This is a genomic window from Microcoleus sp. N3A4, assembly GCF_036701805.1.
In the GTDB taxonomy this organism is placed as follows: Bacteria; Cyanobacteriota; Cyanobacteriia; order Cyanobacteriales; family Microcoleaceae; genus Microcoleus.
The window spans coordinates 113,422-171,092 of sequence record NZ_JAUBRJ010000004.1 but is presented as its reverse complement, the minus strand read 5'-3'; the positions used below and the strand labels follow the sequence as shown (position 1 = coordinate 171,092).

The following is a 57,671-nucleotide window of genomic DNA, read 5'->3' as shown; positions in this document are numbered from 1 at the left end:
CGCATTCGGCAGCTAGACTTTGAGCAGTTTCGGCCATTGTAATTGGGGTGACAAAATTTGCCGGCGCTGCGACTAATTCCCGTGCTAAAATGACTCCGGCAGTAATTTGGCGGGCGCGGGCGATCGCGCTTTCGGTACCGGCAAAACCGAGCAAATGAATTTGTTCGAGTTGCGGGCTTTTGTCTTCAGGTTCCGATTTGAAACGGTTGTCTTGATTTAGGGAGAGTTCTACACCTTCGGCGATCGCGCTTGCTGTAGAATCCGGCGCGTTTTTCCATACAGGAAAGCTAATTCCGAGGGTTTTGCATTTTTCCTTTTTGGCTAACTTGGCGCAAATACCCGCAGCTTGCCGCACGGTGTCTAATTTTAACTCTTCTGTTTTGCCCAAACCGACGATCGCAATTTTGCGGATGGGATTATTGCCGCCGACGCGGGCGATCGCGCTCGTACCCACTTTGCCCTTAAAATCTACTTCCAGTAGCAGCTCTTTCAAAGTGCCTGCCAGCTTTTCATCTAATTGTGCCAGATCGCCGGTGAGTTCCAGGGCGTCCTCAAACAGACCAATTGCCAGGGCGTCTCCCGTCCAAACAGAGCGGGGCGTATCGGTGACTAGAAATTCCATGTTTTGATTTAGAGTTGAGATTTTAGACTTTAGATTGTACTTTTTGACACCCCCCCGGCCCAAGCGCGAGGGATTCTAGCGGTTGTCTAAGACGAGGCTGAAGCCGTCGTCAAAGACGCATCACCAGTTAAGGGACTGTCATTGACCCCACCCTCTGAATCAACGATTTCCATTGCAGACACCGCTTTCTGAAGATTCAAAGGACACGCAAATCCTACCCACTGCCCAATATTTTGCGAAGCGTTCCAGTCCGCGTTACAGCGATACCCATCAAATCCTTTGAATTGGTGCTTGACTCGTTTGCCGATAACACCATTTCGATGATCCGATTTACTGGTATAGGGTGCCGGCACCGACTCAACGGGAACACCTGCACGAATCGCTTTATAGCGGGTGAAGATTTCAAGCTGATAGAACGCCCAAGCATCTCGGTTCTGAGCTGCATCCGATTTGGTTTTCTTGCGTTGCTTTGAGGTACTTCTGATTTCTGAAAGATCCTCAAACCGCAATCCCATTCCGAAGTATGAAGCAAACTGAACCAACTGCCTAGAAATCTCGTGATTGATCTGCGTCATGATGCGACGCTCACGCGATTCTAGCTGCTTAACCTTTTTCAGCTTTTTCGCTTCTTGGAGAACCTTACGGGTTTTCTGAAACCGTCGTCGGGTGGCTTTAACTTTGCGACCATTCCAGAACTTGCCGAAGGAGTTGGGCAGTGCTGCGACTGCAATATTGTTTTGTCCTCGATCGACTCCAATCCAACCTTTAACATCACCTGCATCGGGAACTTCCATCGATACAGAAATGAGTGCATACCAAACACCTTTTTTGGACTTGCATAGCTTCAGACTGCCTAATTTGGCAGAACCTTCGATCGCTTTATCCAAAACTTCGGTATGCGAGGCGGCATGAACATCAAGAGGAATTCTTCCTTTCCGCCCTCGATAGAGACTGAAAGAGACAGTGAATAAATTGCCCGACTTGAGAACCTCATAACCTTGGTTGTTCACTTCAAGCCACATTTGCTTAAAGTGCTTCACCTTAGTTTTTGCATGGGTGTTCCGAATGGTTTGATTGATCCACATCGATCCAATCTCAATATGTCTAAACGCGGCACTCGTCAGCTTTTTACGATCCTTGTTGTCAACTGCCAGCAAATCATTTGCAACAGCCGTATTGACGGCGGTGAGCCGCTCAAATTCAAGTGCTTTGCAGGCATTCAACCTGTGAAACGGAAGCTTTAACGTTAGTGTTAGCTGAGCCATATTAAGAACGACCTTAACTTGACCTGTTAATTGTATCCTGCAAATAGTCGTAGGATATGAAGAATGGTTAAAGATCCGACCCATACTGCAGGAAGACAGCCTGTTGTTAGCTTTCCTCCCCCGGCCCCAGCACGGAGGCTCTAAGCATAAGTTTTGGTAGTTAGCCGTTTTTCCTTTGTGCGGGTAAATAGATCGATCGCACAAATTCCCCGCTCCGCATCGAAATAAATTCTGCTACTATATCAGCCAAGTCCGCTTGCGATCGGATCTCGCACCAATCTCAATAATCTGTTTAGGGGCCGGCCCAAAGGGCCCGCCCCACTCTTAACTTTTATTTCTCGTTGAACAGGTATCCTGCCTGTTATGGCGTGGAACACGCATCCTGCCTGTTATGGCTCTTGACAAACGATCGGTTTTTTATTCTTATTCTCTTAAATTTTCCCATGCTAAAACGACGCCGAGCCCGAATTTTTGTTTTAATCAGCGTTTCAGTTTGCGTTATTTCGATCGGCTCTTGGCTTGCTGCGACGAAATGGATGGGTTTGGGCTCGTTCCAGAAAGATGGGCAGCCCCTCGATGCAGCGAATTCCGAATCGGAAGTCAAGATGCTGGTGTCGCTGTCACCGATCGAGCGATCGGCGAAATTAGTTGAACTCGCAGCCAGTCAGTCTGCAAGTACAAACCCGCAGCAGCAAATCTCCCCTCAAAGCCGGGCCCGCTACCTGCTTGCCAGCGATTTAATCCAGCAAGGAAATGCCGCCAAAGCATTAACATTATTGGATAAATTAGAGCAAGAATATCCGGTTTTAGCTGCTCACATTGCCCTAAAAAGAGCGCAAGCTTACCAATTGAGCGGCGACAAAGGCAAAGCCCAAAAAGCTTGGCAGGAACTGCTAAAAAATTATCCGAGCGACCCCGTAGCAGCGGAAGCTTTATATGTTTTAGGCAAGTCAAAACCGGAATATTGGCAACAGGCAATTACTGAATTTCCCGCTCATCCCCGCAGCGTAGAAATTGCCCTCGCTAAGTTAAAAGAAAATCCCAATCAGCCGGAGTTGATGCTGCTCGTAGCAAAACACGGTCATTATGTCAATGATTACGGTACAATTTTGGAACAACTTGTGCAGCGAAACAGCGCCGCTTTGAAACCGGAAGATTGGGAAGAAATTGCCTTCGGCTATTGGGAAAAACAGGATTACGGCAAAGGAGCTATTGCTTACGGGAAAGCTCCCCGCACCGCCCAAAATCTTTACCGGAAAGCTCGCGGTTTGTGGCTCGACGGAAAAATCCCGGAATCGAAAATTGCCTATCAAGAATTAGTGCGGGATTTCCCCGATGCCGAAGATACTGGTTTGGGTTTAATTCGGCTGTCGCGCTTGAACGAACCGAAAGAAGCGATCGTTTTGCTCGATCGAGTTATTAGCAAATTCCCCAATTATGCCGCCGAAGCTTTGTTAGATAAATCCAAACTTCTGGACAAATTAGGCAGCGGTCAATCCGCCTCAGATACCCGCAAGTTGCTATTGACAAAATACAACAATTCTGATAAAGCAAGCGAACTGCGGTGGACGATCGCCCAGCAGTATGCCAAAGGCGGGGATTTAAAATCAGCTTGGCAGTGGGCGAGAGAATTAACCACCCACAATCCCGACAGCGAACAAGCTCCAGAAGCAGCATTTTGGGTCGGAAAATGGGCACAGCAACTCGGCCGCCAACAAGACGCCAAGACTTCATTTGAGTACACTCTCTTACGCTATCCAGAATCATATTTTGCGTGGCGATCCGCTGTACTTCTCGGCTGGCCCGTAGGCGACTTTACCACAGTCCGAGATTTGTCTCCCAATGTAGTGCGGCCCCCTCAGCGCCCCGAACCAACGGCCGGTTCTCCTGCGTTAAAAGAACTCTATCAATTAGGTCAAGATAGAGATGCTTGGACGCTGTGGCAAATAGAATTTATCAACCGCGTAGAACCAAGTATTGCGGAACAGTTTACCGACGGTTTAATGCGAGTAGCAGTCGGAGACAATTTAGACGGTTTGTGGATGGTTGGGAGTTTGCGGCAGCGCGAAAAACCCGATGATAGAACCCAATACCTCGCTCTCAGACAGCAACCGATTTATTGGCAAGCGCTTTATCCTTTTCCTTACTTAGAAACCATTGTCAAGTGGTCGCAAGAACGCAAAATAAATCCAGTATTAGTAACCGCCTTGATCCGGCAAGAATCGCGGTTTATGCCCGGGATAAAATCATCAGTTGGTGCCACCGGTTTAATGCAAGTAATGCCGGAAACCGCAGCTTGGGTTGCTGATAAAATCAGCCTCAAAAAGTATTCATTGGAGAATGTGGACGACAACGTTAAACTCGGTACGTGGTATTTGGATCACACTCACGACGAGTACAAGAATAACTCGATGTTAGCTGTGGCGAGTTACAATGCCGGGCCGAATGCAGTATCAGATTGGTTGAAGCGGTTTGATTTTAGCGACCCGGATGCTTTTGCGGAAAAGATTCCGTTTCCTGAAACCAAAGGATACGTAAAATCGGTGTTTGAGAATTACTGGAATTATCTGCGGATTTACAATCCAGAAGTTAATCAGTTAATGAGCGAGCATTATGCGGCTGCTCAGAAAAAAGCGAAGTGAATTATTCGCGGTGTGGGGGCGGGTTTATCTAAATTGTTGGTAAGCTGTTCGACATTTAAAATAGGATTGTAAGGTGCGTCAGTAGATAAGCGTTTTTTGTGCCTAATAAGTGTTCGAGCTGACGCACCCTACAAACCTAGTTAGTTGTTTAAATGCGTAACAGCTTAATCGTTATATCTTTTTGGTGGAACCCGCCCCTTGTATCTTAAAAGAGTCAGTCAGGCGATCGCCACAAAAGAGTGGGCGATCGCTGCGTCAAACAGGCGTAAATCTAAAGAAACAAGAAAAATATAAGCTGTTGTGCATTGAAACCACTAACTAGGCTGTTCCGGGTGCGTCATCCGCGAACACGCTCCGCTTAAACGGGAAATACTTCGGACGCTCCGCACCATACAATGCTTCAATTCTTTAATCTTTAATCTCAAATCTCAAATCTCAAATCGATCGACCTCAATTCCTGGTATTGGGGAACAAACGGCTGGAGTGTTATTAGCTGAAATCGGTCGGATTTCCGATTACAACAATGCTCGTCAATTAGCTGCTCATGCGGGTTTAACTCCCTGTCAACGCAGTTCAGCGACGGAGGTTAAAGGCAAAACTCGTTTGTCTTGTACCGGAAATGTCCGACGAAAAAAGGCATTGTATTTGCCTGCGGTGGTGGCAATGCGTCACAATCCCTTGCTCAAAGCTATGAGTGAACGATTATTGAGTCGTGGCTTTCGTCAAAATGCAGGTGATTGGTGCAATGATATCGGAAGTTGGTGCATTTGGCTTTTGGGATTTTAAAATCCCAAAAGCCTTTCGACCCAAATTATTTTACTGCTATCCCTTGACAAGTCAAGACAGTATCTACAAGATTTATGTTCGGTGATGGAAAGATTATCTTAGCGAACCGTGACTGTATAAGTCAGTTTAAAGGGTTTGAAATTAGTTCCTTTTTTTGGCTCGCCGCTGAGTTCTAATTCATAAATCCCTGCCTTGGGAAATACGATATCGGCTCCTGGCATTCCTTGATATTTCTCCGCAGATACTGCTTTTAAAGGGGGCTGTATCAGTGGCTTATCCGCTTCTTTGCGATTTTTGGTATAAACCGCTAATTTGCAATTGCACTGCTCTAAAGGGATGATTTGACCGCCCCTGCGAGTCAGCGCAAACCAGACTCTCGCAGGCTGTCCGGCGCGGGGGTTGTGGTTGGGTTCTAGGTGAAAGGTAGCAGCTACATCTCCCGAGACTTCGACTTCGTGCGCCAAAACTGAAATCGAGTTTAAGTGCGGCGCACTGGGAATTGCTGCTTCAATTAGCAATCCCAAAAAAACTAACAATCCCAAACTTTTACTTTTGTTTAACAGGCGAAACATAGAACTTCTCCAGTGATAAAATTGACCAAAATAAGCGCGATCGCACTAACAAGACACCTAGGGCAATTATTCCCAACAGCAGCGCCCGCAATTGATTAACCGCCGTCCATTCAAAGCCGCCCAGATAGTCGGAACCGATGAGAGTTGCGTGTACAGCGCACAGCAAGAAAGCTGGAACGCTTAACAGGTGAAGCATTCGCCACAGTTTGCCTAAATAATTTTGAATGCGATCGACACTTGTAACCGCCGCCGGCAACATCAACAGCAGCGACAGCATCCCAGCCGCCATTCCTAACTGATGCTGCGGCACCATGAAAGACACAGCATCAAAATTCCATTGCAGCGTATGATCCAGCATATGAAACGTGTGGGCGAGTGCTAAGACAAACGCGCCCACACCCAAGGCGCGGCGGTAGCGCAGCAGTTGCGGCAAAAACTTGCTAACCGGACGCGCCAACAGTGCTAGCATCAAGCACAGCAGCCCTGCGTGGCCTGTGAAATCGACCATTTCATCGGTTCGCAGCAAGGTAAGAATCCCGATCGCCACTGTCACCCAACCACCCGCACGAAACAGTTGACTCCGCGTGTTTGCGCTCAATCTGCCAGCAAAAAAACCCACTCCCAGCATAGTGGGCAGCGTGCCGAGTCCGAAAGCCAGCATCGTCGCCGCACCCAAAACCGGGTTTCCGGTTTCCGCCGCCTTAATCTGCGCCGCGTAGAGGAAACCGCAGGGAATCAAACCCCAAAGCAAACCCAAAGCAACCGGCACCCACCAGTTTTTTTGTGCCGAAAGCTTGCTCATTGCTTGTCCGACTCGATCGTGCGACATTGGGTGCAGCAGCGGCAATCTGGGCAGCAAGTTCGGTTGAATTTGCACTAATCCGAACCAAATCAGCATCGTGCCCGTGAGAAGTGCGATCGCGCGCCGCAATTCGCTACCCGTACCGGCCAAAAATCCGCCAGCAATTAACACCGAACCCAGTCCGCCAATTGCAGCACCAACCAAAGCGTAAGCTGCAATTCTCCCCAAATTCAGCAGCAAATGAAAGCGGAAAGCAGCTAATTTATCGTTGCGGGAATTTGAGAGAGAAAACGCCACTGTCAGCGGGCCGCACATCCCCGCGCAGTGACCGAAACTGCCGAGAAATCCCAAAGTGCTAATTAGCAGCAGGTCTAACATTTTGAGTCAGTAGTCAGCAGTCATTAGTTATTAGTTTTTTTACTGCTGATTGATTATTGATGAGTGTTGACTATCCTAAATGTAGCCTATCGATTTTGTCAAAAGACAGTCTGTCAAACTTATTAACAAGTCTTGCTACCAATTACCAATTACCCATTACCATTACCCATTTTGAATGCCGAGCGCTAAAATTCCCAATATTTTATCAACCTGATTCAAAAAATACTCCAATAAATCTATTTGAACTGATTGCCCTTCCAGCATTAAAAACTTCCAAATTTCTCCCGTTGTCACAACCCCATAAATCCTCGATACCTGATTTCCCTCCCGTTCGTTAAACAGTTGAGCTGCATACATTTCCGCTACGCACTGACCCAACCCAGCATTAATATTTTCCTTTTTAGCCTCAACGATTAAAATCGCCGGCGCGCTAACAATCAGGAACTCTACCGATCGACTAATCAGAAAATCGCAACTGCCGTTTAATCCCAAGTCGCTGTCAACCGTAAAATCAACTCCCGAAAACAAACTAATGCGATCTGGAAACTGTTTGGTAAGTTCCAGCAAAATCGGCGCAATAATCATTTCTGAGCGTGATTTTTCCGTATTACTCGCCAGAGCAAAAGGAACATTATAAGCTAAAGTTTCTGTTAAATGATTGCTGCATTCTAAAGCAGGTACGGCCGAAAACAAATCTTGCCTCGGCGAAATCGTTAAATTCAAAGTTTTTTTGACGCTTGCCAAACTAAAATCGCTGTAAGCCATACATTTTACCCTGAATTTTTTACTTTCTTAGGACTTACGCAACTGACACATATAGTAGGGTGCGTCTGAGGTCTAAACCATTAATAATCGCTCTCTAACGAAAGCCTGACGCACCCTACAAGTCTAATAACTAATGACTACTTTTGTTCTGGATGCGCGGCCGCCGACGAAGCTGCACCCATTTGATTAATAGCAGCAATTAGCTGGTAAAGCCGCCCCAAATCCCGCTGGTTGAAATGCAAAGTCAGGCGCGGCAGCTCGACAGTTGGATCTCCTATTTCTGGCGGCAAAGCTTGACTTTTTTCAATTTTTCCTGTGACAACAATATCGCTAAAATCAGCATTTAGCCGATCGACATTCTCCTCAGAAAGCTCTGTTTTCAAGCGAATTACCAGTTTTTCGCGCACGTAGCGGGAGGAGTGATAAACCAGATAAAAACTACCGATCGCCTCGCAAGCGACATTTACATCGTCAGTAATCGTATACAGGCTCCGATCGTCTGCTGAAATCAAACCCCGGCCGCGCAATTGTTTTTGCACAAAATAATTCCAATCGTGCCAATAATCTCCTCCCGGTCGATCGATCAATACCACAGGAGCCGGCCCGAACTTGCCAGTTTGAGTCAAAGTCAGACACTCAAAAGCCTCGTCCAGAGTGCCGAAACCGCCCGGAAACAAAGCCAAAGCATCGCTCTCGCGGAGAAAAAATAACTTGCGAGTGAAAAAATATTTAAAATTGAGCAACTTGCGATCGCCCTCAATGAAAGGATTAGAACTTTGCTCGAAAGGTAACTGAATGTTCAGCCCAAAAGAACGTTCAGCAGTCGCCCCCTCGTTCCCCGCCTGCATAATCCCGCCGCCGCCGCCAGTAATCACCATAAACCCCTGCTGCGCGATCGCCCGCGCAAAGTCTCTGGCCATCAAATACTCCGCAGATTCCGGCGACACCCTCGCCGAACCAAAAATCACAATTTTGCGAACGTGGCGGTAAGGATAAAACATCTCAAAAGCCTTTTCCATATCTCGCAGAGACGACGAGATAATTTTCCAGTCTAGGCGATCGAGATCCTCTCCAGTCATTTGCACTATAGTAGAGAGCGATCGTTCGATCCACTCAGAGTGCTTCAACATTGGCAAGCGATCGAGCAAATCCATCACTTCAGCTTGGAGGGACTCAAAACCTTGACCAGATCCAGAAGGAATCATGAATTTTTCCGAAACGGTAACAATTTTTCGCTACTAAAAATTAAGGGGCAAGCCAAATTTAGAAGCCAATAGCCACCAGCAAATTGCCCTGCTGGCAACTAATAACTTTTCCAGTAGCTTTGCCCCGGTTCTGAAGCGAGTTAACTTTCGCGGCCCAAAAAGAACAGTGCGAAACGCTCGCAGTTGGGTTAAACTTACATCCTGCACCATTCTCAAGAACAGGCAAGATGCGGGTTCCACAAAGAGTGAATTTTCTTGTGGGGTGGGCATCCTGCCCGTAAAAGGCTTATTGACAATGGTGCTCTTCAGTTGGGTTAAATGTACTTTTCCAGAGTGTTGGCCAGAGTAGTTTTGGGAACTGCCCCAACCACCATATCAACCCGTTGACCGCCCTTAAATATCATCAGCGTCGGAATGCTGCGGATACCGTATTCGCTGGCCACGTTAGGATTCTCGTCGGTATTAACTTTTACTACCTTGACCTGCCCTTCATACTGTTGAGCAATTTCGTCTACGACGGGTGCCACCATCCGACAGGGCCCGCACCAGGGAGCCCAAAAATCCACTAGAACTGGAACTTCGCTATCGAGCACTTCCTGCTTAAAGGTAGAGTCGGTTACTTGCGCGGCTGCTGACATCCCTAGCCATCCTTGTAAATACTATTTCTCGGATAACAAGTCTAGCAAAAAATGTAACCACTTGCGTCAACGATTTTAAGAGAAGGAAGTTCGGCAACAGATGTTGTAACGGATGTAACGGATTGAACCGATGTAACGGATTGAAAGGATCGATGTAGAGGGTGCAAGACCCGAGGCACAGGGCGATCGGGTAGGGAGCATCCAATTTTTGCTTTCAGATCGCGGACGGTTGCATCAGAATAATATATTTCGATGATATAGCGCGCTCACGTCGTCCATAGCGAACGATCTAGCGCGCTCGCGTCGTCTCGCTCGCACTCCTAAAAAACGGCTTTTTACCAAATTGGGATGCTCCCATCGGGTAGAACGCAGAATTAGAAATACTTTTAGCTCAAAATTTAAAACTGTTCCCCCACTCACTCCCTCCCCACTCTCCCCGACAATCCAGAGCTAACAGCCCCAGATCGGTACCTAGTAAATAAGACTGAAGCTTTGGGTAAAAAAGGAACCGCCCGAACAGTAGTCCGGGCGGAGTGTGGTGTGAGGAGTGAACGGAAACATTCGTCTCCGCTTCTTCTATTGTGACATCTCCTTCTCGATAATTCCACAAGATTCTGTAAAATTCGAGACTATCAAACAAAGTTTGTCAAGGTACGCTGGTATTCTGGCAGTAAATCTACTTACCCATGCCCAACTGCTGAGCTTTTTGATAGACTTTACCCTCAGTCAGCAGAGAAGGAGCAATTACCACTTCCACTTGCTGCATCTCCTTAAGATCCTTTGCGCCGAGGGTGCCCATGCTAGTTTTCAGAGCTCCGAGCAAGTTGTGCGTACCGTCATCTAGCAGCGCAGGCCCGCGCAAAATTTGCTCCACAGTGCCGGTAGTCCCGACGCGAATGCGAGTGCCTCGCGGCAAAACCGGGCTGGGAGTCGCCATCCCCCAGTGAAAGCCGCGGCCCGGAGCTTCGGCAGCCCTGGCAAAGGGCGAACCAATCATCACTCCATCGGCGCCGCAGGCAATACACTTGCAGATATCGCCGCCGGTAATTAAACCGCCGTCAGCAATCACCGACACGTATTTGCCAGTTTCGCGATAGTAGTCGTCCCGCGCGGCGGCGCAGTCTGCTACCGCTGTGGCTTGGGGAACGCCGACACCCAATACGCCCCTAGACGTGCAAGCAGCCCCCGGCCCAATGCCCACGAGAATGCCTGCGGCGCCGGTTTTCATTAAATTCAGGGCGACTTCGTAGGTGACGCAGTTGCCCAAAATTACTGGTATCGGCATCTCTTGACAGAATTGGGTCAAATCTAAAGATGCGATCGATTCAGGGGAAAGGAAAGCTGTCGAGACGACAGTTGCTTGCACAAAAAATATATCGGCTCCCGATTGAGCAACTGTTAAGCCGTATTTGCTCGCGCCGGCCGGTGTACCGCTGACGGCGGCAATCCCTCCTCCTGCTTTAATTTCTTTAATTCTCAGCTCGATTAATTCTGGCTTGATGGGTTCGGCATAGAGTTGCTGCATCAGGGAAACAAATTCGTGGTTCCCGACACTGGCGATGCGCTCTAATATTGGCTGGGGGTCGGCATAGCGGGTTTGAATTCCTTCTAGGTTGAGCACGCCCATTGCTCCCAATTCCGACAGCAAAACGGCCATGCGGACATCGACTACTCCATCCATTGCACTGGCGATGATCGGGATTTCTCGATCGATCCCGCCAATCTGCCACTTGGTATCTGCCAAACTCGGATCGAGGGTGCGCTGTCCGGGTACAAGCGCGATTTCATCTATGCCGTAAGCTCGGCGAGCGCTTTTGCCCCGCCCAATTTCAATATTCACGCTGTTTCACTTCCACAATGTATTTAAATTAGACTAACAAAAAGTTAGCCAGCCCGAGTTTAGCGATCGCACGGCTGTGTTAAAAAAAAGCTCGGCACTGATTCTGATTCTATTCTGATTATATGAAATCAAAGGGGGTGCTTTTCCTCAGCAACGGCCACGGGGAAGACGCGATTAACTGTCAAATTCTCAAAGCTTTGAGAGCATCTGGCGCGGATGTTGATGTTTCGGCGATGCCGGTTGTAGGTGAGGGGGGTGCTTACAGCCGATCGACCGTGCCAATTATTGGGCCCACCAGTCAAATGCCGTCTGGGGGAGTTTTTTACATGAATCCCCTGTTTTTTGTCAAAGATGTTGGGGCGGGGCTAATTGCTTTAACTTGGCAGCAATTGCAGGCTGTTTGGACGCATTCGCCCCGCTGCGATTTGGTGGTGGCGACTGGGGATATTGTCGCGGCGGCGATCGCCCGATCGATCTCGCGCCCCTATATAATTTTTCTGTCAGCTCATTCTAGTTATTACGAAGGGCGAGTCAATTTGGGTTTAATCTTGTGGCGCTTGCTTTCCTCCGAGAAATGTCTGGCTGTTTTTACTAGAGATGCTTTGACTGCTGCTGACTTAAACCGACAGGGTTTAAAGAAAGCTCAGTTTGTCGGCAATCCCATCATGGACAACCTCAATTCTACGGGCAAAGATTTGCAGTTAATGCCCGGAGTTCGGACGATCGCCCTCCTCCCCGGTTCTCGCCTCCCGGAAGCCACCGACAACCTCGTTTTGCTGCTGGAATTGGTCAAAGAAATTGCTGCCAATTCTACTGTACCGGTGCAGTTTCTGGCGGCATTAGTTCCGAGTTTGATGCTGGAATTAGATGATATCGCGGTGCGAGCTGGGTGGCAAATGCGATCGGGAAAGCTCATTTTTTCAGGAATCAAGCAGCACGGTAGCTCCACAGCAGCGACAGTTGAAGTGATTTGCTATTCTGATGCTTTCGCCGATATTTTGCAGCAGTCTAGCTTAGTAATTGGGATGACAGGAACTGCTGTCGAACAAGCTGCGGGCTTGGGAAAACCTGTAATTACCATTCCCGGTAACGGCCCGTCATTTACCTATCGGTTTGCGGAGGCTCAAAACCGGCTTTTAGGTGATTCCGTGCAGGTTATTGGCACACAACCTGCGAATTCTGATATTATCAAGGAAGCTGCTTTGACAGTCGATCGCACTTTGCAAGACGATCGATATTTAGCAAGTTGCGTTAACAATGGCTTAGAAAGAATGGGGCAAGCTGGTGGCAGCATAAAAATTGCTAATTACGTCGCAAACTATCTTGGTTATTGATTGTGGTAGGGTGCGTCATTCGATTTTAGATTTTAGATTTTAGATTTTGGATTGACCCCACGGATAAATTCGGGGGCTTGAGGATTTTAGATTTGAGATTTTGGATTGATTCCACGGATCGATCGCGTGGCGGGTACCACCTTTGAAATTCGCTTGTCAGGTTTTAAATTTTCAATCTGCACGGAAACTCTAATTCTGACGCACCATTTATTCCCTGGTGCGTCAGTATGAGATTGTTGATTTGTCTCGAAAATAATTGTCGCTGACGCACCCTACTGCTATTTCAACAACTCAGAAACAGTTTTAAACGAGTAACCTTTCGACTGCAAAGCCTTGACAATCATCTCCGTTGCTGCTACGGTTTTCGAGCGATCGCCCCCGCCGTCGTGCATCACCACAATCGAACCCGATCGCACATTGTCAATCACCCGATTTGCGATATCTTCTACCGTGTGTGTTTTTTCGTAATCTTGAGAATCCACATCCCACATAATCAGTTTTTTGTGCATTTGGGACACCAAATAAGACAAAACTACAAATCTCCGACCCCAAGGCGGTCGAAAACTGATACTATCTTGTTTAACCCCAACTTCCTGCAAAAGTTTGTCCGTTTTTTCAATTTCCGACAGCAGATACTCGCGGGGTTTAAACATCATATCCTTGTGAGAATAAGAATGATTTCCCAACTCATTCCCCCTGGCAATAATCATCGGCACAATTTCAGGATGTTTTTCAATATTGCGGCCGATTTCAAAAAAAGTAGCTTTAACTTGGTAGCGGTCTAAGATATCTAAAAGCTGATTTGTATACGGAGGATAGGGGCCGTCATCGTAGGTAAGCGCCACAACTTTCTGTTCAGTATCAGCGCGGTTGAAACCGAAATAATTGTTAAATTTAGTAACTCTTATCAACAACGATACTGCGAAAAATAACGCTAGTGTCCAAAGCAGAAACTTTTGTAAATTTTTACCGATTCGCATAGTTGCACGCACTCGATCTAGAATGAAAGTGGATTGCTGTCAGATTACCACAAATTGCGGCAGATAGCATTAATATCGATCGCGTTTGTCAAGTCTGCAAAAAAACGCCGGCAATACTGCCGGTGGCGAGTTGTTGTTGAGATTCCACACTAGAATATCGAAGCCAACAGAAGTGAGAAGAGCGATCGCGCCTGTGAAGAGATTTGAATAGAACTCCGCCTAGATAGCAGCCCGATCGCAAATTCCGACATTTCTAGCCATACCCTCCACCAGCAAGGTAATCTTGTCAATTTCCACCACATTTCTGCTTCTACAGATCGCTTTTTATAAATGGCTGACAGTCATGATTTTTGGCTCCTAATTCCCTGTTTTTCGGAACTTTGAGATGCGATCGACTGATATAGCAATCCTCGCATCAGTCGCAAAATCGATCGAGACCAGAATCCTTGCAGTGCGAGCCAGAAAGCTCGCGTATAATGCAAGCAAATCATTTAGGATTGCTATAGCTCGACTCGCTAACAGATTAATTCCCAACTACGCTTTAACTATCAGAGTAATGTTGTCAAGTCCCACGACGCGAACCACATCACCGGGTTTCAAAGTTATTTTTCGATCGCACTTAGCGGGCCACCAACTACTTTGGAAGCGGACGAGACCGCATTTATTAGGTCGAATTTCTTCTTCTACAATCGCTTTTTCTAAATAGCTGACAGTCATCATTCTTGGCTCCTCACTGCAAATTGTCCGTAACGTTGAGATGCGATAAACTGATATTTATACTCCCTAACAAAATAATTTTTAATTAAGGTTCAACGATGAGAGTAATGTTGTCAATTCCGACTACTTCAACCAAGTCACCGGGTTGAAAAGTTATGTCTCGACCGCACTTCGCCGGCCACCAACTGTTTTGGAAACGAACGCGACCGCACTCATTAGGTCGAATTTCTTCATCCACGATCGCTTTTTGGGAATTGTCAAAATTCATGATTGCTTGCTCCCGATTGTAGATTTGCCTTAACTTTCAGAATTGATGCCAAACGACGCTGCAACGATCAAAGTAATATTGTCAATTCCGACTACGCGAACCACCTCACCGGGTTCAAAAGTGATATCTAGATCGCACTTTGCCGGCCACCAACTGTTTTGGAAACGAACGCGGCCGGGCTCATTAGGTCGAATTTCTTCATCGACGATCGCTGTTTCAACATCGTTAATATACATAGCTGCTTGCTCCTGAATATAAGCTCGACTCGATCGGTGTGTAAGTTAGAAGCTTGTCCGTCAACTTCCCCTCCACACTCAACAGTATCCCCGGCCAACCTCGGCCGTGTCAGTCGGTAAAAGTCTATACAAGTCCACTGTTTGAGCGTGTAAGCGAGTCGGAAAAAGTCTGTTAAAGTTGTGTCAGATGGGTAACGCTAAACCTGGTGACTAAATGGAAGCCGATCGTGCACTGGATTTTACTAATTCGTTACTTGTGGCTCGAAACCTGAAAACTCTCGACAACCTTGACAGCGCGATCTTTCGCGAAGCATGGATGGGGGTGCAAGGCAGGACGTACCAACAGGTTGCAGATAGTGAAGGATATGGAGTAGGGACTGTTAAGGATGCTGCCTCTAATTTGTGGAAGCGACTTTCAGCCTTGTTTGGAGAAGGAGAAAAAGTCAAAAGAGACAACCTTCAGGCCGTAGTAGAGCGATTTTGGCGCAGCTACTCGAAATTAGAACCGCAGTCGGGACAGATTGTTGCGGCGACAGGATCTCTGGGCCCTGATTCGGAGTTGGACATCGAAAACCCCAACTTTTTGGGCAGGGAAGTGGCAATCGCCGATCTCAATACTCTCGTCAATCAAGGTGCAAAAGTGATTGTCATCCAAAGTGCCGGCGGTATGGGCAAAACGACTTTGGCCAGACAGTATCTCAAATCTCAAGGGTTCGATCGAGTAATTGAACTGTTGATGGCAAAAGAGACAGAGAATATCACAGCATTGGAAAGCGCGATCGAAGAATGGCTGAAGCAAGACTTTCAGGAAGAACCCGGGCCAGACTTTGGCGTCACCCTGGGGCGGCTGAAGCGGCAGCTTCAGACTCACAAAGTCGGCGTATTAATTGACAATTTGGAAGCTGCACTCGACGGACAAGGTAAGTTTATTGAACCGCACCGGCTTTACGTGGAACTGTTGCGAGTTTTGGCTGACGCGGCGGTGCAGTCGGTAACTCTGATTACCAGTCGCGATCGACTGTGCGATTCTGATGTCACCGTCGAACACTACCTGCTTCCGGGATTGGAAGTTGAAGTTTGGCGGCAGTTTTTTAGCTGTCGCAACATCAATATAGATGATGTCGCCCTCAAGGAAATGCACAAAGTTTACGGCGGCAATGCTAAAGCAATGGGCATTATTTGCGGCACGATCCGAGAAGATTTTGACGGAGATATGGCGGCCTACTGGCTGGAAAACAGCGACGATCCGCTCCTTGAAACAGACTTAAAAAATTTAGTTACCAGTCAGTTTAACCGCCTGCAAGAACTCGATGCCGAAGCCTATCAACTCCTCTGTCGCTTGGGCTGTTACCGCTATCAAGACGTGCCGACAGTCCCTACTGACGGACTTTTGTGTTTGCTGTGGGACGTGCCCGAAGCCGGACGCCGACAAATCATTAAATCGCTGTTGCACCGATCGCTAGTCGAGTCTCAGAAGGGCGAATACTGGCTGCATCCAGCAATTCGGGAAGAAGCGGTCGATCGGCTCTCGCCCGGAGACTGGGAGACTGCAAACCGCAAAGCCGCCGAGTTCTGGAGCGAGAGTGTTGAAAATATTGAGACTGTAGAAGATGCGCTGAAAGCTTTTGAAGCTTACTATCATTATGTGGCAATTAGCTGTTTCGAGCAGGCCGCGAGCGTCATCCTCAAAAAAATCAATATCCAGTTTGCCCAAGATTACAAGCTCGGTAGAGCGCTCTACAAATTAGGTTTCTTGCAGCCAATAATTTCAGCAACTACTCGCATCGTCAACAATGTGACTTCTGATTATTATTTGAGCGGTTTATACAGTCTTTTAGGCGTTTGTTACCGGATCTTAGGGGAGATAAATCAAGCGATAGAATGCCACCAAATATCGGAAATAAAAGCCACTAAATCTTTGCAAATTATAGCGAAAAGCAGCGAACCGGAAAACGGCAAACAAGCTAATCTGGAATTTTGGAAAGTTAACGCTGCAATTAATATAGGTTTTTGTCAAATAGAAATGCGGGAATTAGAATCAGCTATGGAGATATTTGTCAAGCTGAAAACTTCGCGGGACGAAATCGGGATTAACAGCTATTCGATCGATGTCGGCTTAGCTTTCCTCAACTCCTGTGTCGGAGCCAAAAAAGAGGCGGAAAAGCTCGCCGAAAAACTTTATGCCGATCGGGAAAACAGTCATTTGGTGGGTACGGGATACAAGTTAGTTTTTCTCGCCGCCACCTACAAAAACCTGGGAGAGACAGAGAAAGCTTTGAGCTTGTACCGCCAAGCGATCGCCCAAGCCGACCAAAACCATTACACCACCATCAAAGCCAAAGCTCTCAGCGGTATCGCCGAACTGTACCGAGAACGGGGAGAATTTGACCGAGCCCTGCAGCACCATGCAGAAGCAATAGAAATACTCGATCGAGCCAGCGCTAAATTAGACCGAGCCGAAGCTTGCTATCAACTAGCACTGACAGAACAAAAACTTGGTAACATCGAGAAAACCCAAGAAAATTTTGACCGCGCCGTTCAACTGTTCGGCGAAATGGACGCCAGCAAACAAGTAGAAAAAGTACAGTTAGCTGCGGCTAAAAAAACCGAAAAAATACCTAATTAATCGAGTAACAAATCAGAAAATAGATACAATACACGAAAGAAGAAACCTAAATTTTGTTGACATGAAACTAAAACGATTGGGACACGTAGCCGTCTGCGTGCAAGACATAGAGAAGTCTGCTGAGTTCTATCTAAACTTGGGCATGGAGTTGGTCTGGAAAGATGCAGACTGGGCTTATTTGAAAGCTGGAGAGGACGGATTGGCGCTGTTGAGTCCGAGTTACGACCAAGCAGGGCCGCATTTTGGGTTTGTATTTGACGATCGTACCGAAATGGAATCCGCCTACGAACAACTCAAAGCCGAAGGTGTTTCCGTCACCCGCATTCACGAACACCGCGACGGTACAGCATCTTTTTACGGCAGAGACCCTGACGGTAACGGTTTTGAATACCTTTACGAACCGGCTTGACGATTCTCGGACTTGCGGATCGATCGGGCTAAATCCGGGTAAGGTGTGCAGTGGGCACCCTACAAGATTGGTGCGCCCGCACTCTAGCCCGTTGCTGACGGCCCGGAACCTCCGTACAACTGGCCGAATAAAGTGACATACTGACACCGACGCTTCTACAGTACGGTGCAGGCTCTGAATCCGAAAAACAGCAGATTCCACGTTTATGAAGGACACCCGCTTATCGCTCTATCTCCGCCGTAGGGACACCGCGCCGTGCCGTGTCCCTACTTCATAAACCTGGAATCGGAACTATATCCACAACTTCCGAAAATCGGCTCGATAATCTAAAATCTAAAATCTAAAATCTAAAATCCTCATGTTGCAGAGAATACAAGTCAGAAACCGCTGGAAATCCATCTTCAAACCCTGGGAAGAATCAGACCCTTGGCTGTTTGCCGCTTGCATCGGCCTCACCATCTTCGGCGGAATCATGATCCGCAGCGTCGAAACCAACCAGGGGCTGATCGACTGGTGGCGGCACTGGGTAACTGGCGCAGTCGGTTTGTTCCTCGCCATCATCATTTCCCGCTGCCGCTATCAAATACTGATTGAGTGGAAATGGCCGATTTACATATTAATCAATTTGTCGCTGATCGCAGTCCGGTTTATCGGTTCTACAGGCCTCGGTGCCCAGCGGTGGATCAATATCGGCGGCTTCTACCTGCAACCGTCAGAATTTGCCAAAGTAGGCATGATTGTCACTTTAGCAGCTCTCCTGCACGACAAGACTGTCCCCACGGTGAGGGATATGTTGAGGATGCTGGCGATTATGGCTGTACCCTGGGGATTGATATTTGCCGAACCAAATTTAGGTACTTCCCTGGTGTTTGGCGCGATCACAATGGGGATGTTTTACTGGGGTAATGTCAATCCCGGCTGGCTAGTATTGCTGTTTTCTCCTCTATTCTCAGTTCTCCTCAACAACCTGTCTACACCGATTTGGATAGCCTGGGTAGTTATTGCTGGTATTATCGCTTGGCGATCGCTACCTTGGCCTTGGTTGGGGACTTTCGCTACTGTCCTGGTGAATGTGGTGTCGGGACACGTCGGACATCTTTTTTGGGGTGTCCTGAAGGATTATCAAAAAATGCGCTTGACGGGCTTTTTAAACCCCGAGAAAGACCCTTTAGGCAGCGGATATCACTTGATTCAATCTCGGATTGCTATTGGGGCCGGGGAACTCAAAGGCAGAGGTTTGTTTCACGGAACGCAAACTCAGCTTAACTTTATTCCCGAACAGCATACGGACTTTATCTTTTCAGCTATTGGCGAAGAATTGGGATTTATTGGCTGTATTTGCGTGCTGTCGGTGTTCTGGATAATTTGTTTCCGGTTGGTGATGCTCGCTCAAACTGCTAACGATAATTTTGGTTCTTTGTTGGCGATCGGCGTACTGTCAATGTTAATTTTTCAAGTGTTCGTAAATATTGGGATGAACATTGGGTTGGCTCCGGTTACGGGCATTCCGCTGCCTTTTCTGAGTTACGGGAATGCGTCGCTGCTGAGTAATTTTCTCGCGCTGGGACTGGTGGAGTCCGTGGCGAACCAGCGACAGCGCAAGAAGCGTTGGAATTAGACAATTGGCAATTGGCAAGAGATTCGCCGTCCTGAATAGGCAGAATGATTGTGCAATCACGCACCATATTAAATAATGGCGTTGCTGATTAACGGTATGAACTGAGATGTTGCACAATTGTCAATAAGCCTTTTATGAACAGGCTCTCCGGCCTGTGAAGCGAGAAAATCTACTCTTCGCTTCACAGGCCGGAGAGCCTGTTCTTGAGAATGGTGCAAGATGTGAGTATGAACCAACTTTTCGCTTGATGTTACAAAACTCACCATACTTGGCTGATGGCAATTGGGAACTCTTCAATTCATACCTGTATTAAGCAACGCCTGGAAGAACCAACAAACCCAAAATAAAAACCCGGTTTATTGGATAAACCGGGTTTTTATTGATTCCTAAAAAATCCTAGGGACACGGCATTGCCGTGTCCCTACAAGGACTCAAAACAAAAACCCGGTTTCTGAGCCCCATGCTAAAAAATTCTACAACTGCTTCACCTCAGCAACTAACTTCGCAACCACATCCTTAGCGCTACCAAACAACATCATCGTCTTATCCTTGTAGAACAACTCATTGTCTACACCGGAAAAACCAGCACTCATCCCGCGCTTAATCACGATCGTATGCTTGGCCTTATCAACCTCCAAAATCGGCATCCCGTAAATCGGGCTCGCCGTATCGTGACGCGCCGCCGGATTCACCACATCATTCGCACCAATCACCAGCGCTACATCCGTTTCGTCAAACTGCGGATTGATATCGTCCATATCGTACAACTGCGGATAAGGCACGTTTGCTTCCGCTAACAGCACATTCATGTGCCCCGGCATCCGCCCAGCCACCGGGTGAATCGCGTATTTCACGTCAACACCCATTTTTTCCAAACCGTCGGCTAACTCGCGCACGGCGTGCTGTGCTTGTGCTACAGCCATTCCGTAGCCGGGAATAATTACAACCGATCGCGCATAACCCAACATCATCGCACTTTCTTCGAGATTGATGCTGCGAACAGTTTTGTCAGTGGCACCACCAGCAGCCCCAGCAGCAGCCCCAGCACTTCCGCCACCGCTACCAAAGGCGCTAAACAGCACGCTACCAAGCGATCGATTCATCGCCTTGCACATGATTTGCGTCAAAATAATCCCCGACGCGCCAACAAGTGCTCCAGCGATAATCAGCATATTGTTCATCAAAATGAACCCAGCCACACTCGCCGCAATCCCCGAATAAGAGTTAAGCAGCGAAACCACCACGGGCATATCGCCGCCGCCAATTGGCAGCACAAACATGATCCCCAGAATATTGGAAATCGCCACCAAACCCAGGAATACCGGCACATTTTCGGGATTCGCCAGCATATAACCGCTGCCGGCTAAAAGTGCGATCGCCAGCATGGCATTAAACGGCTGTTGCAGCGGAAACGTCATCGGCGCACCAGGTAGCAATTCTTGCAGCTTCGCAAACGCTACAAGGCTACCAGTGAAAGTAATCCCGCCGATCAACACGCCCAAAAGGATCGTGATTGTCGCGTCTGGAGTCGGCGATTCGGCGATGCTGAGATAGCGCCAGAATTCGCCCACAGCAACGAGTGCAGAAGCCGCGCCCCCGAAACCGTTAAGCAAACCCACCATCTGCGGCATATCTGTCATCGCCACGGTTTTCGCCATAATTGTTCCCAAAATGGAACCGACGATAATTCCGACAGCAATCAATTCGTAGCTGACTACTTGCTTTTCCAGCAACGTACCGACGATCGCGATCAACATCCCGATCGCAGCTAACACATTTCCTTGACGGGCGGTTGCAGGGGAACCCAACTGTTTCAAACCGACAATAAACAAAGATGCGGCAACTAAATAACCTAGTTGAATGCCACTGGGCAGAAAATCGCTCACGCTTTAACCTCTTTTTTCTTGAACATTTGCAGCATTCGATCGGTTACTAAGAAACCGCCGACAACGTTAATTGTGGCCAGGGCGATCGCGATCGTCCCCAAAATCGAAGTAACAGTTACATTACCTTGGCCCGAAATCAGAATCGCGCCTAAAACCGCAATTCCCGAAATCGCATTCGATCCCGACATCAAAGGTGTGTGCAGCGTCGGGGGGACTTTATTGATTACTTCAAATCCCACAAACGACGCTAGAGTAAACACCACTAAACCTGCAATCAATCCTTCTGCCATAACAATTGGTAATTGGTAATTGGTTATCACTCATTAGTCATCAGTCATCAGTCATTAGTCATTAGTTGTTAGTCATTAGTTGTTAGTTGTTAGTTGTTAGTTGTTAGTTGTTAGTTGTTAGTTTCAATGACTACCGACTACCGACTACCAACTACTAACTACTAACTAATGACTACTAACTAATGACTAATGACTACTGACTAATGACTACTGACTAATGACTGCTGACTGCGGAAGCAGTCAAAGCATCCCGCACCCGATCGCAGCTAATTTCGCCGTTGCGGGCAACGCAAGCACCCGCGATGATATCATCTTCAAAATTCAAGTTGAGTTCCCGATCTTTCACCATCAACTGAAGTAAAGAGGAGACATTCTTCGAGTAAGTTTCGCTAGCGTGTATCGGCATTGACGAGGGCAAATTAATCGGGCCGATGACATTAACGCCGTTCCATTCAACATCTTTCCCCGCTTCAGAGCATTCGCAATTGCCGCCTTGTTCGGCCGCGAGGTCAACAATTACCGATCCGGGCTTCATTTGAGAAACCATTTCTCTAGTAACTAAAATAGGTGCTTTTCTGCCGGGAACTTGAGCAGTGGTAATCACTGCATCGGAAGCGCTGACGTGTTGGGTGAGCACTTGGCGGGTGTGTTCTTTAGCTGCTTCGGATAATTCTTTAGCGTAGCCGCCTGCTGCTACAGTTTCTTCCTTGAGTTCGACATCAAGAAATTTAGCGCCCAAACTTTGCACTTGTTCTTTTGTTTCCGGGCGGATGTCGAATGCTTCCACGACAGCGCCCAAACGGCGCGCCGTGGCGATCGCCTGCAAGCCAGCAACGCCCACACCCATTACCAAGACTTTCGCGGGGCGAATCGTACCCGCCGCCGTTGTCAGCATCGGAAAATACTTCGGCAAAGCGGAGGCTGCGATCAGTACGGCTTTGTAACCGGCGACGTTAGCCTGAGATGACAGCGCATCCATGCTTTGAGCTCGGCTGGTGCGCGGGATCATTTCCATGCTGAATGCCGTTACTTTGCGATCGGCCAAACGCTGCACTAAAGCCGGATTTCCCAAAGGATTCAAAAATCCGATGAAAACTCCTCCTTCCCGGAGTTGATGAACTTCTGATTCTTGCAATTCCCCGATTTTCACGACGACATCGGCTTCGCCCCACAGCCTAGCGGTATCGGCGACAACCTGAGCTCCGGCTTCTTCGTAAGCAAGATCCGAGAAAAAGGATTTTGCGCCGGCACCGGCCTCAACCCAAACTTCTACGCCTTGTTTTACCAATCGGGCCACAGCGTCGGGTACTAAAGCCACCCGGCGTTCGCCTGCTTCTATTTCTTTTGCGATCGCTAATTTCATACACTCTCCTTATTTAAGCTTTCCCAGGACGCTTGAAACCGCGCCTACACAGACATGGCGGTTGAAACCGCGCCTACACAGACAAAACCTGCCTCCGCAGGTTTCTTGAAGTGCGATTTTTAATCGCCCGATGCCTTGCTTTACATTGAAGCAGCCGTTGCCCTAAACTTCTCTCGTTGATACTAAAGCCGATCGCCCAAATTCGAGCCGTATCTTTAACTTATCTTATACATTCAAATTCGCTAATTTGTTAAGTTTGCAACCGATTATGATATAATATTCTGTCGGCTAGTTCTGTAGTTTAAATGTCAGTTATCAGTATTACGAAAAAAAATTGACCTCAGCCCGCAGTCGATCCCCCTCATCAATTTGCTGAGACATTCGATATATTGTAGGCACGATCGCAAATTTCGGGCGATCGATATTTAAGGTTCACCAAGAGTTTAATTAGAGGAGTTGTTATGCGACGATTATTTTCAGCATTAGCGGTTACAGGTTGCTTGGTGGCTGGGTTGCCCGCCATCAGTTTAGCCCAAGGAATGCCCGGATTCACGATTTTCGGCGGGCCCGAGCGCGCCAACCAGTTAAACTACCGCTTGGATTACGGCAAAGCGGGGATGAGCGGCGACAGATATCGGCTGCGAATTCCTTCCAAAAAAGTAAGTCTGGCGATCGCCCAACTAAACATATCCTATCCAGACTACTACAAAGGCGAATTCGACCAAAAAGATATTAAAGTGCGCGTCAAAGACAAAACAATAGAATTGCAAGAAGTAATCTGGGACAAAGAAAATAGATTCATAGAAATTTATCCCAAAGATCCAATTCCTGCCGGCAACAATGTTGAGGTTGTACTCTCCAACGTCAAAAACCCATCTCCGGGCGGAATGTACAATTTCAACGTCCGCATCCGCACCCCCGGGGACGTTCCCTTGCTGCGTTACCTCGGTACTTGGCTGTTGAGCATTGATTAGAAGCAGCGCGATCGGGTTGCGAGAATAAAATGCTCGTTTCCTGGTTTTGGAGAACCGAAAAATAGAACCTCCGGCTCATATAGCAATCCTAAACGATCGGTAAAATGAGTTTAGGGAGAATCCCGCCGTGCCATTTGTGTCAAATTCCGATAAAAACCCATAATAAATGTCGCTTGTAGTCGAGTCTATATCTCCCTAAATCCCCCTTAAGAAGGAGGACGAAATATCGCAATCTTATTCCCCCTTATTAAGAGGGGCTAGAGGTATCTCGCAGTTAGATGAACAAGAGAAACAGAGGGTTTTAGTCTTAATTAGACACCAAGGGCGCGGGGAAACTACCCCCTGAAAAATCTTGACAAATCCAATAGGATTGCTCTCGCCGTACTTGCAGCATGAATCTACTAGCAAAAATCAAAACAATAAAACTTCCTCCAGCGCTGCGATCGAGAAATTATCGCCTGTTTTTTGCAGGACAAAGCATCTCTCTGATTGGCAATTGGATGACGCAAGTCGCCACGATTTGGCTTGTCTACAATTTGAGCGATTCACCTTGGATGCTCGGCGTGGTGGGATTTACAAGTCAAATCCCCACATTATTTTTACTGCCTTTTGCAGGAGTTTTAATCGATCGCTGGAACCGCCACCGAGTCATAATTGCCACTCAAATATTAGCAATGGTTCAATCCTTAGCGCTAGCATTTTTAGCGCTAACAGGAGTCGTGAACATTTGGCAGATCGTGGTACTGAGTTTCTTTCAAGGCGCAATTAATGCGTTTGACGCGCCGGCACGGCAAGCTTTTGTACCCGAGCTCGTGGAAAAGAAAGCAGATTTAGCAAATGCGATCGCCATTAATGCTTCGATGTTCAACGCAGCCAGACTAATCGGCCCAGCAATGGCAGGTTTGCTGATAGCTACAGTCGGCCCAAGTTATTGCTTTCTGATTGACGGACTCAGCTACATCGCCGTAATTGCAGGCTTATTAGCGATGCAGATCAAACCCCGTCAAATTGCTGCAACTAATACCAAACCCTTACAAAGATTAAAAGAAGGATTCGTTTATGCCTTCGGGTTTCCCCCGATTCGAGCAATTTTACTGCTATTATCATTAGTCAGTTTGGCCGGAATGTCGCACACAGTTCTAGTCCCAATTTTTGCCACCAAAATCCTGCACGGCGACGCCCAAACTCTCGGCTTTTTGATGGCTGCTTCGGGAGTCGGAGCCTTTACGGGTGCGATTTATTTGATTTCGCGCAAAAGTATAGTTGGCCTCGGCAAATGGATTGCGATTTCACCGGCAATTATGGGATTTGGACTGATAGGTTTTGGTTTGTCCCACTTCTTGTGGCTGTCATTAATCATGATGTTGTTCGTTGGCTTTGGTTTCATTTTGCAATTTGCAGGAGGAAACACATTTTTGCAAACAATCGTTGAAGACGACAAACGCGGAAGAGTGATGAGCATATACACGATGGCATTTTTTGGAGTCACACCGTTTGGGAATTTAGTTGCCGGGGGATTGGCAAATTATATCGGCGCTCCCAATACAGTCATCATTGGAGGTATAATTTGTGTTTTAGGCTCCATCGTTTTTACCAAACAGTTGCCAGCTTTAAAAAACTTAGTCCGACCACTGTATCAAAAAATGGGTTTAATTTCGCACTAGGGATTTAGTCTAAAAGCACAAAAGCCAACATTAAACAAGATTCCCAAAGCTAATATCTGACTGTATCTCTAGCAATCCTCAACAATTTGTAAACTTTTCTCTTGTCTTCTCTTTCTCTGCGCCCTCTGCGCCCTCTGCGGTTAAAAAATCCAAATAAATTACGCAACCAGAGGTTAAACCAATGGCAAATACCAGTGCAATTCCACAGCAGCAGAGCGACGATCGAGTTCCCTTAAAAACCTGGATCGGCGTCATGGGAACAATTCTCGGCGCTTTCATGGCTGTTTTGGACATTCAAATCACCAATGCTTCTCTCAAAGATATTCAAGCGGCTTTAGGCGCAACTTTAGAAGAAGGTTCTTGGATTTCCACCGCCTATCTAGTCGCAGAAATTGTCGTAATTCCGCTGACTGGTTGGCTGTCGCAGGTGTTTTCAGTCCGTCGCTACATCTTGGTAAATGCCGCTTTCTTTGTCTTCTTTTCCATGTCCTGCGCTTGGGCGTGGGATTTGAATTCAATGATTGTGTTTCGGGCTTTGCAGGGATTGACGGGCGGCATCTTAATTCCGATGTCTTTTACATTTTTGATGACAAATTTACCGCCCAAAAAACTGCCTGTCGGCATGGCACTGTTTGCACTGACAGCTACTTTTGCACCATCCATCGGACCGACATTGGGAGGGTGGCTGACTGAGAATTACGGCTGGCAATATGTCTTTTATCTCAATTTGGTTCCAGGGCTGCTGCTGCTAGCTGCTGTGTGGTACGCAGTTGACCCTAAGCCGATGCAATTGTCACTGCTAAAAGGGGGTGACTGGTGGGGAATTGTCTCGATGGCGATCGGCTTGGGTGCCCTGCAAGTTGTCTTAGAAGAAGGAAGCCGCAAGGACTGGTTGAGTTCTGATTTTATTGTGCGTTTAAGCATAGTTGCGGCAATATTTCTCAGCGCTTTTTTCTGGATTGAATTAACTAGAAAAAAACCGTTTATTAACTTGCGATTGCTGACTCGTCGCAATTTCGGCTTAGCAAGTATTGTGAATATTTCCTTGGGAGTAGGATTGTACGGTTCAGTGTTTATTTTGCCACTGTATTTAGGTCAAATTCAGCAGTATAATTCTATGCAAATTGGCGAGGTGATTATGTGGGGTGGAGTGCCACAGTTATTCCTCGTGCCGATGGTGCCAAAATTGATGCAGCGAATCGATATGCGGCTGATGATTGGTATCGGTGTGAGTTTGTTTGCGGTGAGTTGTTTTATGAATGCCAGCATGACTCACGATACCGGTATCGATCAGTTACGTTGGTCGCAATTAGTCCGCGCAATGGGGCAGCCTTTAATTATGGTGCCGCTGTCAACTATTGCGACTGCTGGTATGGAGAAACACGAGGCTGGTTCGGCTTCGGGTTTGTTTAATATGATGCGAAATATGGGAGGTTCGATGGGGATTGCGGCGTTAGGAACTTTGGTGACGCAACGCGAGCAATTTCACTCGAATCGATTGGGAGAATCTGTTTCATTGTACAATTCGGCCACGCAGGAGCGAATTAATCAAATGACTCAGTATTTTGTGAGTCGCGGTGCAGATTTAAGCGTGGCGCAAAATCAGGCAATTAAGGCAATTGATAATATTGTCCGCCGGGAAGCTTCTGTGATGGCTTTTAATGATTGTTTTTACTTTGTGGGAATTGCTTTGCTGCTAAGTGGAATTGCAGTTTTGGGTTTTAAAAAGGTGAAAGCGGGTGCGGGTGCTGGGGGAGCTCATTGATTCTGTAGGGCGCGGAGTGCGCTGCATCTTTGGGGCGGGCAGGATGCCCACCCCACAAGAATTTTAAGAGTTTTCAAAATGCAGCGTAAATGTTTTTTATCTTGTTCACCATTCTTGTTGAGCTTCTGCTTCTGCTTGGATTAAATTTTGCCGCAGTTGCACCCAATTTATTTGATGGGAGGGCAAATCTTCGATGAGTTTTCCGCGCTGTAAATGCAGAATTCGCGTGCTAAATTGCTCGGCTAATTCTAATTGGTGGTTTACCATTAAAATTGTGGTTTGGCCGTTTGTTAGCTGTGTCATTACTTGCAAAAGGTGGGCGGCTTTTCCTGCGTCTAGGGCGGATGTTGGTTCGTCTAAAAGCAAGATTTTTGGTTGCAGGATGATGCCGCGGGCGATCGCCACGAGCTGTTTTTGGCCTGTGGAAAGCTGCAATTCGGTGCGATCGAGCCATTCTTGGGGTATGTGCAGTTGTTCGATCGCCCCGCTAATTCTCTCAGCAATGTTTGATGCAGTCACGCCCCGCAGCTTCAAAGGATAAGCCAATGCTTCTCGCACCGACATTCCCAAAAGCTTGGATTCTTGCAGGATGAGAGTGATTTGTTTGCGGAGTTCGATCGCAGGTATTTGGCGATATTCTGTATTTTCCAGATAAATCGAGCCGCTGGTGGGACTGCTAAGCCGATTTAGCAACCGCAACAGCGTTGTTTTGCCCGCACCTGAAGGGCCAACAATTGCCACGCGAGATCCCTTGTGTACCTGAAACGAGATATTTTCCAACAAATAACTTGAGGCGATCGGTGTTTTTACACTAACATTATCAATTCGCAGTTGAGGATTTGTTTCTGTATGATTTTCAGAATAATTAGGCATTTAATTAATTAAAAATATGGCTTTCGTGGAACGGGCATCTTGCCCGTTCTTGAGGCAGGCAATATGCCCGCCCCACAATCCAACTCACTCTGTGTGGAACGGGCATCTTGCCCGTTCTTGAGGCAGGCAAGATGCCCGCCCCACAATCCAACTCAAACTCAAACTTTTACAGCTTTTTCTAAAGGAAAACCCAGTTTTTCGCGCTGTTCCAAATAAAGCTGAGCCACTCGCCGCGCCAAATTGCGAATTTTGGTGATGTAGCGAGTTCTTTCCGTTACCGAAATCACACCTCTAGCATCGAGTAAATTGAAAGTGTGAGAACATTTTAACACATAATCAAGACTAGGCAAAACCAATCCTTTTTTTGTCAGTTGTTCGGCTTCTTGCTCGTACAATCCAAATAGCGTAAACAGCAATTCTGGATTAGAAGCTTCAAAGTTATAAGTACACTGTTCTATTTCTCCTTGCAGGTGAACGTCGCCGTAACTTATGCCATCCTTCCACTGAATTTTCGTCATCGCATCGACTTCTTGGAGATACATTGCGAGGCGTTCGAGTCCGTAGGTAATTTCAATGGAGACGGGGCGACAGTCAATGCTTCCACACTGTTGAAAATAGGTAAATTGGGTGATTTCCATGCCGTCGAGCCAGACTTCCCAGCCGACGCCCCAAGCTCCGAGGGTGGGCGATTCCCAGTTGTCTTCAACGAAGCGAATGTCGTGGTCTTCTGGGCGAATTCCTAATGCTCTCAGTGAGTCTAAATAGATGTCTTGGATGTTGGGAGGAGAGGGTTTAATTAAAACTTGATATTGATAGTAATGTTGGAAGCGGTTGGGATTTTCGCCGTAGCGTCCGTCGGTGGGGCGGCGACAGGGTTCGATGTAGGCGACAGACCAAGGTTCGGGGCCAATTGCTCTGAGAAAGGTGTGGGGATTCATGGTTCCTGCGCCTTTTTCCGTGTCGTAGGATTGGGCGATCAGGCAGCCTCGATCGCTCCAGAATTTGTTTAAGGTGGCAATGACTGATTGAAAGTTCACTGGTTTAAATCTGGTTAGTAAGTGTCTAAGCTTATTTAAGCATACTCAAGGCAGGGTTTATTGAAATCAACCCTGCCGAAATTAGATCGGACAGGATTTATAGCGAATTGCCCTACTCTGCTTTTTCCTGTTTGCGTTTTTCGATTTTCGCGATCGGTAATAACATAGTTTCTTCAAGGTCTTTTCTTATTTTCAAGCTAACTTTACGGGTATTCCGTATTTACCGCTGCTCATTTATCTGAAATTAATAGCCTAAATTTTTACACAGCAAGGATTTCCGGTCTTACTTTAGTTAATTTAAAGCAATTTTTTCCTGCAATTCATACCTAGCTTTGGTTTTAACGACTTAAACTAATAGTTTGGCACGCTAAGTACGGAAGATCCCAATTCGGCTGCCTATCTTTTTTTAACATAAGCGATGCTCAATCTTTACTCCATCAGGGTTTCAGGTGGGTTGTCACCCCCTCAGTCTTTTAACAAGTGATTACCAATAAACTAGGTTTATTTCCGATCGCCTACCCAGGGATGACACAAGCGTCGTTAGCGCAGCCCTCGAAGAGGATCGCACTCAGCCAGCGGGCTGGTCGTCATAATTTACCTCTTGGTGAATGGACAAAACGTGAGAACCTACCGAGCATCAGACTTTACCTTAGATGTGAATTCAAGTAATTGCCTCTTGCTTCTGAAAGGGAGATGATTTCATGCTTGGGAGCGATCGGCATTTCATCCTGATTTCATAATTGCGTGCAATTCTATAGAAGTAAACAAATTTGGAGTATCTCAGGTAGCAACATTTTCTTTCGGTACTCTATCTCTAGTCTCAATGAAGTGAGTGTTCCTCAACTTCTTGGCAAAGATAGGATTTTCAGTTCTTCAATTTAAAGTCATTGCTATTAGCAGATTCCAAAACGTTTTGTCCACCGCTATTCAAAACTATGTAATTGGGTTCCACCGCTATGCTGCTGACGCAAGGATTTTAAGTGAAGTCATCCATCCTCTAAACCACTATTCACGATTTCATCTAGCAAACGACATGAACAATACTTTTATTGCAAATTATTTTGATTGGGATCACCGGACTCCACGCAAACGCCACCGTTTGGCTAATAGGATATTTAATAAATTTCGATTGAACGGTCAAGTTATTCCAAAATCACCTGGCATGGCAAATGTAGAAGCTCGAATGAATATTTTTCATTTGGCAAGCCAAACAGCAGCATACAAAATATGTGGTGATGTTGTCGAAGTGGGTTGTAATGCTGGCGAAAGTTCGATTGTGATCAAAAAAGTTCTGAATGAGTATGCGCCGGAGAAACAATTTCATGTGTTTGACAGCTTTGAAGGGCTTCCAAAACTACAAGGAGACGATATTAAAGATGGAGTATACGATCGAGGTTCGATGACAGCGAGACTCGACGAATTCAAAAATAATTTTTCCGCTGTTGGACTGGATCTACCACATATTCATAAAGGATGGTTTGAGGATACTGTTCCTTCATGTCTTCCAGATAAGATCAGCTTTGCAATTGTGGACGGCGATCTATATAGCTCTACTAAATATGTACTGCCCCATGTTTACGAGCGTTTAACGCCAGGAGCTATTTGCTTATTTGGCATTTATTATGATGAAAAGGTGTTTTCACGTCTACATACTGCTGAGCCTTTCAAATCGCCTGGTGTAAAACGTGCTTGTGATGAGTTTTTTGCAGACAAGCCCGAACAAGTCTCTGTACTCTATGCTTGTGAGTATTCCAACGGCTATTTTCGCAAGCTGTAGAGACTGAGCAGTTTTAGGGGAATAATAATCTGGTGTTTCTATCCTGAGAGTGTTTCATCACCTTGCTAAATAGGACACTCCTCGGAATTGGGCGATCGGTAATAAATCTTGTTTATTGCCGATCGCCAACACATAGAATGAGGCAAATCCGTCGCACTCCTGAGCGGGCTAGGTGCTTGTGGCGCACCTTACGCTACCTTAAAAATCAAGGACTTTAGTCCTTACTACAAACCCGATTAATTGATGATTTCGCTGCGAGATACCTTACTACTTCTAGCCGGATTTGGGGTTAATTCGGGCGGCGAAACTTGAACACTTCCCCACTCATTCAAAAAGCTTTTCAGCAAAACCTCTTGCTGAGTGCGAAATGTCTCGACATTAGCCCCGCGATTCATAATCACAAACCACACTGTTTCTTGTTTTTGAGTTGGCAGCGCTCCGCCCAAAGCGCTAACATTATCCAACGTGCCAGATTTGACTACTGCTAATTTGGGAAGCGGCCGTTCTGAAAGTATTCCTTTATCTTTCCCAACTACAGTTAAGACATCAGCAACTGTCATGCTGTAAGGTTGAAGATAGCGTTCTAAAGCGATAAACAACGCGCAAGCAGCCCGGGGAGAAATGAGATTTTCTTCGCTCAATCCCGAACCGTTGACGAGTTGAATTTCAGCGGTAGGAACTCCGGTTGCTGCTGCTGCTTTTTGGGCGACTGTTTTGGCACCGCCGACAGTATCAGCTAGCATATCTGCCATGAGATTGTTGCTGTACTGATTCATTTTTTTGATCAGTTCGGCGAGGGGCAAAGAATAATGTTTGACTAAAGGCTGCACGCCGTTGGGAGGTGCTGGCAAAACTTTTACAGTACCCTCAATTGCTATTTGGGGTTTCGGCGTATTTGGAGGCAGTGTTTGATACTGGGCGGCGGCTTCGCTGGGCCAGATTTCACTGTTCAATCCTTGTTTGAGCAATTCTCCAGATTTGAGGGGATTTAATTCAAAATTCATGTAAAACTTATCGACAATTATCAAACTGCCAGTGATTCGCTTGATGCCTTTTTGATTTAAGGCGTTACCGAGGGCGATCGCCTCTTCCCAAACAAACAACGGATCGGCGCTTCCCCGAACAATTAAATCGCCTTTTAATACGCCCTTTTCAATTTTTCCCGTTGTACCAATTAAGGTGATAAATTGATGTTCCGGCCCGAATTCTTGCAGCGCTACCAGAGATGTTGCTACTTTGGTAATAGAAGCGGCTGAGAGAGGAACTGTACCTTGATGATTGGCTAACAAAGTATCGCCAGATTGCATCCAGATCCCTTGGTCTTCTTTGGCAAAACCTTGTGCTGTCAACCCGTTGAGATATTGCTGGATTTTGGTATTTGTGGAGGTTTCGGGATTGGTAGCAGAGACTGTTAAGGGCTGACTTGGTTTAACCGGCGGCGGGTTCGATTCAGCTACAGGAGAGGGAGATGCAAGTTGGGGCGATTCAGTAGCGGCGCATCCGGCAATAATTGTGAGAAGGGCGATCGAACTCGCAGCAGTCAAGTAGCGGTTTTTCAGCATTACTTTAATTTTTTTCATCAAATTTACGATCGTCTGTTCGGCACGCCCGATGGAAAGTTTAGCACTAGCCCGCGCGTTTTGGAGCATCCGCATCTGCGTTACCACAATTGCGAACCGCTAACATCAGCTATCTTCTTCTCCATCTTTCTTCGCGCTGTTCGCGTCTTCGTGGTTGGTTAAATAGATGTTGTTTAAAGACTGCGGGATTTTATACCAATAGCCCGGACTGTTTTTAGTTCGCAGTCTTAAACCCTCGATTTTTCGTTGGTAGCTCACATTTTGCATCATTCTCAAGAACAGGCTTTCCGGCCTGTTCCACAACAAGTGCAATTTCTTGTGGGGTGGGCAGGAGATCCCGCCCATAAAAAGCTTATTGAAAATGGTGCAAGATGTCAGTTGGTAGCGAACTTGCCGAATCGCCTTGAAACCCTTATTCTACGGTTGGCACTCAAAAACTGTCCGAAGTATTTTTATACAAAAAAAAATGCAATTCTAGGCAACCTCCAAACCTTTATCTCATACGTCATTCCCAAATCTAAAATCTAAAATCTAAAATCTAAAATCTAAAATAGTACGAACTTCAGCGCCTGGGGCCTTCACCCCAGGCCGATCGCTCTCACAAATTTTCGATAAACTCGTTTATCCAGCCATACTTCCCATACTCAGCGGCACCATTTCGCCGTGCACCGTCAGTCCTAATAACATCGGCCCGCCCGGTCGAATCAACTCTCCTGTAAGCGCGCAGCGTTCCTCCTGCTGCGCTGTGGCATCAATGCTGGCTCGAATATCCGATCGAGAAAACATCTGCCGATACTCTCCAGACTTCTGCTGCACGTAATTCCAGAGCAAATCTCGAATCAAAGCTTGATAGCCTTGATTGCCAGCGAGTTCTTTGAGTCTCTCTTTGAGCTCTCTTTCTAGTCGAATGCTGGTGACTTCCATTTCGGTGGTTGAGGTTCTAGGTAGGGTATGCATAATTTTTCTCCGTGACGGGTGGACATATGTGTAATATCAGTGTAGTATGTTTAAAGCTAGATTTAAAGGTCTCTTACCACTTTCTGCCGACTTTGAAATTTTTCCCCACTTACTCCACCTATCAACTGAAGTGCGATCGCCCCTGGGGTCGCTCCGAGTCGTCACGGCACGTCTTTAGGACGGGTTTGGCGACCGTCGCAGCGACCTCGCGGGCGGGCCGGGGCTCAATTAAACCCGGTTATAGTGGATTAGGACAAATTGCAGAAATTAATTACAACGAGTTAGACCGAGACGGTCTGCGAGTGGCACAGCCACATCGAGATACGCGAAGCGGGAGGTACAGCTAAACGACTGTACCAACACAGGATGAAAATTTGCATGAACGCAGTTTTTCTAGCCCCCGCTTCTAAGTAAGAGAAGCGGGGGCATTTGATGGGATGGATATTTGAGAAATTCCCAAAGGCTTGGGGAATTCGCAAAAACTAGATATAGCCAATGCAGGCGTTGCATCGAAAATTCCAAATCCCAAATCCCAAATCTAAAATCTAAAATCTAAAATCCAAAATCCAAATGAGGAGGAGCAAGCCGTGACCGTAGTAACTGATGTATTGAGGCAATCTGTGGTGGTATTTTCTCAGAATTACCTACCGATGAGCCGTGTCAACATCAAACGGGCGATCGTACTTTTGGTAACAGGCAAGGCTGAACCTCTGGATTTTAGCATCGGCAACGGCTGGCTGGTACGATCGCCCAGCAGCAGCATCCACGTACCCGAACAAATCCGCTTGACTTTTGGCAACAGGGAACGCCTGTGGAAAGTCCCCCCGGTCAATCGCCGGGAAGTTCTGCGCCGCGACGCTCATTCTTGCCAATACTGCGGTAGCAACCGGCATTTGACGCTGGATCACGTGATGCCTCGATCGAAGGGCGGCCCGCATACTTGGGACAATGTGGTGACTGCTTGCGAACGGTGCAACTCCCGTAAGGGCGATCGAACTCCCGTAGAAGCTGGAATGTCTCTGCGAACTAAGCCGAAGGCCCCCATACACCCCACTGTTGCTTTTGCCGAACTGTTTTGGCACGAATACCAAATTGGGGAATAGGTCATTAGTCAGTTGACAGTTGACAGTTGTTAGTTGTCAGTTGTTAGTTGTCAGTTGTCATTAGTCAAAAGGAGTTTTTTGTGGAATTGACAAACAAGGAAAATTCTTGAATTCCAAATTTTTCTTTAATTCTTTAATTATGAAGAATGCTCCATGACTAATGCCTTGCGCCTTGTGAAGTCATTGGCTGAAGACTGAGGACTAATGATTAATGACGGCAGGACAACTGTCAACAGACTACTGTCAACTGACAACTGTCAACTGACTACTGACTACTGACTACTGACAAATTTTCAATTCCAAATTTAGGGCTGTCAATATGCTGAAGTTGACTTACACTGAAACGGGCTTTAACCTGGAGCGTTTGGCTCAATCTCCCGAACAGTTAGTGGCGCTGCGAGTTGTGCTGGCTATGCGAGTTGGTCAAAGCATCAGCGTCGAACCGAGCACCGCGGCATTTTTGCTGCCGGCGAATTTGCCGGCGCTGTCTCTGTTGGAATCTGAGGCCCGCCGAGACAACAGCGATGCGATCGCCCTTTGTGTTGCTGATGCTGACTTTGTAGAAGTGACTCTGCGCGGTACGTGGATTTCTGATGCGTCTGAGGGGGCTGACGGCGTGTTTGCGACTGTGTTGGGCGATCGGGCGGAGTTCTTGCTGCTCAAACTCTGGCTCGAAACTCAGGCTGCTGCGGAGGTTGTCGGGGAAATCGGCGATTAATATCCGATGTGGAAGGAAGAGGGAACAAGCAAGAGGGAAATATTTTCGGCGCTGCATAATGGTGCTATAGCCGTTCTCAGAAAGATGAGGTACGTAGTTGGGCTTCAGCCCTCTTAGTTGAATTGATTATATAATCTGTCAATCATACCTCATCTTTTTAAGAAAGGCTATATAAATGGAGGTCAAACAGTCATGCAATCTCCTGAATGCTGTTCCCAACACATCCGTAAGAACGCTAAGATCCGAGGTAAGCACTCATCGCGTTTGTGTAGATTGCGATCGTCAGTTTATTGATGTTGAAACAGCCCCCCAAGGATATTCCGATGATATCAAAGCTCGCTAGTCTGAAAATTGCGTTGCTGATTCACGGTATGAATCAACTTTTTGCTTGATGTTACAAAACTCACCCTCAAGCGGGCTTATAGCAATTGGGAAATTTTGAATTCATACCTGTATTCAGCCACGCCATTACTGCTTTTGAAGTGAAACTAATAGGTAAAGTATCATGGAACTTTAAAGCTTACTATAGAAAACATCACTAGCCAAGCAAACACAAAAAAATGTATGCCTCAAGGCAACAAACTCTTCCGTGAAGAAGCGCTTGAGCGCCTTTCCTCACCCGAACAACTCGACAAACTAATGCGGGTAGTCAGCCCCCAAACTTGGTTACCTTTGGTTTCGATGGGCTGTTTAATTGTTGGGGCTGGCGTTTGGAGTGTAGTTGGGCGCATTCCTCTCACCGTTACGGGTGCTGGCGTATTGATTCGTCCCCGTCATATGGTACCATTTCAAGCGCCTAATGAAGGTCAAATATTAAACATAAATGTTAAGCCGGGAGATAGAGTTAAGCAAGGGCAGGTACTCGCTACGATCGATCAGTCCCAACTTCACAAAGAACTAGAGTTACAGAAAGCCAAGTTAGCCCAACTGCAACAGCAGAATCAAAGTACCTTAACTCTGCAAAAGCAGCAGATAGCGCTACAATTGATAACGCTTCAGCAACAGCAGAAAGACTTAGAAGAAAGTTTGCGTCGCGAGTCTCTCGCACCAACGCTGCGAGAAGAAACGCTCCAAGCACTAGAGCAAAAACGCTTTCGTCTGGAAGAAAGTGTGCGCCGAGAGCAAGTTACGCCAGTGCTGCGCCAACAAACTCTCACCGCACTTGCAGAAAAGCGTAAAAGTCTGGAAGAAAGTGTGCGCCGAGAGCAAGTTACGCCAATGCTGCGCCAACAAACTCTCGCAGCGCTGGCAGAAAAACGCAAAAGTCTTCTGGAGCGAAAGCAACAAATTAGCGAGTTGCTAAAAACTTTGCAACAGCGGGTAGAAGCTCGTCGCGGTTTGTTTGAAGAAAAAATCGTCAGTCAGGATGTGGTGTTGCAGTCGGAACAGGAATTGTTGAACGCGCAGACGCAAGTGTCGGATATCGACACGCAACTTAAGGAACTTGATGTTCAGAAAACCAATACCGAACGGGAATATCTCCAAAATCTCACTAAAGCTGATGATATCAAGAATGCTATTAAAGAAATTGATGTTCAAGTTATCAATACAGAACGAGAATATCGGCAAAACTTAAATAGAATTGACGAATTCAAAACCAACTTACAAGAAATCCAAGTCCAAAAAACTAATGCCGAGCGCGAATACCTACAAGCTCAAAATAGAATTGACGAATTCCAAACCAAAATCAAGGAAATCGAATCCCAAAAAGGCCAACTGGTTCAACAAGACGTAGAAAAGTCCATTGACAAAACCAATCAAACCCAAGAAATTAAAGACAAGATTTCTCAATTAGAAGTGCAATTGGCTCAGTCAAGTCAAGTTATCAGCAAACATGATGGGTATGTTTTAGACACCAGCGTTATTCCCGGTCAAATTGTTGGCGCCAGCACCCGTCTGGGAATAATTGAAGCTGAAGATTCTAATGTCAAACTGGAAAGTCTTGTTTATTTGGCGGATAAAGACGGTAAACAAATTAAACAAGGTATGAATGTACAAGTTACGCCCAGCGTTGTCAAGCGCGAGCGCTACGGTGGTATTGTTGGGGTAGTAACGAATGTTTCTCCTTTTCCGGTGACAACTCAGGAAATTGCAGCAATTGTTGGCAATGAAGAGTTAGCGAAAAGTCTGGCTGGTGAGAATGGTGCCCGAGTGCAAATTTTTGTTAAATTGCAAGAAGATGCAACTACAAAGAGTGGTTATAATTGGTCTTCTTCCAAGGGGCCTGAGTTAAAACTTTCATCAGGTACTACTACATTAGTTCGGGTCAAAGTAGGAGAAGTGGCTCCGATTTCTTATATTATTCCTATGTTTCGCTCTTGGACGGGTGTTTATTGAAAATTAACAAAAGACAGCGATGATTTCGAGTATTCTGCGGCGACTTCTACCCAATCGCGTTCGCACTCCTACACTACTGCAAATGGAAGCTGTAGAATGCGGTGCTGCTGCTTTGGGCATTATTCTAGGATATTACTCGCGCATTGTCCCCCTAGCGGAACTGCGGCGCGAGTGCGGCGTGTCGCGAGATGGTTCTAGTGCTTTTTATCTCGTCAAAGCAGCGCGGAACTATGGTTTAAATGCCAAAGGGTTTAAAGCACAGTTGGAAAAACTGAAAACTATTCCCTCACCCTACATTGTATTTTGGAATTTTAACCACTTTGTGGTAGTAGAGGGGTTCGGGAAAAAGTGCGTTTATCTGAACGACCCCGCTACGGGACGGCGAACGGTTTCTCTAGAAGAGTTCGATCGCGCTTACACTGGGGTTATCCTAGTAATGGAACCTGGCCCTTCTTTTCAAAAGGGCGGTAAACAAAGGAACACTCTCGCGGCTTTAGTGTCGCGGTTGCGGTACTCTTGGGGTACTATCTTATTCTGCCTGTTCGCGGGGTTTTTGCTCACCGTTCCTCGCTTGGCGGTGTCTGCTTTTTCCCAAGTGTTCGTGGATGAAATTTTGGTTTCCGAACGCCTTGATTGGATACAGCCTTTGGTGCTGGGAATGGTTCTCACGGCGGTACTCAGGGGTATTCTCGCTTCCCTGCGACTTACCTATTTGCGGAACTTGATGTTGAAGCTGTCGGTAACGATGTCGGGGCAGTTTGTCTGGCACATTTTGCGTTTGCCAGTTGGGTTTTACGCACAGCGGTTTGCGGGTGAAATTAGCAGTCGCGTGTCGCTGAATTACAAGGTTGCGGGGATACTTTCGGGTACTTTGGGTAAAACTATCATCGACACGGTGATGATGGTTTTTTACTTTTTAATTATGCTGCAGTACGATCGCCTCCTGACCGGAATAGCCTTTGTTTTTGCCTCGATTAATGTCTTCGCCCTACAGTTGATGTTGCGGACGCGGGTGGATGCGAATCTCAAGCTGGCGCAGGAGTATGGTAAGGTGAACGGGGTGGCGATCGCAGGGATTCAAACGATCGAAACTCTCAAAGCTTCTGGTCTGGAGTCCGACTCGTTTGCCAAGTTCGCCGGGTACTATGCCAAAGCGCTGAACGCACAGCAGGATTTAGCTTTACAATCTCAAGTTTTGACAATCTTACCCACGCTGCTGTCGGCGCTGATGACAGCTTCTATATTAATAGTCGGCGGCTTGAAAGTGATGGACGGGACGCTGAGTGTGGGGATGCTGGTTGCTTACCAGAGTTTAATGGCTGGTTTTTTTTGCCCGATCGACAGTTTAATTAATTTTGGCAGTTTGTTGCAAGATTTGGAAGCGGATTTGAACCGACTGGATGATGTATTGCAAAATTCAGTTGACCCAGAGGTGGAAAGGGGGGGAGAAGGGGAAAAAGGGAAAAGGGAAAAAACTTTTTCTGTTCACCAATCATATCGTTTCCGGTTGCATCGGAATCATAAAATCGAGTCAACAGTTAAGACTCAACCATTCAGTTTTTCGACCCCTCCTTCTACAGTCAACAGTCAACAGTCAACAGTCAACAGTCAACAATCACCTGACGGTGCAACCGGAATTGATATCACCCATCACCTTTCGCTTGCAGGGTGATGTTGAGTTGCGGAATATCACTTTTGGTTACAGTCGGGTCGAAAAGCCCTTGATTGAAAATTTTAGCTTGAGTTTGAAGCCCGGTCAACGAGTGGCGGTTGTGGGGACTAGCGGTTCTGGTAAGTCTACCATTGCTAAGCTAATTTGCGGTCTTTACCAACCTTGGTCGGGAGAGATTTTGTTTGATGGTACACCCAGAAAACAGATTTCGCGTTCTGTTTTAACTTCTGCTTTGGCAATGGTGGAACAGGATATCTTTCTGTTTGGTGGAACTGTGCGGGAAAATCTCACTTTGTGGGATTCGACTGTACCGCCAGCGGATTTGGTAAAGGCTTGTCAGGATGCAGCGATTCACGACACGATTCTATCATTGCCCGGAGGATACGAGGCGAAGCTGATTGAAGGGGGAATGAATCTGAGTGGGGGACAGCGCCAGCGTTTGGAAATTGCCCGCGCTTTGGTGAGAAATCCGGCGGTGTTGGTGTTGGATGAGGCAACCAGTTCGCTGGATGCTCAAACTGAGTTGATGATAGACCGAAATTTGCGACGGCGCGGTTGTTCTTGTGTTGTGATTGCCCACCGACTCAGTACGATTCGGGATTGCGATGAAATTATTGTACTAGAGCAGGGTTTGGTTGTACAGCGGGGAACTCACGAGCAGTTGTGGGGTCAAGGGGGGAGTTATGTGCATTTGCTTCGCACTGAAGGATGATTTTTAGAACCCCGACTTTTTAGAGAAGTCCGGGGTCTAGGGATAGAGTCTTAAGTCTACATGGGTAAATTGGCGTATTTGTCAATAATAAAAATACGTATTTCGCTTAAATAAGAGAGCAAAACTTCTGAAAAAAAAAATCTTTTCTTTTGGTGCGTCAAAAGCTTGCTGTAGCTTACTCTCCCCCTCTCCCCTCTCCCCCTCTCTTCTGCCTTCTGCCTTCTTCACCAAAAAAATTTGGGGTCTGAAGCCCCGTCATAAGCTTGACGGCTTTTCTTTGACTTTGAGGCTCTTGATTAACTCTCTAAGTACATCAGTTTTAGTCTTGCCTACAGCTTTACAATGTTGCTCAAGAATTTCAAATTCCAATTCCTGAATCTGAAAATCTAAACGTTTATTCATTATTTTCTCCGGTGTTTTGCTGTATTATATTATAGCAAGGAGGATAACTCATGTTTGGTTGTCAACAAAATTTAATTCGAGCCGATTCAGAGATTAAGGCAATTCTTGAATATCTGTGTTCTGAGTCTGCAAAGCTTTCTAATTGCGGGACTTACTACGCCCGCCAGCTATATTTTAAAACTGGCAAAATTCCCAATCGCGCTCAGTTACACAAAGTTTTGGGAACTGAGAACATAAATTTGCACTATCAGGCGTTTTATTCTGATACCGCTCAACAAATCTTGACTGGCGTAGCAGAGTCTTTCAAGTCCTTTTTAGGATTACTGAAAGCTTTTAAAAATGGGGTGATTACAGAACCCCCTAAACTACCGAAATATCGTCAAGGAGGAATGGCACTTGTGACATTTACGGGTAGGTCGGTAAAACTCAAAGATGGAATGTTGAGATTCCCGTTAGGTAGTAAGGTTAAAGCGTGGTTCGGTTTAGATGCGTTTTTTCTGCCGATGCCTTCTAATCTTGATTTCAAAGCGATTCGGGAATATCGCATACTTCCCCGTAACGGCTGTTTCTACCTAGAATTTGTCTACAAAACGACTAATATCCAGGCAGATATAGACCTTGCCAAGTGCTTAACAATCGATCACGGCCTGGACAACTGGCTAACTTGCGTGAGTAATATCGGCACAAGTTTTATCGTGGATGGCAGGCATTTAAAATCGCTCAATCAGGGATACAACAAACGGGTTGCATTTCTGATGAAAGGGAAAGCTAATGGTTATTGGTCTAAAAGACTTGCCAGCTTGACCGAAAAACGTAATCGTCAAATGCGAGATGCCGTTAACAAAGCAGCCATAAAAGTGATTCACCACTGCTTGAAAAATCAAATAGGAACGGTTGTATTCGGTTGGAATAAAGGACAAAAAAATTCTGCCAATATGGGGAGCAAAACTAATCAAAAGTTTGTGCAAATTCCTACGGGCCGATTGAAAGACAGAATTGCTCAACTCTGTGAGCAGTATGGCTTGAGGTTTGTTGAAACAGAAGAATCCTATTCCTCGAAAGCCTCTTTTGTTGATAATGATTTGCTACCTACATTCGGCGAAAAACCCGAAGGGTGGCTTCAAAGTGGTAAACGAATTAAACGCGGTTTGTATCAGACGGCTCAAGGTTGGCTAATCAATGCAGATTGCAATGCTTGTGGGAATATCGGTAGAAAAGTAGCGATGATGCTTGGACTCGATCTAAGCGGAATCGGTAGAGGTGTTTTGTCAGCGCCTTTAAGACTTAAACTATGGTCTTAAGAATCCCCGTCGCTGAGTGCGCGGGGAGTGTCAATCCATTTGTCTCGCCACCAATTGTGCAAACAAACCCTCCTGCTGCACCAACTCCTCAAACGTCCCCACCTGCACCACCCGCCCCGCTTCAACAACATAAATCCGATCCGCATGGCGAATTGTACTCAATCGGTGGGCAATTACAATCCTCGTCGCCTTCAACTTATCCAAACTTTCAACCACAATCCCTTGCGTGCGGTTATCCAACGAACTCGTCGCCTCATCCATCACCATAATTTTCGGCTGATTCACCAGGGCCCTCGCAATCAACAACCGCTGCTTTTGCCCTCCCGAAAGATTGGTTCCCCCCTCACTAATCACCGTGTGCATCTTCATCGGCATTTGCTCAATATCCTCAGCAAAACCCGCCATCCGCGCCGCTTCCCAAGCTTTTTCGTGCGACACCAAGGCCCCAGCCGTGATATTCTCAAAAATCGAACCACTACCAATCCGACCGTTTTGCAGCACCACCCCCAACTGCCTTCGCACCGCCACCAAATCTAACTCCGCCAAATCTTTGCCATCGTAACAAACCCTTCCCGAATTCGGCGTTTCAAATCCCAACAACAACCGGACAATCGTTGACTTCCCACTTCCCGACGGCCCGACGATCGCCACAAATTCACCCGGTTGGGCACGCAGAGTGATATCATCAAGCACAGGCAATCCCTCATCCCGATAGCGAAAAGTCACCCCCTCCAAAGCCACTCCACTCTGCAACTGACCCGGATTTACTCTATGAAGTTAGTACTCCGGTTTCGTTTGCAAAATCGGTTTCGCCCGTTCCCACAGCGGCACAATTCCCAAAATATCAGTCACGGTACTGCTAATACTGCTTACAGCGCCGCTAAAAATCCCCAACGCGGAATTAAAAGCCAAAAACGTACCCGTCGTCAACCCGCTACCGTCATTAGCTTGCGCCATCTGAATCGACAGTACGCCAAACCAATACAAAACTGCCGAACTCACCAAGGACAGCGACTCGTTGAACACGCCCATTCTATCTTGAAGGCGCTGCAAACCAGCTTCCAACTTCATGCGATCGCCGTACTTTTGGGCCCAAGCTGCAAATGCCCTGTCTTCCGCCTGCGCCACCCGCAGCTTAGCCACCCCATTAATGAGTTGTACCACCAACCCGCTAATCTCGCCATCCAATTCTTGCAGCCGTCGCAAATTGCGGATTACCAAAAAATCAACCACAGACGTGACTGCGGTTGTCAGCAAAGCTATCCCCACCCCCACAAACGCGAGTTGCCAACTGTAAACAAACATCAGCACCAAATTCAGCAAACCGAACACTCCACTCATCAAAGTGCGTAGCGTTCCCCCCGACAGTATCTTACGAATTCGGTTCACCGACAAGGTGCGGTTGAGCAAGTCGCCGGAAGTATATTCCCGAAAAAAAGCCGGACTCAATCCCAGGAGTTTATTCCATATCGCCATTTGCAACGAACTATCAACGCTGTTCTCGACTCGCAGCGCCATAATCCCTTGAGACAGCCCAAACGCTGACCTTCCCAAACCCAGCGCCAACAATGCCAGCGCTAATTGCCATAATAAATTGCGATCGGCATCTGGAATCGCACTATCCACCAAAATTCCCGTCGCCTGTGGCACCACCATCCCCAGCAGGGTACCAATAATTCCCACCACCACAATGCTGGCGATTTCTTTTTCATACCCCTTGAAGCCAAACTGTAACAAGGGCAGCACATTATTAATAACACTAGGTAACGGTCGGTAAAACTGGTAAGCTTCCGGTGCCAAAGTCGCCGCCACCGTCTCATTCACCCTCGTCCGAGTTTGAGTTACTCCATCGAACAAAACGTAACCGCTACCAACAACTAACAAAGCCACCGGATGCCCTGCAATTTTGTAAGCTAAAGCCGGGCCGTATTCTCTTCGCCACCAGCCATCCTCCAACACCACCATCCGAATCCGAAATTGGGAGGAACGCGCTATAGCCTCCACCGAATCTTTGACAGATTTGAGTTCTTCCAACTGCGTCGGAGGACTAATCGTTATTCCCATCGCTTTTGCCACTGCACCCGCCGCAATTAATAAAGGAATTCCTTGCTGGAAGGATACCGTTTCTTGCTGCGGTTTGACCACACCCGCTAACTTAGAAAGGGCTGAATTGACTGCGATTAGATTCAGTTCTTCTCTTTCTTGAATTTGTCGAAAAGCCGCCTCTGTTTTCTGCAATTCCTGCCCGTTCAAATAATTGAATAAATCGGTATGTAAATCGGCTAAAATGTTTGGCAGTGAAGCAGCACTCTCGGAATTTATGAAGGATAATTCCTGCGAAGCGAACGCCGCTGTGTGTTCCTGGCTGAATGTCTTCTTTAAACGGTTTACCCAACCATTCACTAACCCAATTGCCCTTTCCTCACCAACTGTTACCTGCGCGACCAAATCTGCTGTGTTAATTTGGTATAGTTCTGTGGGTTCGATCGCCACCGCCAAAAGTCCCCATTCTTCCCGCAGCGCTGCACCAAATAAAGCTTCGCCCGCACCCACATCGAACAAATATTGGCGATCGCCGCTAACCAAACTATCCTTGACTTTAGTGGCAAACAATGCTATTGTACCAGTTTTTATAATCCAGATATTTTGTCGATCGTCCAGCAACAGCGGTTCATTTCCTTTGAGGCAGTAAAGGATATCCATTGGAGAAAAATTTACATTTTTAAATTATAGGGCGATCGTATATAGCCGTTCTCAGAAAGATGAGGTACGTAGTTGGGCTTCAGCCCTCTTAGTTTAAATGGTTATATAATCTGTCAACCATACCTCATCTTTTTAATAAAGGCTATAGCAATCCTTGCAGGAGTCGTAAATTTTTTACTCCACCCCAGCCCTCCCCGAAGTCGCGGGGAGGGAGTAAGAAATTCACAAATGATTTAGCATCGCTATAGTAAGCTGTTGCGCGTTTAAATTGCATATTCGGGACGGGCTCGCGTGCCCATCCCACAATAGTTTGAGTGATTTTTGACACACAATTTAAATGGATAACAGCTTAGTATCAAAAAAGATATAGCCTTTCTCAAAAAGATGAGGTATAATTGACAGATTATACAACCACAATAACGTATAGGGCTAAAGCCCAACTACGTACCTCATCTTTCGCTCAAACGGCTATAAGTCGGCAGTAATAGAGTTTAAAAAAAGGCGTTGCATAATGGTGCTGTGAATTGAGGTCAAACTTTCAAATTCTGGGATGTCCCCATTCCTCAACGATCGATCGCGCTATTGAGCAACGCCATATTTTCTTCATCTCCCACTCCCCCACTCTTCCCATATCCCCTCTGCCATAACAGACAATTTATATGCGTAGCAGAGCTGCCGATCGCTCATTTTAAGGCGTATAAATTATGTTGAAGTAAATGCCGTTATCTTGCAGATTGTCGCCTTTATCGCTAATTCTCACCAAAGGAAAAGCGTAATCTACGCGCAGGTTCACCCGCTGTATCGGTTCCCAGATTAGCCCCACACCCACACCTGCTAAAAATGTTTGATTGGTTAATTTATTAGGATTGTTCGCAACGTTCCATACCGTACCCGCATCCAAAAAAGGAGCTAATTGAAGTTTGGGATTTCCCGAAGCATCCCGCTGCAAAGTAATCCGATCTTCGATGGAAACTCTGAAGCCGTTATCGCCAGAACGGACATTTTGGCGGTAGCCGCGCAAAGATTGCCCGCCGCCAATTACAAATTGCTGCGAAGGCAACAAACTATTAGCTGACAACTGCAAGTCTGACTGCAAAATTAATAGATGTTTGTCGTTCAATCGCTGTACTCGCTGCACTTGACCCAGCCAACTAAAAAATTGTCCGTCTGGATCGGAACCTTCGTTTTGAGTAGCATCAAACAAGCTAGTGCCGATCGTAAATTGCGATCGCACGGCCCAAGCACCCTGCGGGTCGCGCCGAATGTAGTCCTGTCCCAGCTTAATTGTACTCGTAGTGGTGATACCATTGGAGTCCGGGCCGATGCCAAAAGGAAACGGTTCGCCTGCGAGAAAAGTGTTGCCTCTCTGATAAGTAAAACCTGCAGATAAGGCAAATTCTTCGATCGGCGTTCTCCGCAGCGGCTGGCGGTAACTGAGTTCAAATAAATGCGATTTTCCCGAAATGTCAAAACTGTCAAAAGGTGCTTGTACAATACTGTTGCGGTTCGGTGCCGCCCTCAATTGCAAAGTGCCGTTCATCGCATTTACCGGGATGCGGTAGCTGAAATCGAACACGTCAGAATCGCCTAGCGATCGGTAATAAGCAGCAGCAAATTCGTCGCCATTTCCTGTTATATTGCGGTGCCGCAAACTAACTCCCAATCTTTCGGAACCGACGCTGGGAGGCGAGTAATTGTCAATGCTGAAACTAGGTTGAAACGGATTAGCTTCCGAGACTCGGACGATCAGAATGCTCTCGCCTTCATTATCCCCAGCCCGCAGGCTGGCTTCTACATTGTCAAATAAAGGATCGACTCGCAGCAGCCGCAGTTGGTCTTCTAATGAAGCTGTGCTTAAAGGCCTTCCCGCCCCGAGTCGAAGCCGGCTGCGGATGTAACTGGGATGCAATCTTTTAGTTCCTTCTACCTCGATTTTGGCCAGCTTGCCTTCGATCACTTGAATCTGGACGACCCCTGCGGTGATAGTTTGGGCCGGCAAGACTGCTCTCGAAGTGATGTAGCCGCGATTGAGGTAAATTTCGGTAATTTTGTCAGCGATTTGTTTGAGTTCTTCTAGGGTGGTAGAACGGCCTTCTAACGGCTTGACTAAGGCATTAATTTCGTCTTGGCTTAAAATTGTGCTGCCAACTACTTGAATTTTCTGCACCTCAATTACTGCATTCGGCAGCGTTGGGGGAACTGGCGACGGGGGGCTAGGCGCTACTGTTGGCGGTACTTGGGGAGGTTCTGGGGAAGGCTGCGGGGCCGGTTGCAGAAATCGATCGCGATTTGGATCTGGCTGAGTCGGTGGCGGTGGCAGGTTTAGAGGCGCCGAGGGTGGGTTCTGGGCTAAAACATTGCAATGTAGCTGGTTCTGACATTTTGAATTGTTGTCAACCAGATTTTTTTGTTCTTCGGGCAAGATGCCCGCACCACAAGCAGTTTCATCGATTGTGGAACACGGATCTTGCGTGTTCTCGGCGGGGTTCGATTGTGTTTCTGGTTCAGGGTTGCTTTCGGGAAAATCGGGGAGTTGATTTAAGTTTTTTGCAGTTTCATCCTGCTTGATTTCGAGTTTTTGCAGTGCTAAGACTTCGTTCCCCGGATCTGCTGATATCAATTCCGGTTGCACCGTCAGGTGATTGTTGACTGTTGACTGTTGACTGTTGACTGTAGAAGGAGGGGTCGAAAAACTGAATGGTTGAGTGTTAACTGTTGACTCGATTTTATGATTCCGATGCAACCGGAAACGATATGAGTTGTCAGCGGCGGCGGGCAACTGAGAAATATCGAAAGTTTGGGATATAGCTTTATTGGCATAAAAGCAAGGGATCGGGAGCGCAGTCAGAAGTGAAATCCCCAACCGAAATATTGCAATATTTGCACTCGGGCGCATAATTAATATTTTGTCTAAAATAAGTTTGTATGCTGCTTGACTCTGCCAGTTTATCATTTAGTATTGAGCGCAATTTAACAATAAAAATTTACACAGTCCGGCTTTCAATAGGCAAGCGAGCCGGAACTGCTCGTTAGCACAAAAATTTTAATTTATTGAGGACGATCGACCAAAAAACCCGGAACAGGCAAAAATCGGCTGTGGCGCTGTCAAATAGCGCAATTGAAACCGAGTTTTTGGTACTTGCTGCAGAAGTCGAATTATTTTCTTGTGATCGGTGTTAACTCACTTGCGATTAATGGTTCTTGGGCGATTTTGCCGAGTTCGACTGAGTTCAACACTTCTAACCACTTGAGCGCTAAACTGGCATCGCTGGGAGACTCCATTCGCAATTGAGCTAGAGTTGCCAGGTACTCGTACCAGAGACCTTGTTGGGCGAAGATGCTGAGCTTGGCGCGATCGGGCGATCGATCCAACTCTGTTTTCACGGTTGGGGCGAGTGCGGTGCGGTTGATCCACCCAGAAACGAGAACATCATCTGTTGTATTTTTTGGGTCGCATTTGATAGTAAAGTACCATTGATAGTTTTTGCCAACTTCCAGGGTTGGCGAGTTGCCGTCGGAGCCGAAGCTGACGCTAACGATACCAGCACGGGTAGTTACCATCCGGAAACTTTTTTTGTATAGTGTTTTGTCCCTTTCGTCTGCTAACTCAAACTGAACTGTTTTGTCGAGGGCTACGGGAAGGTAGTAGAAAAATGTCGGCTTTGCTGATATGGTTTGCCCCATAGTTGATTGGGGAATCAAGGCAGTTAAGGCAGTTGTGACCGTGGGGCAGGCCAAGCCGCGGGTTCCTCCGCCTTCCCGCCTTCCGGGTACTCCGTCTTCGGGCGGTTGAAAGGTATTCCACGTGGCTCCGGTTTGCTTGCTGTTCGGTCTGCTTCCGCTTGGTTCAGGGGGTTGCACTGTTTGCGAGTTGAGGGGTAGCTGCGATTTTGAGGGGTGGTGGACGCTCTTTGCGGGGCTGTTGAGAGCCTCTGCTGGTATTAAGAAACTACCAACGGCAACAGCCTCTAAAGACAGAATTAAGGAAAGAGCACCGATGTTTAGAGCAGACTTCCAAGCCATGACGAACCTGCCTTCTGATGAACCTAAGAACTTTATCGCACGGTTTTATTCTACTCAAGGTTTTGGCAGATATAGTAATCTGTTGTACTTAATTTATATCTTCAGCCAGATACGATTAGTTTGGCTGCTCTGACCAACATGGAATTGTGTGTAGCGTTTTTCAGTGGTAGCCTAGTAGTTATACTTACTTGCCTTTACGGCAGCAGGTTGGGTTGAGGTTATTAAACCTAACTTTCACAAAGACTAATATTCCAGGTTTTTTCACTCTGGGAAGAAGCTCAAACGAAGTATTTTCCTCAAAAAACCCGGTTGATGCGTTAGTTCTAGATATCAGGAACCTCGGCACTTCTGCTGGTGAACCTCAAGCGCTCGGCTACAAGTTACAAATTAGGTTTTCTGTACAATACCGGCAAGAAATTTAGCATGAATCTCGATTCACCTGTTCTCTCGGACAAACAGCCTTCAGGGCTGCGGATGGTAAGACCCATAGGAGTCTTGGCACTGCACGGCATTGCTTTTTTAGGAAATAGGTTGTTCGGTGTCGATCGCGCCGAAGGGCTGCTATTGGAGATCGATCGAGAAACTGACAACACTACAGTTTTGAATCCTTTTCAAACGGCTAAGTTTGCCGGCGCAACGGGGCTGGCTATTTGGGAAGATACTCTCTGGTTTGCGCGGGATGAGGATATTTGTTGCTGTCCGGGGGCAATTCGGGACGGGGCGATCGCTGAACTAAAACCGGAACATTTTGTTTCGCTTTCTTATCCTGCTGACGGAATTGCAGTTTGGAAATCTACGCTTTACGTGACTTGCCAAAGATTGGGCTATATTCTGGTTTTTGACGGGAAAACGGGTCGGGAAATTACTCGGTTTTACGCTCCCGGTATTGGGGTAGAAAATATCACTGTCCGGGATGAGGAACTTTGGGTTTGCGACAAGACTGAGCAAACTGTTTACTGTTTGGAACGGGCAACTGGAGAGATTAAATTTAGCGTTTTGACTCCCTTTGAGTCGCCTTCTGGTTTGGCTTTTCACAAGGATGCAGAGACGGGGGAAGAGGTTCTGTACGTGGCTTATGCTGGGGATGAACTTTACATCCGGGATGACCCGAATTCGGAAGATCCTTTTCAGTTGACGAAGCGCGATCGCACTTTTATTCAGCCTTTGTATTTTCACTACAATGAAGCCGAGCGCTACGCTCTGTCAAACGGTTTTTTGATGGAAATGTCTTATGTGGAGGAACTGTCTCCTCTCGATGAGGTAGAAATTGAAAATTTAGAGTGGCGGATTGCTTTGCCTTCGGAAACTCACCGGCAAAAGGTAAGGAAAGTTACGCCGATCGGAATGCCTTTTACTGAGGAAATTCAGGAAGGGGAACGGGTGGCGGTGTTTAAGTTCGATCGGCTGCACCCTGGGGAACGCCGAATTTTTGGCTGGAAGGCTTTGTTAGAAGTTAGATCGATTAAGTATCAGTTGTCGCCTCGGGATGTCGAAAAGATTCCGAAGCTGTCGCCGGAGTTTGCAGCTAAGTATTTGGTGGACAATGACAATTTGGCGATGAATACGGAGATTGTGCGATCGGCTGCTGTGGCTGCCATTGGCTCAGAAACTAATATTTTGAGGCAGTTACTGAGCATTCGCAATTTTGTTTACGACCAACTTTCTTACGGGATTAGGCCTCACATTGACACTCCCGATATTGTATTGCGCCGCGGCATCGGTTCTTGCGGCGAGTACGTGGGGGTATTGTTGGCTTTGGCAAGGTTGAACCGGATTGCTTGTCGCACGATCGGGCGCTACAAGTGTCCGGCTTTTGCTGACAGAAAAGGTGTGCCGCTGGAGCCGGATTTTAATCACGTTTGGCTGGAGTTTTACATTCCGGGTTTTGGCTGGGTGCCGATGGAATCTAATCCTGATGATATTCAAGATAGAGGCCCTTATCCTTTGCGATTTTTTATGGGTTTGGCTTGGTATCACGTAGAAATTGGCAAGGGAATTCGGTTTCAAGGTCTCACGAGCGGGGGTCTTCCTTTAAACAAGGAGGATGTTTCCGTGGGGACTCTGGCAATTAATCATGTGAGGTTTACAATTTTGGAAGATTTGCCAGCAGTTTGAATCGAGTCCTAACAGTTAACAGTTAACCGTCAACATTCCACTGTTAATTGTTAACATTTTTCATCTAAAATTGAAAGTAGAAAATGTAAAATCAGAGGAAGAGGCGTTGTGGAATTTTCGATTGCTAATTTTCTCGTTTTAGTGGCTTTTGTACTGCTGCTAACGGTGACTGGCGGGGTCGCTTATTTGACGGCGGTTGAATGGCGCGATCGCAGGCGGTTAGATAACGCTAAACGGAAAAAAGAGTAGCTCTTTGCTGTTGACAAAGTGCATTTTTTATGATAAAAAAGGCGACCTGGTTGGGTCGCCTTGTTTTTTGATTTGGGGAGTTTTCACCCCAGAGGTGCAAGGAAAGAGATAACCTAGGTGTGGCGCTTCAAAAACATCTTATTGAATAGCCTTAATTGACCGATTTTTTCTACTTTTTATTTTTCCGCTTCCCTCCACCTATTTGAGGTGGGTTTCCCCGCAACAAATCACCTAAAGCATCATTACTTCTGTTATTAAAATCAAAATTATTTTTCCCAAACGCCTTTAATAACTCTCTCTGATATTCCTCATGTTCGTAGGGTAAAGAACCGGCACACGCATAAATAAATGCTTTCGCCGTATAACTTTTTTTCAGATGTACCTTGAAAGTATTGTATGTATTAATTACTTGCTCTGTGGCATGACCTAAATCACCGATATTATCTTTTAATTCTACAAAACAGATAACGCGCTTGCTGTCTTTAGCGTAAAACACCATCAGGTCGCACATTTTTTGACCTTTTTCTATTCCCCAAAAAAATTGACGCAGCTTACAACCAGGATTTGATTGGTCATCTATGTTAAAAAAAAGTATTGTTTCGCCCGCTAGGGGTTCTACTTTTACTGAAGCTTTACTTTCCTTAAAATAGGTTTGACCTGGAAGTAAACAGGAGGATAAAAGCAAATTTTCAAAAGGCATTAACTGTCTCTCAATCTTGAATTTTCAGTAAATTAGCATAAATGCGAGAAACATCATCAGACACTTGACCAAAAGTTTCCCAATTTATTGTACCTTCTTCACTGATAATGTTTTTGGCTGTTCCATCCTCAAACAAATAGACTGAAACTTTTTCTTGAGAAATAAAAGCATCTGTTCGCTCTAAATAAAACATTTCTTTAATGCTATCTGGATCTTTATGCTTAGCTGCTTGCATGAGATTAGCAAGATGGTCAACAATGTAGGGACTGTGGGTTGTAATTAAGACGTGCAATCCAGCATTGACTAACATTGCCAAAAATTCAGCTATCTCTACTTGAGCCGCTGGATGTAAATTCATTTCTGGCTCATCAATTATCAGTAACTCATTTGGTTTAACTAAATAGCGCAAACAGAGAACTAATGGAGCTAATTCTTTTACCATTGAAGAAACAATAGGCATCTCCAACTTGGTACTTTCTTTCGGTTGAAAAAGTAGTTCTTTTCGCAATTCGGATATTGTTTCAAAGCCGACCTCTCCTTGTAAAATCTCTTTTTCCAAAAAATCAGCTAACTTCACATATTTCTCTAACAAAGGATTTTCTTTTATTTCCTTTTCTCTGTCTTCTTTTTTTAGAGAACTCAATATAATCATGTCCAACAAACGCTTTACTGGTTCAACCAAAGACGTTTTTCTTGGTTCAAATTCGGATTTATCTGTTTCTTTTAAAGGTTCTTCGTCTCTAATGTCTCTGACTCTAAAAGAGCTAAATGGAAAAGTTATAAAAGTAGTCCTTTCAGTAGGGAATATATGTATACAAGCATAAAATGCTCTGTGGAGCATCTGAAAAATTTCCTGAATTACGAATCGCTTAATTGCTTTTTTAGGCAGCTTATTCAAATCTTTGCCTCCTCCTGAATAAAAGTATAATATTGTTTCGCCTGATTCTTTCACAGAATTTAGTAAGCCCAAAGAAATTTCTCTCTGGACAGAAACTGATTTTATCCTTTCCAGAAACTCTAATTTTGTTTCTTCCAACTTAAAATCTACTTGCAAATTTTCAAAATCTGCTCGCTCTGTAACCATAAAATCTCGCATCCAGTTTGGAGCCAAACGAGCCACATCATTAATAAAAATTTCCGCACAGTCCTTAGCAAATTCAATCATATCAATTTGTGCATTACCTTCATCAAAAAGTTGCTTAAGTGCGCTATCTATGATTGGATATGTCTGTTGGGTTTTACCGTCAAGATAAGCTTTCAAGTAATATCTGTATCCCTGCACTCCCAGGATCGCTGATAAAGTGTATGCAGCCCATGTTTTCCCTTCACCATTACGACCAATAAAAACAGTTAAAGGCTTTAAATCAATTTCTGCTTTTTCAACAACACCTAAGTTTCTAATTTCTAATTTCATTAAAAAATGTCCTGTTGATAAACTATCAGATAGAGAGGAACCTGAAACCGTTAGTGTTATAGATTTTCCATTCCTCAACCCATTATACCTGGATTGGTGATTCCTGTTCAATATTAACAGCAAGTATAGCGGCGACGAGCGCCGCATTTCCCAACATCATATCTAAGTCCACTGTCGGAAAAATGTATTTTCTTGCCAAGCGGCGGCGGTGCGTTTTTCAAGTGCTGCCATTTCTGTTTTGTTCAGGGGTTTGAATCCTTGGGCGACTTTGAAGTTTTCTTCTAATTGCTTTACTGAGTCGGCGGCGATGATGCAGCAGTGCACGCCGGGAAGTGAAAGCGTGTAGCCCATTGCTTGGTGCATTCCATCTAAAACACCGTTCTGAAATAATTTGCCGTAAGCTGGTATTTTCATGGCTATAACGCCGATGTTTTTGGCTTTGGCAATTGGTAAAGCGCTGGTAACAAAGGAGCGGGGATGGTGTTTTTCGGCGGCGTTGAGGGAGATTAATGTTGTGTCAAAAGGATAGCGCTGCAAGCCTGCGGCAATGATGGCTGGTTCGTGGTGTCCGGTGATGCCGGAAAAACGAATTATTTTTTGCTGTTTGGCTTCTTCGATCGCCTTTATTGCTCCTTTGGCACTGAAAATTTGGTCTAATTCGGCTTGGAATGAGACGTGGTGGAGTTGCCACAAGTCTAGCCGATCGGTTTTCAATCTTTTGAGCGATCGCTCTAAGTCTCTCCACGCGCCATCTCTGTCTCTGGCGGAGGTTTTTGTGGCTAGGAATATGCGCGATCGATATTTGGGCAAAACTTTGCCTAAGTTTTCTTCGCTGGGCCCGTACTCGGCCGCCGTGTCAAAATAACGAATGCCTAGTTCGATCGCGCGTTCAATTTGCGCCGCCGCTTCTGCTTCTCTTCCCGGCTGCGACAGCGGTGTTTGTCCGGCCCCACCCAAACCGAAAATCGGCACTTTCACGCCGGTTTTGCCTAACACTCGTTCTGGCATTTTTACTGTGGCGGCCGCCTGGTTACTGGGTGCGGCTGCGATTTCCCGATCGTGCTCTTCGATCGCCTTAGCGCCTGCAATGCTGCTGGCAACAGCTATACTGCTCAATATAAAATTGCGGCGAGTCTTTTTGCCGGTCATGGTTCCCGTCTCCTCAGAATATGTGAGTTGAGATTAACCAAAAAGTTAAATGAAGTCATTAGTCATTAGTCATTAGTCATTAGTTATTGGTTATTGGTTATTGGTTATTTGTCCTATGTTTCTCGTTAGTTCTTCGTTCTAATAACCAATAACCAGTAACCCATGCCCCATGCCCCATGCCCCATGCCCCATGCCCCATGCCCCATGCCCCATGCCCCATGCCCCATGCACCATGCCCCATGCCCTATGCCCCATGCCCTATGCCCTATGCCCTATGCCCTTGTCACTTATCCATGCGCGAATCAGTTCGTTTATCTGTTCTGGTACTTCGTCGTGGGGACAGTGACCGGCTTTGATAAAGTGTTCTGTCAACTCTGGATAGTGGTTGCGAAATTTGGCGCTTCTTTGTGTAGAATTCATCCACGGGTCGCTTTCTCCCCACAGCATTAGCAACCCACAGGTTAATTGACTCAGCAATACGTCGATTTTTTCGCCTTGAGGTGTTCTGAATACGGAAGCGAATACTTTGGGGGCACCGGGATCGCAGGAGGGAAGGTAAATTTCTTCTACTAATTGGTCTGTGACGGCGCTTTGGTCGAGATAAACTTTTTCTAGGGTTTTCCGAATTGTCGATCGCTGGCGCACGTACTGGAACAGCAGAAAACTTGCCCAATCTTGCTGAAATAAAGTTTTAGCTACTACAGATATGGCTTTTTGCAAGGGCGGGGCTTCGGGTGCGGGCTGCGGTTCGCTGAAGGGGCCGGCGCTGTTGATTAAGATGAGTCCGGCGGCTGATTCGGGGCGCTGGGCGGCTACACACAAGGCGGCGTAGCCTCCGAGGGAGTTGCCGGCTAGTACGGCGGGTCGGCCGATGATGTTGGTGATAAAGTCGTGGAGTTGGTCGCGCCAGAGGTCGCCGCTGTACTGCAATTCGGGTTTTGCCGATCGCCCGAATCCCAAAAGATCGATCGCCCACACTTCAAAGTCTTTGCTCAGGCCGCTGATATTTTTGCGCCAGTGGTCTGTGGACGCTCCAAAACCGTGAATTAACAGCAGGGGAGGGCGTTCTGGATGCCGATCGCTGGATCGAACGTAGTATACTGAATGCCCCTGCCACTGCCAGTAAGTGCCGGCTATGGGGGCTGCGTTCATGGCTGGGGTTGTTTGCATGATGTAAAGAAATAATTATTTACTTTAACTATTGTATCGCGACGTTCAGATTTATAAAGTAGAGGAAACGCGCCGGGCTTTTGCCAGCCAAGGATTTGTCAATTTGGGCGAGTTGGGATATCGCGATCGCCCGCACTCAGGTGCAATAAGTTTTGTAACAAATATTGATTTGGTGAGGGTCGCAGCAAAGCGAGATATTTTGCCCAGATCGCATTTGGAAAATATATCGGGTTTTTGCTGCAACACACCTAGGTATGATAATTTTGCTGTGTGGCGGCAAGAGCAAGTTCTGGGCGATGGCGCTTGCCCAGGGGCTGCGAGGGTCGAACCCGATTGGCGAGGGTCAAGGGATCGACTTTTTTATAGTTATTTCCGAGCTTTTCAAGGTGGGGATCGTTTGTTAGAGTGCAGTTGACGGCTTGGGGAGGCAGCGAGCCGCTTGGTTGCGAGTTGGCAAAAGCCGACATCAAAAATTTCGCTGCTGGGAGAACTTATAAGTAAAATTACTGATGGTTCTCTGCAGAAGTTTCTCAGAATCGCAGAATATTTTGTGACGTGGTTTGCTGTTCTTAATTGCTTGGATACTCTAAGATAGAAGTAGAGCTGCGCCGCTCAATTAATTAGCATTTTGAATACTAGGGAGCCAACTATGCAGGGTGTGAACTTTATCCACCTGAAAGTTAGGGAGTTTTCTGAGTGATTGCTATTTCAGCCCGTCCGGTCGGACGCAATTGGATTACGATTAGCTTCGCTTCTACTCTATACCTTTGTCCTATTTTGGATCTGCTCCTAGCAGAGCTTCCGGATCGCTGGCAAGCGGAATTGCGGTTGGGGCTTCAAGAAGCTTTGGTAAATGCTGCTAAGCATGGAAACAAGTTAGACCCCGCTAAAACTGTTGGAGTCCGTTTTTCGATCGTCCAAAACCAATATTGGTGGGTGATATCGGATGAAGGTTCTGGTTTTAATGCCCCTTGCAGTTGCAACCTTTATACCGATGATTGCGACAATCTCCTAGCAAAGGATGTTGCAGATGACTCTGCACTCCCCCATGTTGAACAAGAATGTGGTAGGGGATTGTTTATTCTTTACCAAATATTCGATCGCGTAGAGTGGAATTCTGAAGGTACAGAGTTACGGCTGTGCAAAGAACTTCCCAGTCGCTACCGGCTGCCTCGCTTGCGCTAGCACCGATATTTGGCAGCAGTTTTCAACTCAGCTAGACCTGCAAATTTTTTCGTTTCCGGGCCCAAGCTTGGACTGAGAATTTGGAGGATCTGGCTATTGATACCCGATCCTAATACAAAATGCGTGTTTTGAGTTAAAAAAAGTATAAATCTTTTGAACTCACAATCGGGCGGCTCGATCGAGCCGCGCGATTGTCTAAGTTTTGAGCGACTAATCAAGTCAAAACTCAAGACTCAATACCCAAAATTATTTGCCGTGGGTGGGACAAGGAGGAGCAGATATCGATCGATCCAGCCATCCTGCTGCTTGTTTTAAGCGCGGGAGAGCTTCTTCTGGCTGTTTTTTGAGCAAAAAGACCAAAGCGGCCGCAGCTTGCTCGCAGGCCCGCGCGGAACGGTTGGCTTTGAGGCGGTGCCAATCTTTTTCGGCAATGGCGAGGCGCGCGGCTAGAGCTTGGGCTAGTTCTACCGTGCTCAGCTCGTTGAGGTTGACAGTTTGGGTTGTTTGTGTAGTTTCAAGCATAATTGGCAATTATAGCGATTTGGCTGCCGTTTCTGAATTTAAAAAATATACTGCATATAATAACAACTTAATTGGGAATCCGTTTTTTTATTATTGTCAGGTTTGCAGATCGAAATGCCTCAACAGCCGTCAGAGTTAAATCGGGAAGAGCAAGAAAGCGAGTTTGTTCAAGCGCTCGCAGCAGTGGAGCGATCGCTCGCGGCAGTTAAAGAACGGTACACTCAAATTCAGGTCGATCGACAGCGCCAAGTCGAACTCGGCCATCGGCGCGAAGAAATCCGCCAGTCTGGGCGCCAAAATCCATTGCCGCAACTCAAAAAAGAATTG

At 46.5% G+C, this 57,671-nt stretch carries 50 protein-coding genes (2 of these 50 only partly in view); 21 read left to right on the top strand and 29 right to left on the bottom strand.

Annotation, left to right across the window (positions count from 1 at the left end):
* A protein-coding gene (locus QUA56_RS04310) for a leucyl aminopeptidase (RefSeq protein WP_333353681.1) crosses the window boundary here: on the bottom strand, positions 1-622 show its 5' portion. The gene continues 857 nt to the left of window position 1, outside the view; only the first 622 of its 1,479 coding nucleotides appear in the window; the start codon lies at positions 620-622; its stop codon lies beyond the left edge, outside the window.
* Positions 623-708: 86 nt separating this feature from the next.
* Positions 709-1,887 (bottom strand): transposase, encoded by a 1,179-nt coding sequence (locus QUA56_RS04305; RefSeq protein WP_333353679.1) that lies wholly within the window; start codon positions 1,885-1,887, stop codon positions 709-711.
* 443 nt (positions 1,888-2,330) lie between these two features.
* On the opposite strand from QUA56_RS04305, the gene QUA56_RS04300 reads away from it, so the two are divergent.
* On the top strand, positions 2,331-4,529 hold the full coding sequence (locus QUA56_RS04300) for a transglycosylase SLT domain-containing protein (protein ID WP_333353676.1): 2,199 nt from the start codon (positions 2,331-2,333) through the stop codon (positions 4,527-4,529).
* A gap of 339 nt (positions 4,530-4,868) precedes the next feature.
* A complete protein-coding gene (locus QUA56_RS04295) occupies positions 4,869-5,315 on the top strand; it encodes an IS110 family transposase (protein WP_333353732.1) in 447 nt (148 codons plus the stop codon).
* Positions 5,316-5,413: 98 nt separating this feature from the next.
* Here QUA56_RS04295 and QUA56_RS04290 read toward each other — a convergent pair whose 3' ends face one another.
* The 6 genes from QUA56_RS04290 to QUA56_RS04265 all read right to left on the bottom strand — a co-directional run bounded on the left by QUA56_RS04290 (position 5,414) and on the right by QUA56_RS04265 (position 11,515).
* Positions 5,414-5,887: a hypothetical protein gene (locus tag QUA56_RS04290; RefSeq protein ID WP_333353674.1), complete on the bottom strand. Its 474-nt coding sequence runs from the start codon at positions 5,885-5,887 to the stop codon at positions 5,414-5,416.
* A complete protein-coding gene (locus QUA56_RS04285) occupies positions 5,862-7,067 on the bottom strand; it encodes an urease accessory protein UreH domain-containing protein (RefSeq protein WP_333353670.1) in 1,206 nt (401 codons plus the stop codon). The genes QUA56_RS04290 and QUA56_RS04285 overlap by 26 nt, the downstream gene beginning before the upstream one ends.
* 162 nt (positions 7,068-7,229) lie before the next feature.
* Positions 7,230-7,832, bottom strand: coding sequence for a hypothetical protein (locus tag QUA56_RS04280; RefSeq protein ID WP_333353667.1), 603 nt, complete (start codon positions 7,830-7,832; stop codon positions 7,230-7,232).
* A 137-nt stretch (positions 7,833-7,969) separates the two neighbouring features.
* Positions 7,970-9,037, bottom strand: coding sequence for an LOG family protein (locus QUA56_RS04275; protein WP_333353664.1), 1,068 nt, complete (start codon positions 9,035-9,037; stop codon positions 7,970-7,972).
* A gap of 314 nt (positions 9,038-9,351) precedes the next feature.
* Entirely contained in the window at positions 9,352-9,675 is a 324-nt protein-coding gene (trxA, locus tag QUA56_RS04270) for a thioredoxin (protein ID WP_333353661.1), read from the bottom strand.
* Between the two features lie 676 nt (positions 9,676-10,351).
* A complete protein-coding gene (locus tag QUA56_RS04265) occupies positions 10,352-11,515 on the bottom strand; it encodes a GuaB3 family IMP dehydrogenase-related protein (protein WP_333353658.1) in 1,164 nt (387 codons plus the stop codon).
* 122 nt (positions 11,516-11,637) lie between these two features.
* On the opposite strand from QUA56_RS04265, the gene QUA56_RS04260 reads away from it, so the two are divergent.
* Positions 11,638-12,849, top strand: a complete 1,212-nt coding sequence (locus QUA56_RS04260; RefSeq protein ID WP_333353656.1) for a lipid-A-disaccharide synthase-related protein — start codon at positions 11,638-11,640, stop codon at positions 12,847-12,849.
* Between the two features lie 278 nt (positions 12,850-13,127).
* On the opposite strand, the gene QUA56_RS04255 is transcribed toward QUA56_RS04260, so the two are convergent.
* The 4 genes from QUA56_RS04255 to QUA56_RS04240 all read right to left on the bottom strand — a co-directional run bounded on the left by QUA56_RS04255 (position 13,128) and on the right by QUA56_RS04240 (position 15,050).
* A complete protein-coding gene (locus QUA56_RS04255) occupies positions 13,128-13,829 on the bottom strand; it encodes a polysaccharide deacetylase family protein (RefSeq protein WP_333353653.1) in 702 nt (233 codons plus the stop codon).
* Between the two features lie 534 nt (positions 13,830-14,363).
* Entirely contained in the window at positions 14,364-14,549 is a 186-nt protein-coding gene (locus QUA56_RS04250; RefSeq protein WP_332982109.1) for an NfeD family protein, read from the bottom strand.
* A gap of 82 nt (positions 14,550-14,631) precedes the next feature.
* Positions 14,632-14,814: an NfeD family protein gene (locus QUA56_RS04245; protein WP_333353649.1), complete on the bottom strand. Its 183-nt coding sequence runs from the start codon at positions 14,812-14,814 to the stop codon at positions 14,632-14,634.
* A 29-nt stretch (positions 14,815-14,843) separates the two neighbouring features.
* Positions 14,844-15,050: an NfeD family protein gene (locus QUA56_RS04240; protein WP_333353646.1), complete on the bottom strand. Its 207-nt coding sequence runs from the start codon at positions 15,048-15,050 to the stop codon at positions 14,844-14,846.
* 214 nt (positions 15,051-15,264) lie between these two features.
* On the opposite strand from QUA56_RS04240, the gene QUA56_RS04235 reads away from it, so the two are divergent.
* From QUA56_RS04235 to rodA, 3 genes are all read left to right on the top strand, one after another.
* Positions 15,265-17,676, top strand: a complete 2,412-nt coding sequence (locus tag QUA56_RS04235) for a tetratricopeptide repeat protein (protein ID WP_333353643.1) — start codon at positions 15,265-15,267, stop codon at positions 17,674-17,676.
* Between the two features lie 61 nt (positions 17,677-17,737).
* On the top strand, positions 17,738-18,085 hold the full coding sequence (locus tag QUA56_RS04230; protein WP_333353640.1) for a VOC family protein: 348 nt from the start codon (positions 17,738-17,740) through the stop codon (positions 18,083-18,085).
* 358 nt (positions 18,086-18,443) lie between these two features.
* On the top strand, positions 18,444-19,703 hold the full coding sequence (gene rodA / locus QUA56_RS04225; RefSeq protein WP_333353639.1) for a rod shape-determining protein RodA: 1,260 nt from the start codon (positions 18,444-18,446) through the stop codon (positions 19,701-19,703).
* A gap of 473 nt (positions 19,704-20,176) precedes the next feature.
* Here the strand turns inward: rodA and QUA56_RS04220 are convergent, their stop codons facing one another.
* The 3 genes from QUA56_RS04220 to QUA56_RS04210 form a co-directional block, all read right to left on the bottom strand.
* Positions 20,177-21,589 carry an NAD(P)(+) transhydrogenase (Re/Si-specific) subunit beta gene (locus tag QUA56_RS04220; protein WP_333353636.1) on the bottom strand — a complete coding sequence of 471 codons (1,413 nt, stop codon included), beginning with the start codon at positions 21,587-21,589 and terminating at the stop codon, positions 20,177-20,179.
* Positions 21,586-21,879: an NAD(P) transhydrogenase subunit alpha gene (locus tag QUA56_RS04215; protein ID WP_006633295.1), complete on the bottom strand. Its 294-nt coding sequence runs from the start codon at positions 21,877-21,879 to the stop codon at positions 21,586-21,588. Before QUA56_RS04215 ends, QUA56_RS04220 begins: the two co-directional genes overlap by 4 nt.
* A gap of 214 nt (positions 21,880-22,093) precedes the next feature.
* The gene (locus QUA56_RS04210; RefSeq protein ID WP_333353633.1) at positions 22,094-23,242 is read right to left on the bottom strand and encodes a Re/Si-specific NAD(P)(+) transhydrogenase subunit alpha; all 1,149 of its coding nucleotides are present in this window, start codon (positions 23,240-23,242) and stop codon (positions 22,094-22,096) included.
* A gap of 461 nt (positions 23,243-23,703) precedes the next feature.
* Between QUA56_RS04210 and QUA56_RS04205 the strand changes: the two genes are divergently transcribed.
* The 3 genes from QUA56_RS04205 to QUA56_RS04195 all read left to right on the top strand — a co-directional run bounded on the left by QUA56_RS04205 (position 23,704) and on the right by QUA56_RS04195 (position 27,645).
* On the top strand, positions 23,704-24,216 hold the full coding sequence (locus tag QUA56_RS04205; RefSeq protein WP_333353630.1) for a DUF2808 domain-containing protein: 513 nt from the start codon (positions 23,704-23,706) through the stop codon (positions 24,214-24,216).
* A 392-nt stretch (positions 24,217-24,608) separates the two neighbouring features.
* The gene (locus QUA56_RS04200; RefSeq protein WP_333353627.1) at positions 24,609-25,880 is read left to right on the top strand and encodes an MFS transporter; all 1,272 of its coding nucleotides are present in this window, start codon (positions 24,609-24,611) and stop codon (positions 25,878-25,880) included.
* A gap of 181 nt (positions 25,881-26,061) precedes the next feature.
* A complete protein-coding gene (locus tag QUA56_RS04195) occupies positions 26,062-27,645 on the top strand; it encodes an MDR family MFS transporter (protein ID WP_333353624.1) in 1,584 nt (527 codons plus the stop codon).
* Between the two features lie 105 nt (positions 27,646-27,750).
* Here QUA56_RS04195 and QUA56_RS04190 read toward each other — a convergent pair whose 3' ends face one another.
* Together QUA56_RS04190 and glyQ are read right to left on the bottom strand one after the other, a co-directional pair.
* Positions 27,751-28,518, bottom strand: a complete 768-nt coding sequence (locus QUA56_RS04190; RefSeq protein ID WP_333353621.1) for an ATP-binding cassette domain-containing protein — start codon at positions 28,516-28,518, stop codon at positions 27,751-27,753.
* Positions 28,519-28,676: 158 nt separating this feature from the next.
* A complete protein-coding gene (glyQ, locus tag QUA56_RS04185; protein WP_333353618.1) occupies positions 28,677-29,555 on the bottom strand; it encodes a glycine--tRNA ligase subunit alpha in 879 nt (292 codons plus the stop codon).
* An 847-nt stretch (positions 29,556-30,402) separates the two neighbouring features.
* On the opposite strand from glyQ, the gene QUA56_RS04180 reads away from it, so the two are divergent.
* Entirely contained in the window at positions 30,403-31,332 is a 930-nt protein-coding gene (locus QUA56_RS04180) for a TylF/MycF/NovP-related O-methyltransferase (RefSeq protein ID WP_333353615.1), read from the top strand.
* Between the two features lie 236 nt (positions 31,333-31,568).
* On the opposite strand, the gene QUA56_RS04175 is transcribed toward QUA56_RS04180, so the two are convergent.
* Both QUA56_RS04175 and QUA56_RS04170 read right to left on the bottom strand, forming a co-directional pair.
* Positions 31,569-32,894: a D-alanyl-D-alanine carboxypeptidase gene (locus QUA56_RS04175; RefSeq protein WP_333353729.1), complete on the bottom strand. Its 1,326-nt coding sequence runs from the start codon at positions 32,892-32,894 to the stop codon at positions 31,569-31,571.
* Between the two features lie 639 nt (positions 32,895-33,533).
* The gene (locus QUA56_RS04170) at positions 33,534-33,869 is read right to left on the bottom strand and encodes a ribbon-helix-helix domain-containing protein (RefSeq protein WP_333353612.1); all 336 of its coding nucleotides are present in this window, start codon (positions 33,867-33,869) and stop codon (positions 33,534-33,536) included.
* A 587-nt stretch (positions 33,870-34,456) separates the two neighbouring features.
* Between QUA56_RS04170 and QUA56_RS04165 the strand changes: the two genes are divergently transcribed.
* The 5 genes from QUA56_RS04165 to QUA56_RS04145 all read left to right on the top strand — a co-directional run bounded on the left by QUA56_RS04165 (position 34,457) and on the right by QUA56_RS04145 (position 40,411).
* Positions 34,457-34,972, top strand: coding sequence for an HNH endonuclease (locus tag QUA56_RS04165; RefSeq protein WP_172189167.1), 516 nt, complete (start codon positions 34,457-34,459; stop codon positions 34,970-34,972).
* 319 nt (positions 34,973-35,291) lie between these two features.
* Positions 35,292-35,690 (top strand): alr0857 family protein, encoded by a 399-nt coding sequence (locus QUA56_RS04160; protein WP_333353609.1) that lies wholly within the window; start codon positions 35,292-35,294, stop codon positions 35,688-35,690.
* A gap of 564 nt (positions 35,691-36,254) precedes the next feature.
* The gene (locus QUA56_RS04155) at positions 36,255-38,027 is read left to right on the top strand and encodes an NHLP bacteriocin system secretion protein (RefSeq protein ID WP_333353606.1); all 1,773 of its coding nucleotides are present in this window, start codon (positions 36,255-36,257) and stop codon (positions 38,025-38,027) included.
* 19 nt (positions 38,028-38,046) lie between these two features.
* Positions 38,047-39,699 (top strand): cysteine peptidase family C39 domain-containing protein, encoded by a 1,653-nt coding sequence (locus tag QUA56_RS04150; protein WP_333353603.1) that lies wholly within the window; start codon positions 38,047-38,049, stop codon positions 39,697-39,699.
* On the top strand, positions 39,665-40,411 hold the full coding sequence (locus QUA56_RS04145) for an ATP-binding cassette domain-containing protein (RefSeq protein WP_333353599.1): 747 nt from the start codon (positions 39,665-39,667) through the stop codon (positions 40,409-40,411). Before QUA56_RS04150 ends, QUA56_RS04145 begins: the two co-directional genes overlap by 35 nt.
* A gap of 255 nt (positions 40,412-40,666) precedes the next feature.
* On the opposite strand, the gene QUA56_RS04140 is transcribed toward QUA56_RS04145, so the two are convergent.
* Positions 40,667-40,813 (bottom strand): CopG family transcriptional regulator, encoded by a 147-nt coding sequence (locus QUA56_RS04140; RefSeq protein WP_333353596.1) that lies wholly within the window; start codon positions 40,811-40,813, stop codon positions 40,667-40,669.
* A 50-nt stretch (positions 40,814-40,863) separates the two neighbouring features.
* On the opposite strand from QUA56_RS04140, the gene QUA56_RS04135 reads away from it, so the two are divergent.
* Positions 40,864-42,114, top strand: coding sequence for a transposase (locus QUA56_RS04135; protein ID WP_333353592.1), 1,251 nt, complete (start codon positions 40,864-40,866; stop codon positions 42,112-42,114).
* 30 nt (positions 42,115-42,144) lie between these two features.
* Here the strand turns inward: QUA56_RS04135 and QUA56_RS04130 are convergent, their stop codons facing one another.
* From QUA56_RS04130 to QUA56_RS04115, 4 genes are all read right to left on the bottom strand, one after another.
* Positions 42,145-42,840: an ATP-binding cassette domain-containing protein gene (locus QUA56_RS04130; RefSeq protein ID WP_333353589.1), complete on the bottom strand. Its 696-nt coding sequence runs from the start codon at positions 42,838-42,840 to the stop codon at positions 42,145-42,147.
* Between the two features lie 51 nt (positions 42,841-42,891).
* Positions 42,892-44,817, bottom strand: coding sequence for an ABC transporter transmembrane domain-containing protein (locus QUA56_RS04125; RefSeq protein ID WP_333353586.1), 1,926 nt, complete (start codon positions 44,815-44,817; stop codon positions 42,892-42,894).
* Between the two features lie 688 nt (positions 44,818-45,505).
* Complete coding sequence (locus QUA56_RS04120) at positions 45,506-47,770, bottom strand: ShlB/FhaC/HecB family hemolysin secretion/activation protein (RefSeq protein ID WP_333353584.1); 2,265 nt, start codon at positions 47,768-47,770, stop codon at positions 45,506-45,508.
* Positions 47,771-47,973: 203 nt separating this feature from the next.
* Positions 47,974-48,840, bottom strand: coding sequence for a DUF928 domain-containing protein (locus tag QUA56_RS04115; RefSeq protein ID WP_333353581.1), 867 nt, complete (start codon positions 48,838-48,840; stop codon positions 47,974-47,976).
* A gap of 423 nt (positions 48,841-49,263) precedes the next feature.
* Between QUA56_RS04115 and QUA56_RS04110 the strand changes: the two genes are divergently transcribed.
* Positions 49,264-50,955: a transglutaminase domain-containing protein gene (locus tag QUA56_RS04110; protein WP_333353578.1), complete on the top strand. Its 1,692-nt coding sequence runs from the start codon at positions 49,264-49,266 to the stop codon at positions 50,953-50,955.
* A gap of 108 nt (positions 50,956-51,063) precedes the next feature.
* Positions 51,064-51,204 (top strand): hypothetical protein, encoded by a 141-nt coding sequence (locus QUA56_RS04105; protein WP_333353575.1) that lies wholly within the window; start codon positions 51,064-51,066, stop codon positions 51,202-51,204.
* A gap of 169 nt (positions 51,205-51,373) precedes the next feature.
* Here QUA56_RS04105 and QUA56_RS04100 read toward each other — a convergent pair whose 3' ends face one another.
* The 4 genes from QUA56_RS04100 to QUA56_RS04085 form a co-directional block, all read right to left on the bottom strand.
* The gene (locus QUA56_RS04100) at positions 51,374-51,904 is read right to left on the bottom strand and encodes a hypothetical protein (protein ID WP_333353572.1); all 531 of its coding nucleotides are present in this window, start codon (positions 51,902-51,904) and stop codon (positions 51,374-51,376) included.
* Between the two features lie 10 nt (positions 51,905-51,914).
* Positions 51,915-53,318, bottom strand: coding sequence for an AAA family ATPase (locus QUA56_RS04095; protein WP_333353569.1), 1,404 nt, complete (start codon positions 53,316-53,318; stop codon positions 51,915-51,917).
* 162 nt (positions 53,319-53,480) lie between these two features.
* Positions 53,481-54,467, bottom strand: a complete 987-nt coding sequence (locus QUA56_RS04090) for an aldo/keto reductase (RefSeq protein ID WP_333353565.1) — start codon at positions 54,465-54,467, stop codon at positions 53,481-53,483.
* A gap of 258 nt (positions 54,468-54,725) precedes the next feature.
* Entirely contained in the window at positions 54,726-55,637 is a 912-nt protein-coding gene (locus tag QUA56_RS04085) for an alpha/beta fold hydrolase (protein WP_333353563.1), read from the bottom strand.
* Positions 55,638-55,668: 31 nt separating this feature from the next.
* Here QUA56_RS04085 and QUA56_RS04080 point away from each other — a divergent pair, with 31 nt between their 5' ends.
* Both QUA56_RS04080 and QUA56_RS04075 read left to right on the top strand, forming a co-directional pair.
* A complete protein-coding gene (locus QUA56_RS04080) occupies positions 55,669-56,052 on the top strand; it encodes a hypothetical protein (RefSeq protein WP_333353560.1) in 384 nt (127 codons plus the stop codon).
* Between the two features lie 281 nt (positions 56,053-56,333).
* Positions 56,334-56,822, top strand: a complete 489-nt coding sequence (locus tag QUA56_RS04075; protein ID WP_333353557.1) for an anti-sigma regulatory factor — start codon at positions 56,334-56,336, stop codon at positions 56,820-56,822.
* A gap of 246 nt (positions 56,823-57,068) precedes the next feature.
* On the opposite strand, the gene QUA56_RS04070 is transcribed toward QUA56_RS04075, so the two are convergent.
* Positions 57,069-57,344, bottom strand: a complete 276-nt coding sequence (locus QUA56_RS04070) for a DUF6439 family protein (protein ID WP_333353554.1) — start codon at positions 57,342-57,344, stop codon at positions 57,069-57,071.
* 114 nt (positions 57,345-57,458) lie between these two features.
* On the opposite strand from QUA56_RS04070, the gene QUA56_RS04065 reads away from it, so the two are divergent.
* Positions 57,459-57,671: the 5' portion of a DUF2203 domain-containing protein gene (locus tag QUA56_RS04065; RefSeq protein ID WP_333353551.1), read on the top strand. 153 nt of this gene lie beyond the right edge of the window; 213 of the gene's 366 nt are visible here — the first part of the coding sequence; it begins with the start codon at positions 57,459-57,461; its stop codon lies off the right edge, out of view.

Excerpts from the sequence above, each read along its gene's own strand:
- QUA56_RS04305 (WP_333353679.1), bottom strand. The coding sequence starts at position 1,887 with ATGGCTCAGCTAACACTAACGTTAAAGCTTCCGTTTCACAGGTTGAAT.
- QUA56_RS04300 (WP_333353676.1), top strand. The coding sequence starts at position 2,331 with ATGCTAAAACGACGCCGAGCCCGAATTTTTGTTTTAATCAGCGTTTCA.
- QUA56_RS04290 (WP_333353674.1), bottom strand. The coding sequence starts at position 5,887 with ATGTTTCGCCTGTTAAACAAAAGTAAAAGTTTGGGATTGTTAGTTTTT.
- QUA56_RS04285 (WP_333353670.1), bottom strand. The coding sequence starts at position 7,067 with ATGTTAGACCTGCTGCTAATTAGCACTTTGGGATTTCTCGGCAGTTTC.
- QUA56_RS04280 (WP_333353667.1), bottom strand. The coding sequence starts at position 7,832 with ATGGCTTACAGCGATTTTAGTTTGGCAAGCGTCAAAAAAACTTTGAAT.
- QUA56_RS04275 (WP_333353664.1), bottom strand. The coding sequence starts at position 9,037 with ATGATTCCTTCTGGATCTGGTCAAGGTTTTGAGTCCCTCCAAGCTGAA.
- trxA (WP_333353661.1), bottom strand. The coding sequence starts at position 9,675 with ATGTCAGCAGCCGCGCAAGTAACCGACTCTACCTTTAAGCAGGAAGTG.
- QUA56_RS04260 (WP_333353656.1), top strand. The coding sequence starts at position 11,638 with ATGAAATCAAAGGGGGTGCTTTTCCTCAGCAACGGCCACGGGGAAGAC.
- QUA56_RS04255 (WP_333353653.1), bottom strand. The coding sequence starts at position 13,829 with ATGCGAATCGGTAAAAATTTACAAAAGTTTCTGCTTTGGACACTAGCG.
- QUA56_RS04250 (WP_332982109.1), bottom strand. The coding sequence starts at position 14,549 with ATGATGACTGTCAGCTATTTAGAAAAAGCGATTGTAGAAGAAGAAATT.
- QUA56_RS04245 (WP_333353649.1), bottom strand. The coding sequence starts at position 14,814 with ATGAATTTTGACAATTCCCAAAAAGCGATCGTGGATGAAGAAATTCGA.
- QUA56_RS04240 (WP_333353646.1), bottom strand. The coding sequence starts at position 15,050 with ATGTATATTAACGATGTTGAAACAGCGATCGTCGATGAAGAAATTCGA.
- QUA56_RS04235 (WP_333353643.1), top strand. The coding sequence starts at position 15,265 with ATGGAAGCCGATCGTGCACTGGATTTTACTAATTCGTTACTTGTGGCT.
- QUA56_RS04230 (WP_333353640.1), top strand. The coding sequence starts at position 17,738 with ATGAAACTAAAACGATTGGGACACGTAGCCGTCTGCGTGCAAGACATA.
- rodA (WP_333353639.1), top strand. The coding sequence starts at position 18,444 with ATGTTGCAGAGAATACAAGTCAGAAACCGCTGGAAATCCATCTTCAAA.
- QUA56_RS04215 (WP_006633295.1), bottom strand. The coding sequence starts at position 21,879 with ATGGCAGAAGGATTGATTGCAGGTTTAGTGGTGTTTACTCTAGCGTCG.
- QUA56_RS04210 (WP_333353633.1), bottom strand. The coding sequence starts at position 23,242 with ATGAAATTAGCGATCGCAAAAGAAATAGAAGCAGGCGAACGCCGGGTG.
- QUA56_RS04205 (WP_333353630.1), top strand. The coding sequence starts at position 23,704 with ATGCGACGATTATTTTCAGCATTAGCGGTTACAGGTTGCTTGGTGGCT.
- QUA56_RS04200 (WP_333353627.1), top strand. The coding sequence starts at position 24,609 with ATGAATCTACTAGCAAAAATCAAAACAATAAAACTTCCTCCAGCGCTG.
- QUA56_RS04195 (WP_333353624.1), top strand. The coding sequence starts at position 26,062 with ATGGCAAATACCAGTGCAATTCCACAGCAGCAGAGCGACGATCGAGTT.
- QUA56_RS04190 (WP_333353621.1), bottom strand. The coding sequence starts at position 28,518 with ATGCCTAATTATTCTGAAAATCATACAGAAACAAATCCTCAACTGCGA.
- QUA56_RS04175 (WP_333353729.1), bottom strand. The coding sequence starts at position 32,894 with ATGCTGAAAAACCGCTACTTGACTGCTGCGAGTTCGATCGCCCTTCTC.
- QUA56_RS04170 (WP_333353612.1), bottom strand. The coding sequence starts at position 33,869 with ATGCATACCCTACCTAGAACCTCAACCACCGAAATGGAAGTCACCAGC.
- QUA56_RS04160 (WP_333353609.1), top strand. The coding sequence starts at position 35,292 with ATGCTGAAGTTGACTTACACTGAAACGGGCTTTAACCTGGAGCGTTTG.
- QUA56_RS04155 (WP_333353606.1), top strand. The coding sequence starts at position 36,255 with ATGCCTCAAGGCAACAAACTCTTCCGTGAAGAAGCGCTTGAGCGCCTT.
- QUA56_RS04150 (WP_333353603.1), top strand. The coding sequence starts at position 38,047 with ATGATTTCGAGTATTCTGCGGCGACTTCTACCCAATCGCGTTCGCACT.
- QUA56_RS04140 (WP_333353596.1), bottom strand. The coding sequence starts at position 40,813 with ATGAATAAACGTTTAGATTTTCAGATTCAGGAATTGGAATTTGAAATT.
- QUA56_RS04135 (WP_333353592.1), top strand. The coding sequence starts at position 40,864 with ATGTTTGGTTGTCAACAAAATTTAATTCGAGCCGATTCAGAGATTAAG.
- QUA56_RS04125 (WP_333353586.1), bottom strand. The coding sequence starts at position 44,817 with ATGGATATCCTTTACTGCCTCAAAGGAAATGAACCGCTGTTGCTGGAC.
- QUA56_RS04120 (WP_333353584.1), bottom strand. The coding sequence starts at position 47,770 with ATGATAAACTGGCAGAGTCAAGCAGCATACAAACTTATTTTAGACAAA.
- QUA56_RS04115 (WP_333353581.1), bottom strand. The coding sequence starts at position 48,840 with ATGGCTTGGAAGTCTGCTCTAAACATCGGTGCTCTTTCCTTAATTCTG.
- QUA56_RS04110 (WP_333353578.1), top strand. The coding sequence starts at position 49,264 with ATGAATCTCGATTCACCTGTTCTCTCGGACAAACAGCCTTCAGGGCTG.
- QUA56_RS04100 (WP_333353572.1), bottom strand. The coding sequence starts at position 51,904 with ATGCCTTTTGAAAATTTGCTTTTATCCTCCTGTTTACTTCCAGGTCAA.
- QUA56_RS04095 (WP_333353569.1), bottom strand. The coding sequence starts at position 53,318 with ATGAAATTAGAAATTAGAAACTTAGGTGTTGTTGAAAAAGCAGAAATT.
- QUA56_RS04090 (WP_333353565.1), bottom strand. The coding sequence starts at position 54,467 with ATGACCGGCAAAAAGACTCGCCGCAATTTTATATTGAGCAGTATAGCT.
- QUA56_RS04085 (WP_333353563.1), bottom strand. The coding sequence starts at position 55,637 with ATGCAAACAACCCCAGCCATGAACGCAGCCCCCATAGCCGGCACTTAC.
- QUA56_RS04070 (WP_333353554.1), bottom strand. The coding sequence starts at position 57,344 with ATGCTTGAAACTACACAAACAACCCAAACTGTCAACCTCAACGAGCTG.